At 63.4% G+C, this 57,671-nt stretch carries 46 protein-coding genes and 2 tRNA genes (2 of these 48 cut by a window edge); 30 read left to right on the forward strand and 18 right to left on the reverse strand.

From position 1 onward, the window contains the following. The 4 genes from CR103_RS06600 to CR103_RS06615 form a co-directional block, all read right to left on the reverse strand. On the reverse strand, window positions 1-182 hold the 5' end (the start) of the coding sequence (locus CR103_RS06600; protein ID WP_099915214.1) for a DUF885 domain-containing protein. Its footprint begins 1,693 nt before the window's first position; 182 of the gene's 1,875 nt are visible here — the first part of the coding sequence; the start codon lies at window positions 180-182; the stop codon falls past the left edge of the window. 160 nt (window positions 183-342) lie between these two features. Then, window positions 343-828 carry a hypothetical protein gene (locus CR103_RS06605; protein ID WP_099915279.1) on the reverse strand — a complete coding sequence of 162 codons (486 nt, stop codon included), beginning with the start codon at window positions 826-828 and terminating at the stop codon, window positions 343-345. Between the two features lie 69 nt (window positions 829-897). Next, complete coding sequence (locus tag CR103_RS06610; RefSeq protein WP_099915215.1) at window positions 898-5,028, reverse strand: DEAD/DEAH box helicase; 4,131 nt, start codon at window positions 5,026-5,028, stop codon at window positions 898-900. Beyond that, window positions 5,025-7,028: a prolyl oligopeptidase family serine peptidase gene (locus CR103_RS06615; protein WP_099915216.1), complete on the reverse strand. Its 2,004-nt coding sequence runs from the start codon at window positions 7,026-7,028 to the stop codon at window positions 5,025-5,027. Before CR103_RS06615 ends, CR103_RS06610 begins: the two co-directional genes overlap by 4 nt. Before the next feature lie 194 nt (window positions 7,029-7,222). Here CR103_RS06615 and hemE point away from each other — a divergent pair, with 194 nt between their 5' ends. Then, window positions 7,223-8,305 (forward strand): uroporphyrinogen decarboxylase, encoded by a 1,083-nt coding sequence (gene hemE, locus CR103_RS06620; protein WP_099915280.1) that lies wholly within the window; start codon window positions 7,223-7,225, stop codon window positions 8,303-8,305. A gap of 752 nt (window positions 8,306-9,057) precedes the next feature. Further along, window positions 9,058-11,088, forward strand: a complete 2,031-nt coding sequence (locus CR103_RS06630; protein WP_099915218.1) for a primosomal protein N' — start codon at window positions 9,058-9,060, stop codon at window positions 11,086-11,088. A 21-nt stretch (window positions 11,089-11,109) separates the two neighbouring features. Here the strand turns inward: CR103_RS06630 and CR103_RS06635 are convergent, their stop codons facing one another. After that, on the reverse strand, window positions 11,110-13,176 hold the full coding sequence (locus CR103_RS06635) for a TonB-dependent receptor (RefSeq protein WP_099915281.1): 2,067 nt from the start codon (window positions 13,174-13,176) through the stop codon (window positions 11,110-11,112). A 416-nt stretch (window positions 13,177-13,592) separates the two neighbouring features. Here CR103_RS06635 and CR103_RS06640 point away from each other — a divergent pair, with 416 nt between their 5' ends. From CR103_RS06640 to CR103_RS06655, 4 genes are all read left to right on the forward strand, one after another. Next, window positions 13,593-15,866, forward strand: coding sequence for a TonB-dependent receptor (locus CR103_RS06640; protein ID WP_229442827.1), 2,274 nt, complete (start codon window positions 13,593-13,595; stop codon window positions 15,864-15,866). 29 nt (window positions 15,867-15,895) lie between these two features. After that, window positions 15,896-17,041: an alpha-hydroxy acid oxidase gene (locus tag CR103_RS06645; RefSeq protein ID WP_099915220.1), complete on the forward strand. Its 1,146-nt coding sequence runs from the start codon at window positions 15,896-15,898 to the stop codon at window positions 17,039-17,041. Between the two features lie 17 nt (window positions 17,042-17,058). Then, the gene (locus CR103_RS06650; protein ID WP_099915221.1) at window positions 17,059-17,742 is read left to right on the forward strand and encodes a Fe2+-dependent dioxygenase; all 684 of its coding nucleotides are present in this window, start codon (window positions 17,059-17,061) and stop codon (window positions 17,740-17,742) included. 156 nt (window positions 17,743-17,898) lie between these two features. Beyond that, window positions 17,899-19,362 carry a dihydrolipoyl dehydrogenase gene (locus tag CR103_RS06655; protein ID WP_099915282.1) on the forward strand — a complete coding sequence of 488 codons (1,464 nt, stop codon included), beginning with the start codon at window positions 17,899-17,901 and terminating at the stop codon, window positions 19,360-19,362. Between the two features lie 20 nt (window positions 19,363-19,382). Here the strand turns inward: CR103_RS06655 and CR103_RS06660 are convergent, their stop codons facing one another. After that, window positions 19,383-19,868, reverse strand: a complete 486-nt coding sequence (locus CR103_RS06660; RefSeq protein WP_099915222.1) for an SRPBCC family protein — start codon at window positions 19,866-19,868, stop codon at window positions 19,383-19,385. A gap of 76 nt (window positions 19,869-19,944) precedes the next feature. Here CR103_RS06660 and CR103_RS23825 point away from each other — a divergent pair, with 76 nt between their 5' ends. From CR103_RS23825 to CR103_RS06670, 3 genes are all read left to right on the forward strand, one after another. After that, window positions 19,945-20,076 (forward strand): hypothetical protein, encoded by a 132-nt coding sequence (locus CR103_RS23825; RefSeq protein WP_267873976.1) that lies wholly within the window; start codon window positions 19,945-19,947, stop codon window positions 20,074-20,076. Window positions 20,077-20,240: 164 nt separating this feature from the next. Next, window positions 20,241-21,041 (forward strand): hypothetical protein, encoded by an 801-nt coding sequence (locus CR103_RS06665; protein WP_218968447.1) that lies wholly within the window; start codon window positions 20,241-20,243, stop codon window positions 21,039-21,041. A gap of 131 nt (window positions 21,042-21,172) precedes the next feature. Further along, window positions 21,173-23,239 (forward strand): UvrD-helicase domain-containing protein, encoded by a 2,067-nt coding sequence (locus tag CR103_RS06670; protein WP_099915224.1) that lies wholly within the window; start codon window positions 21,173-21,175, stop codon window positions 23,237-23,239. 27 nt (window positions 23,240-23,266) lie between these two features. Here the strand turns inward: CR103_RS06670 and CR103_RS06675 are convergent, their stop codons facing one another. Further along, complete coding sequence (locus CR103_RS06675; RefSeq protein ID WP_099915225.1) at window positions 23,267-23,542, reverse strand: hypothetical protein; 276 nt, start codon at window positions 23,540-23,542, stop codon at window positions 23,267-23,269. A gap of 116 nt (window positions 23,543-23,658) precedes the next feature. Between CR103_RS06675 and CR103_RS06680 the strand changes: the two genes are divergently transcribed. The 10 genes from CR103_RS06680 to CR103_RS06725 all read left to right on the forward strand — a co-directional run bounded on the left by CR103_RS06680 (window position 23,659) and on the right by CR103_RS06725 (window position 35,792). Then, window positions 23,659-23,892 carry a SlyX family protein gene (locus CR103_RS06680; protein WP_229442828.1) on the forward strand — a complete coding sequence of 78 codons (234 nt, stop codon included), beginning with the start codon at window positions 23,659-23,661 and terminating at the stop codon, window positions 23,890-23,892. Between the two features lie 31 nt (window positions 23,893-23,923). Continuing rightward, a complete protein-coding gene (locus CR103_RS06685) occupies window positions 23,924-24,271 on the forward strand; it encodes a VOC family protein (protein ID WP_099915227.1) in 348 nt (115 codons plus the stop codon). A gap of 227 nt (window positions 24,272-24,498) precedes the next feature. Further along, the gene (locus CR103_RS06690; protein WP_099915228.1) at window positions 24,499-26,646 is read left to right on the forward strand and encodes a M3 family metallopeptidase; all 2,148 of its coding nucleotides are present in this window, start codon (window positions 24,499-24,501) and stop codon (window positions 26,644-26,646) included. Between the two features lie 44 nt (window positions 26,647-26,690). After that, window positions 26,691-28,826, forward strand: coding sequence for a M3 family metallopeptidase (locus tag CR103_RS06695; RefSeq protein WP_099915229.1), 2,136 nt, complete (start codon window positions 26,691-26,693; stop codon window positions 28,824-28,826). Window positions 28,827-29,630: 804 nt separating this feature from the next. Then, window positions 29,631-29,843 (forward strand): VF530 family protein, encoded by a 213-nt coding sequence (locus CR103_RS06700; RefSeq protein WP_099915230.1) that lies wholly within the window; start codon window positions 29,631-29,633, stop codon window positions 29,841-29,843. A gap of 13 nt (window positions 29,844-29,856) precedes the next feature. Beyond that, window positions 29,857-30,201: a DUF4404 family protein gene (locus CR103_RS06705; protein WP_099915231.1), complete on the forward strand. Its 345-nt coding sequence runs from the start codon at window positions 29,857-29,859 to the stop codon at window positions 30,199-30,201. 125 nt (window positions 30,202-30,326) lie between these two features. Next, window positions 30,327-32,612, forward strand: a complete 2,286-nt coding sequence (locus tag CR103_RS06710; protein ID WP_099915232.1) for a YgiQ family radical SAM protein — start codon at window positions 30,327-30,329, stop codon at window positions 32,610-32,612. A gap of 507 nt (window positions 32,613-33,119) precedes the next feature. Beyond that, window positions 33,120-34,262, forward strand: coding sequence for a GGDEF domain-containing protein (locus CR103_RS06715; RefSeq protein WP_229442829.1), 1,143 nt, complete (start codon window positions 33,120-33,122; stop codon window positions 34,260-34,262). 160 nt (window positions 34,263-34,422) lie between these two features. Beyond that, entirely contained in the window at window positions 34,423-34,875 is a 453-nt protein-coding gene (locus CR103_RS06720) for a hypothetical protein (protein ID WP_099915234.1), read from the forward strand. Beyond that, window positions 34,872-35,792, forward strand: coding sequence for a DUF2145 domain-containing protein (locus CR103_RS06725; RefSeq protein WP_229442830.1), 921 nt, complete (start codon window positions 34,872-34,874; stop codon window positions 35,790-35,792). The genes CR103_RS06720 and CR103_RS06725 overlap by 4 nt, the downstream gene beginning before the upstream one ends. Here CR103_RS06725 and CR103_RS06730 read toward each other — a convergent pair. From CR103_RS06730 to CR103_RS06745, 4 genes are all read right to left on the reverse strand, one after another. Then, on the reverse strand, window positions 35,789-36,418 hold the full coding sequence (locus CR103_RS06730) for an ABC transporter ATP-binding protein (protein ID WP_099915235.1): 630 nt from the start codon (window positions 36,416-36,418) through the stop codon (window positions 35,789-35,791). The two genes, CR103_RS06725 and CR103_RS06730, sit on opposite strands and share 4 nt — an antisense overlap. Further along, window positions 36,409-37,482 (reverse strand): hypothetical protein, encoded by a 1,074-nt coding sequence (locus CR103_RS06735; protein ID WP_099915236.1) that lies wholly within the window; start codon window positions 37,480-37,482, stop codon window positions 36,409-36,411. Before CR103_RS06735 ends, CR103_RS06730 begins: the two co-directional genes overlap by 10 nt. Before the next feature lie 442 nt (window positions 37,483-37,924). After that, a tRNA-Asp gene (locus CR103_RS06740) sits at window positions 37,925-38,001 on the reverse strand. Between the two features lie 45 nt (window positions 38,002-38,046). Beyond that, window positions 38,047-38,122 (reverse strand) — tRNA-Val (locus tag CR103_RS06745). Window positions 38,123-38,292: 170 nt separating this feature from the next. On the opposite strand from CR103_RS06745, the gene CR103_RS23970 reads away from it, so the two are divergent. The 3 genes from CR103_RS23970 to CR103_RS06760 all read left to right on the forward strand — a co-directional run bounded on the left by CR103_RS23970 (window position 38,293) and on the right by CR103_RS06760 (window position 40,954). Beyond that, complete coding sequence (locus tag CR103_RS23970; protein ID WP_180279302.1) at window positions 38,293-38,895, forward strand: hypothetical protein; 603 nt, start codon at window positions 38,293-38,295, stop codon at window positions 38,893-38,895. Further along, window positions 38,892-39,968 carry a DNA polymerase IV gene (gene dinB / locus CR103_RS06755; RefSeq protein WP_099915237.1) on the forward strand — a complete coding sequence of 359 codons (1,077 nt, stop codon included), beginning with the start codon at window positions 38,892-38,894 and terminating at the stop codon, window positions 39,966-39,968. The genes CR103_RS23970 and dinB overlap by 4 nt, the downstream gene beginning before the upstream one ends. Before the next feature lie 89 nt (window positions 39,969-40,057). After that, the gene (locus CR103_RS06760; protein WP_099915238.1) at window positions 40,058-40,954 is read left to right on the forward strand and encodes a recombination-associated protein RdgC; all 897 of its coding nucleotides are present in this window, start codon (window positions 40,058-40,060) and stop codon (window positions 40,952-40,954) included. A gap of 103 nt (window positions 40,955-41,057) precedes the next feature. Here CR103_RS06760 and CR103_RS06765 read toward each other — a convergent pair whose 3' ends face one another. Continuing rightward, on the reverse strand, window positions 41,058-41,543 hold the full coding sequence (locus CR103_RS06765) for an asparaginase domain-containing protein (protein WP_099915239.1): 486 nt from the start codon (window positions 41,541-41,543) through the stop codon (window positions 41,058-41,060). A gap of 140 nt (window positions 41,544-41,683) precedes the next feature. On the opposite strand from CR103_RS06765, the gene CR103_RS06770 reads away from it, so the two are divergent. After that, window positions 41,684-42,436: an L-asparaginase gene (locus CR103_RS06770; protein ID WP_099915240.1), complete on the forward strand. Its 753-nt coding sequence runs from the start codon at window positions 41,684-41,686 to the stop codon at window positions 42,434-42,436. A 51-nt stretch (window positions 42,437-42,487) separates the two neighbouring features. Here the strand turns inward: CR103_RS06770 and CR103_RS06775 are convergent, their stop codons facing one another. After that, window positions 42,488-43,477, reverse strand: coding sequence for a D-2-hydroxyacid dehydrogenase family protein (locus CR103_RS06775; protein ID WP_099915241.1), 990 nt, complete (start codon window positions 43,475-43,477; stop codon window positions 42,488-42,490). A gap of 372 nt (window positions 43,478-43,849) precedes the next feature. On the opposite strand from CR103_RS06775, the gene CR103_RS06780 reads away from it, so the two are divergent. Further along, entirely contained in the window at window positions 43,850-45,715 is a 1,866-nt protein-coding gene (locus tag CR103_RS06780) for a phosphoenolpyruvate carboxykinase (GTP) (protein ID WP_099915242.1), read from the forward strand. Between the two features lie 94 nt (window positions 45,716-45,809). Here the strand turns inward: CR103_RS06780 and uvrA are convergent, their stop codons facing one another. Further along, window positions 45,810-48,671 (reverse strand): excinuclease ABC subunit UvrA, encoded by a 2,862-nt coding sequence (uvrA, locus tag CR103_RS06785; RefSeq protein WP_099915243.1) that lies wholly within the window; start codon window positions 48,669-48,671, stop codon window positions 45,810-45,812. Between the two features lie 394 nt (window positions 48,672-49,065). Between uvrA and ssb the strand changes: the two genes are divergently transcribed. Further along, the gene (gene ssb / locus CR103_RS06790) at window positions 49,066-49,566 is read left to right on the forward strand and encodes a single-stranded DNA-binding protein (RefSeq protein WP_099915244.1); all 501 of its coding nucleotides are present in this window, start codon (window positions 49,066-49,068) and stop codon (window positions 49,564-49,566) included. 161 nt (window positions 49,567-49,727) lie between these two features. Here the strand turns inward: ssb and CR103_RS06795 are convergent, their stop codons facing one another. Next, window positions 49,728-50,027 carry an antibiotic biosynthesis monooxygenase family protein gene (locus tag CR103_RS06795; protein ID WP_099915245.1) on the reverse strand — a complete coding sequence of 100 codons (300 nt, stop codon included), beginning with the start codon at window positions 50,025-50,027 and terminating at the stop codon, window positions 49,728-49,730. 185 nt (window positions 50,028-50,212) lie between these two features. On the opposite strand from CR103_RS06795, the gene CR103_RS06800 reads away from it, so the two are divergent. Together CR103_RS06800 and nudC are read left to right on the forward strand one after the other, a co-directional pair. Beyond that, window positions 50,213-52,291, forward strand: coding sequence for a hybrid sensor histidine kinase/response regulator (locus CR103_RS06800; RefSeq protein ID WP_099915246.1), 2,079 nt, complete (start codon window positions 50,213-50,215; stop codon window positions 52,289-52,291). A 323-nt stretch (window positions 52,292-52,614) separates the two neighbouring features. Beyond that, window positions 52,615-53,433: an NAD(+) diphosphatase gene (gene nudC / locus CR103_RS06805; RefSeq protein WP_099915284.1), complete on the forward strand. Its 819-nt coding sequence runs from the start codon at window positions 52,615-52,617 to the stop codon at window positions 53,431-53,433. On the opposite strand, the gene CR103_RS06810 is transcribed toward nudC, so the two are convergent. After that, window positions 53,405-54,295, reverse strand: a complete 891-nt coding sequence (locus tag CR103_RS06810) for a hypothetical protein (RefSeq protein ID WP_180279303.1) — start codon at window positions 54,293-54,295, stop codon at window positions 53,405-53,407. The genes nudC and CR103_RS06810 overlap by 29 nt on opposite strands. 190 nt (window positions 54,296-54,485) lie before the next feature. On the opposite strand from CR103_RS06810, the gene folE reads away from it, so the two are divergent. Both folE and CR103_RS24070 read left to right on the forward strand, forming a co-directional pair. Further along, entirely contained in the window at window positions 54,486-55,049 is a 564-nt protein-coding gene (folE, locus tag CR103_RS06815) for a GTP cyclohydrolase I FolE (RefSeq protein WP_099915247.1), read from the forward strand. An 82-nt stretch (window positions 55,050-55,131) separates the two neighbouring features. Further along, window positions 55,132-55,494 (forward strand): transposase, encoded by a 363-nt coding sequence (locus CR103_RS24070; protein ID WP_099915248.1) that lies wholly within the window; start codon window positions 55,132-55,134, stop codon window positions 55,492-55,494. 63 nt (window positions 55,495-55,557) lie between these two features. Here CR103_RS24070 and CR103_RS06825 read toward each other — a convergent pair whose 3' ends face one another. Then, window positions 55,558-56,007, reverse strand: coding sequence for a hypothetical protein (locus tag CR103_RS06825; RefSeq protein WP_099915249.1), 450 nt, complete (start codon window positions 56,005-56,007; stop codon window positions 55,558-55,560). Between the two features lie 115 nt (window positions 56,008-56,122). Further along, window positions 56,123-57,424 carry a cation:proton antiporter gene (locus CR103_RS06830; RefSeq protein WP_099915250.1) on the reverse strand — a complete coding sequence of 434 codons (1,302 nt, stop codon included), beginning with the start codon at window positions 57,422-57,424 and terminating at the stop codon, window positions 56,123-56,125. A 160-nt stretch (window positions 57,425-57,584) separates the two neighbouring features. On the opposite strand from CR103_RS06830, the gene CR103_RS06835 reads away from it, so the two are divergent. Further along, window positions 57,585-57,671, forward strand: the 5' end (the start) of a protein-coding gene (locus CR103_RS06835) for an ATP-binding domain-containing protein (protein WP_099915251.1). Its footprint extends 1,587 nt past the window's final position; 87 of the gene's 1,674 nt are visible here — the first part of the coding sequence; it begins with the start codon at window positions 57,585-57,587; the stop codon falls past the right edge of the window.

The raw sequence follows: 57,671 nt of genomic DNA on the forward strand, positions 1-57,671 counted from the left end.
TCAACTGCAACCGGGGCAGCTTCAGGCTTGACCGTTTTGCCGCGCGCCGGCTTAGCCGGCTTAGCCGACTTAATCGACTTGCTCGATGCCGGCTTGCCGTTTTTTTTCGACTTGGCGGCGCTTGCCGGCGCCAGTGCGAACGCCGCCAGCAGGACAGCGAGCGCAATTTTCGTTTTCATCATCGTGTTCGGCCTTGTAAATAGGGGAGCAGCGCGCGCGCCTGATCGGCAGCAGGACAGCGGGACCAGGCGGCGGGCGTCAGGTTAGCATCAATGGCGCCGATTGCGCAGGCCGGTAACAATTGGAATCAGGTTGGCGCCAGGGGCCGGCCGCATCGGTCCCTTACTCGATCGCATTGGTGCGCAGCAGCTCCTGCTGGCAGGCGTTGAGGGTGGTGACGGCAGCCTTGCCGCGGCCGATATTGGTCAGCACGATTTCGCCGCCCTTGGTATAGCGGTGGCCGATGCGCACCGTGTAGGAACCGGTGACCCAGCTCCAGAAGCCCGGCTCGAAAGTCGCTTCGTCCATGTCGCGCCACTTCACGCCGGACACGCCTTTTTTCCACGGCAGCACGCCCGAATAGGTCCACACGCCGACGTCGTCGTAGTAAAGCTGCACGCTGCGCAGCAGCAGCAGGCGGTAGCCGACGACCAGCGCCGAGACGATGAACACCACGCCGGCGGCGATCTCGTTCCACATGAACGCGACCGGCAGCAGGCCGAAAAACAGCAGCGCCGCCAGCACCAGCGTGCCGAAATAGGCGATCCACGATTTGGTGCCGACCACGTGGGCGCGGTCCGGGGGGGCCGATGCGTTGTCTTCTTCCATGCCGGAGGCCTCGCCGTTAAAAATCGCATGATTGCACAAAAATTGCCGGCTGCGCCGAAAAAGAATCTGCTAGCGTAGTCCTTCTTGAAGCATTCTCAGCATGTCGCCCGGCGACATCCGCGCCGACAGGTCCGATCCCTCCAGCAGGCTATCGGCCAGGTCGCGCTTGTGCTTGTGCAGTTCGACGATGCCTTCCTCGATGGTGTGGCGCGCCACCAGCCGGTAGATCGTCACCGGCCGCTGCTGGCCCATGCGGTGGGCGCGGTCGGAAGCCTGGTCTTCGACCGCCGGATTCCACCATGGGTCCATGTGGATCACGTAGTCGGCCGCGGTCAGGTTGATGCCGACGCCACCCGCTTTCAGGCTGATCAAAAATACGTCGCCCTTGCCGGCCTGGAAGGCGTCGACCCGCTTTTTACGCTCCAGCATCGGCGTGGCGCCATCCAGGTACTGGTAAGCGATGCCGCGCGCGTCCAAATGCTGGCGGATCAAGGTCAAGTGGTCGACGAACTGGCTGAACACCAGCACCTTGTGGCGGTTCTCCAGCAGCTCGTCGAGCAGGCGCGCGAACACCGCCAGCTTGCTGCTGGCCAGTCCCAGTTCGGGCGCCACCAGCTGCGGATTGCAGCAGGCGCGGCGCAGCTTCATCATCTCGGCCAGGATCTGGATCGACTTCTGGCTGGCCGGCGCTTCCATCGACGCCAGCTTGTCGAGCGCGTCGCGGCGCAGTGATTCGTACAGCGCCGTTTCCTCGGCCGTCAGGTCGACCGGCAGCACGATCTCGGTGCGCGGCGGCAGTTCGGCCAGCACCTGCGCCTTGGTGCGGCGCAAAATGAATGGCTGGATCAGACGCCGCAGGCGGATGCGGGCACTCGCCTCGGCGCGCTTGTCCTGCGCCTTTTCGATCGGGCCGGCGAAACGCAACTGGAACTGGTCGCTGGTGCCGAGCAGGCCCGGATTGATGAAGCGGAACAGGTTCCACAGCTCGCCCAGATGGTTCTCCAGCGGCGTGCCGGTAGCCACCATCCGGAAGTCGCCCTGCAGGGCCATCACCGCCTGCGAACGTTTCGTCGCGTTGTTCTTGATCGCCTGCGCTTCGTCGAGCACGATGGTGTGCCATTTTACTTTGGCGAACGAGGCCGCCTCCAGCTGCAGCAGGCCGTAGCTGGCGATCACCAGATCGAACGGCTCCACCGCGTCCAGCATCGCAGCGCGGTCGCCGGCGCCGAATAATTTTACTTTCAAGGTCGGCGCGAATTTTTCCGCTTCGGCGATCCAGTTCATGCACACCGACGTCGGCGCGATCACCAGGGTCGGCCCCTGCGGCGCGCGCGCCAGCATCAGCGCCAGCGCCTGCACCGTCTTGCCGAGCCCCATGTCGTCGGCCAGGCAGGCGCCCACGCCCCAGTGGGCGAGGCGCGCCAGCCACTGGTAGCCTTCCAGCTGGTAGTCGCGCAATTCAGCTTGCAAGGTGCTCGGCAGCTGCGGCGTGAAACTGGTGCTGTCGGCCAGGCGTTTCACATGGCCCTTCCACAGCTTGTCGGCCTTGACGCCGCCGGCGTCCAGCGCCAATTCTTCGAGTGCGAAGCTGGCCAGCGGGTGCACCCGCACGCCATCAATGGTGCTGTCGCCGAACGAGGCCAGCTCCATCAGGCGCCGGTGCAGCTCGGAGCTGAGCGCCATGAACTGATTGTCGCCGAGCGGCACAAAGCGCCCCTCGCCCGAGCGCAGCATGTCGAGCAGCGCGCGCAGGTCCATGATGCGCGTCTCGTCGATCTGCACTTCGCCGTTGGCGGCAAACCATTCCTTGTCGCGCCTGATGGTCAGGCGCACCGACTTTGAATCGACTTTTTTGCCGACCCCGAACGATTCGCCTTCCGGCCAGGCCACCAGCACCTTGGCCGGATCGAGTTCCTGCAGTTCGGTGAGCAGCTCGAGGGCTGGAATCGGCTGGCCGAGCAGCCATTCGCCGTGCTCGGGCTCGGCGTGCTCGAGGCTATGGCAGGCGCCAATCAGCTGGCGCTCCGCTTCGCGCTCGGCGTTCAGGTCGCGGCGCGCCTCGACGCGCACGCCACCGACGTCGGCGATCACGCTGTCGGCGCCGCTGCCGGGCGGGTAGTAGGCGCCGGCGCCGGGCAGCGGGCGCACCAGCACCTGCATTTTCAGGCCTTGCTGGTACGGCAGCAGGTGCACGTGCAGGCGCGGGTCGGCCTCGACCTGGTCGATGTCGGCCGCGCTGCCACCGATGTCGGACTGCACCGTAACGATCGACGAGATGGCGCTGATCGCCTTTAATACCTGCTTTTCGGCGTGCAGCGGCACCACCAGGCCGGCGCCGACGATGGCGCCGATGCGGCGGTGCTCGGCGGTGATGCGCACCACCCGCAGCCGGGTCGGCGTTTCCTTCGTCACGCAGACGTCTTCGGCGCTGTCCGGCAACGGCGGCTGCAAGGTGATGGTGACAGTGCCGCCGCGTGCCTTGATCAGCAGTTCCGGCTCGCCCGGCAGCAGTTCGAGGCGCGTGCCGGGCGCATCGATCCAGTACAGCAGCGGGTGGCCCACCAGCACGGCAACCGCCTTGTCCATCTCGAATTCAAAGCGCGTGCCGCTTTGGCTGTAGTATTTGAAACCCTGGATGGTCGATGCCACCGCGAGGTCCTGGGCGCTGAGAAATTCGAGCTCGCGCGCCTCTTCCGACAAGCGCTTGAGGCCGACCGCGCGGCCGCGGCTCCAGCCGCCCTGGGCGTCGCGCTTCTGCTCGCGCGGCTCAAGGCTGTTGACGCCCATGTGCGCGTCGTACCCAATCATCCACACCAGGCGCGATTCCTTCACCGCCTCGACGTTCAGCGCCGGCTGCAGGTTGATCAGCGCATTGAGCTGGCGCTGCCACGGTTCCTCCCGTTCTAACCAGGTGGTGAGGTCGGCCAAGTGGTGGCGCTGGCGCAGCGCAATGGCTTGCTGCTCGCGCCCGACGTCTTTCATGTGGCCGAGCAGGGCGCCAAGCTGGGCCGCGACCAGGTCGAAGCCGGCCTCCAGCGCCTGGTTCGTCATCTGTTCGAGCGCCTCATGCTTACCAGCCAATTGGGGCAGCGCCAGCCAGTAATGCATCAGGGCGCGGAACATGAACGGCTGTAGCGCCGTTTCCCAGTTCCGCGACGGCAGCACCGCCGGGTCGACGATGCCAGCGCGGATCTGGCGCAGCATGGCCAGTTGCTGGTACACCGCGGTGTCGTGGCCTTGCACGGCGCGGGTGGCGATGTCGAGGTAGGCTTCGGCCAGCTTGGCGTGTTTCGGCTCGCCGCTCCTGATCAGCGCCAGCACGTACAGGTGACCGCCAATGCCCTCGAAGACGGCCTTGCGCTTGCCGGTCTCCTTGCGCAGCGCCTTGAGCGCTTTGTCGAACATCGGCAACGCCTCGTCGTGACGCTCGCGCAGCAGCAGGATCATGGCGCGGAAATACAGCAGCTGCGAATCGTCCAGGTTCTCGAGCACGCTTTCGGCGTCATCCAGCCGTCCGCATAAAATCAGGTACTCGGCCAGCGCGATGCGCAGCGCCATCGACGCGCCATTTTGGGCGGCGAAGGCGAGGGCGAAGCTGCACAGCATCGGTGCGGTGGCCGGTTCGCGCTGGGCGTTGGCGACCAGCACCGCCAGTATGTGGTGCTGGAGCTCGGTGTGGATCAGCTCGAACAGCGCCGGCTCGAACGGCCGCGCGCAAATGTCGACCAGCGGATGCAGGTAGAGCGCTTCATGGCAGGCCAGGCACGCTTCGATCAAAGGCGCGACGGTGCGTGCGTCCTCGCCCCCGATCAACGCCATGCGCAGCAGCGCCACGCCCTGGCGGTAGCTGCGCAGCACGACCGCGCCTTCCCAGTTGAGGCGTAACGGGTTGACTTTTTCGTACACGCTGCATAGCGTCTGGAACATGTCGTTGTCGATCGCCGTGCGGATCGCCGGCCACACGGCGTCAGGCGCGATCGCCACACCGCGTCCGATCGATTCGGTGACGATGGCTGCCGCCTTGAGCAGCCTGAGGTCGTCGCCGAGCGTGGTGGACGGGATCACGATGCCCATCTCTGCCAGGTGCAGGACGATGCGCGATGCTGCCATCGGCTCGCCGGCCAGCGCCAGCAGCGCCGCGATCAGTTTCTGGGTATCGGTAAAGGCGTCGAGCCGGTGCTGCACACTGCTTGTCGTCATGCGGTTTCCGGCAGATTGTCGATGGCGATCCGCGCCAGCGGTTCGGGCGCCGAAGGGCCGGACCCCGACGTGTCGGACCACTCGATGTTCAACACGCGCCGGTAGAAATACAGCTCCGCCTCGAGCGTGCGCACGATGCTGTCGGCCTTGCGAAAGCCATGGCCTTCGCCTTCGAGCGTGAGGTAGGCAACCGGCACGCCGGCGGTGCGCAGCGCATTGACCATGACTTCCGATTGCGGCGGCGGCACCACCTTGTCGTCGAGGCCCTGGAAAAATATCATCGGGCGCTTGAGCTGGTCGGCGTGGTTGATGGGCGAGCGCAGCAGGTACAGCGTCTCGGCTTCCGGCTGCGGCGCGATCAGGTAGTCGTTGTAATGCGACTCGAACTTGTGCGAGTCCTGGTCCAGGCCCTTCAGGTCGGACACGCCGTAATAGCTGGCGCCGGCCTTGAAGAGGTCGTGAAAAGTCAGTGCGCATAGGGTGGTGAGGCCGCCGGCGCTGCCGCCGCGGATCACCAGCCGGTCCGCATCGACCGTGCCGCGCTGAACCAGGTAGCGCGCGCCGGCGACGCAATCGTCGACGTCGACCACGCCCCACTGGCCCTTGAGGGCGTCGCGGTAGGCGCGCCCGAAGCCGCTGCTGCCGCCGTAGTTCACGTCGAGCACGGCGAAACCGCGGCTGGTCCAGTACTGGGTCGCCAGTTTCAAGGTGTTGGTCGCCATGCTGGTCGGCCCGCCGTGGCTGATCACCATCAGCGGCGGCTTGGCTGCGGGGGCCGCCTGGTACTGCGCGTTGCGCGGCGGGTAATAAAAGGCGTGCGCCATCCGGTTACCGCTGGTCGGGTAGCTGATATTTTCCGGCACCGACAGGCCGGCCTCGTCGGGCAGTTCACGGATCGAGCGCGCCAGCACTTCGTGTTCGCCCGTATAGAGGTCCATTCTCGCCAGTTCGACCGGGATGGTCGGCGCGCCGCCGAGGAAGGCGACGACACTGCCGGCCACGCGCAGGTGGCGGATTTCCTGGTACGGGTTGGCGATCGGCTGCAGCTTGCCGGTCGCGCACGACAGCTGCGCCAGCCGGCTGATGCCGTTCTCTATATAGGTGCAGATGATTTCCTCGTCCGAGCGGAAGCCGTACGTCGAATCGCCGAACGACCAGTGCGGCATGCCGAATTCGGCGGCGCGCTGGCACAGCGGCTGGACGGCTACCCCGGCTCCGGTCGCGGCCAACCGGTACAGGTTCCACCAGCCGCTACGGTCAAGAACGAAATGCAGCACGCCGGCGGGCGACCATTCCGGCTGGCAGACCGATTCGTCGACGCCGCCGGCGACCAGGCGCGCGTTGGCCAGGCTGCCTGCCGCGTCAACGTCGGCCAGCCATAGCTCGGTCCCCTGCCACGGCATGCGCGGGTGATTCCAGCTCAGCCAGGCGAGCTGGCTGCCGTCGGGCGACAGCCGCGGCGCGGCATAGAAGTCGCTGCCTGCGACCAATACCGTCTGCACGCCATCGAGGCCGACCGCGTCGATGGTGTTGACCGGGTAACTGGCGCCGGCGCCGGCGCCGGCGTGGTCTTCGCACACGCTGATCAGGCGTTGGCGTGCGCGGTCGAGCACGAAATCGGCGTAGCGCCGGGTGCCTTCGGCGGTAAGCGCCACCGGCGCGGTCGATGTGTCGGCGTCGCTTGTTACGTACAGGCGGTTGTCGGCAAAATTGGAAAAATACGCAACGCCGTCGGCCACCAGCAACGCGCCGCCACCGTATTCGTGCACGCGGGTGCGCACGTTGAACGGCGCCGGTGTCAGTTCGACGACGTCGGCGCCGCGCTGGCGCAGCAAGGTGGTGCGTCCGCCCTCGCTGGCGCGGCCAGCCAGCCAGCAGACGTCGGCGCCGTCGAGCGCGACCTGCGACAGCGGCGCGGCGCCGGCGGCGACGATGGCGGCGCTGATCGGCGAAGGCCAGGCGCCGCAGGTGGCGCTTTGTTTGCTGTTCGATACTGTCATGGGGAGTTCAATCGGTAGGCGGCGTTATGACATGATAGATAATCCGGCGCAAAACATCCAGCGCCGTTCCAGCGGAGACCGGGCAGAGACCGGGCAGAGATGCGGCAGAGTTCGGGCAACGGCGCGCAAGCGGCCCGGCTGCCCGGCCGGACAATGCGATAATAACGCCTTTCTTCAAGCAACTGATGCCCGCCATGCCACAATTCGCTCCGCTCCAGAACGACACCTTCCTGCGCGCGCTGCTGCGCCAGCCCACCGATTACACGCCGGTGTGGCTGATGCGCCAGGCCGGCCGCTACCTGCCAGAATACCGCGCCACGCGCGCGCGCGCCGGGTCGTTTCTGGGCCTGGCGAAAAACCCCGACTACGCCACCGAAGTCACGCTGCAGCCGATCGACCGCTACCCGCTTGACGCTTCGATCCTGTTTTCCGACATCCTGACGGTACCGGATGCGATGGGCCTGGGCCTGTATTTCGTCGATGGCGAGGGGCCGAAATTCGAGCGCCCGCTGCGCACCGAAGAGGACGTGATGAAGCTGCGCGCGCCCGACCTTGCCTCGCTCGACTACGTGTTCAAGGCGGTCACCCAGATCCGCACCGAACTGAACGGCCGGGTGCCGCTGATCGGTTTTTCGGGCAGCCCGTGGACGCTGGCATGCTACATGGTCGAAGGCGGCGGCTCGAAGGAGTTTCATACCATTAAGAAAATGGCGTACAACCGGCCCGACCTGATGCACCACATCCTGGCCACCAACGCTGCCGCCGTGGCGCAATACCTCAATGCCCAGATCGACGCCGGCGCGCAAGCGGTGATGATTTTCGATTCCTGGGGCGGGGCGCTGGCAGACGGCGCCTACCAAGAGTTTTCGCTCGATTATATGCAGCAAGTGATCGGCCAGCTCAAGCGCGAGAAAGACGGCGTGCGCATTCCCGCCGTCGTCTTCACCAAGGGTGGCGGCCTGTGGCTCGACCAGATCGCCGACATCGGCGCCGACGCGGTCGGCCTCGACTGGACCGTCAACCTCGGCCGCGCGCGCGCGCTGGTCGGCCACAAGGTGGCGCTGCAGGGCAACCTCGATCCGGCCATCCTGTTTGCCAGCGGCGAGCAGATCCGTGCCGAAGTAGAGCGTTCGCTGACCTCGTACGGCGTACCGTCGACCGGGTCCGGCCACGTGTTCAACCTCGGCCACGGCATTTCGCAGTTCACGCCGCCTGAAGCGGTCACCGCGATGGTGGAAGCGGTGCACTGCTTCAGCCGGGCCCAGCGCGCCACCTGATGTAGTTTGATTACGTGGCCGGCGCAGACAAACCAGTTTCCGGCGCGATTTTCAGCCCCGCGCGCCATGGTTGGATAGGCTGAAAATCACACTTATGCACAAATTTCAAAACTGCAAGCGTGGGCCGCCCGTGGCGGACGCGGATTTTTTCGGTGATGCCAAGTACTTGATTTTAAAGCGAAATTAATTTAATGCAATGCAGCACAAAAGCCGTGCCGGCGCTTGCGCCTAGAGGGAAAACCGGGTTTTTCCGACTTTGTCCACAAAGTTATCAACAGGCAGTGTGGATAAAACTGGAAAGTCGTGCGTTTACCGGGACTTAGCGTAATAGTTAAAGTTTTACCTGAAGAGTGTGCTGCGTTGCATAATATTTTATTATCGCCTTGACGGCAATCCTGGCCTGGAGCGGTGGAAATATCTTGCGCGCAGCACCCGGCCTCGATGCGGCGTGCCAAACGTGCCCGTTCGCGCTAGCGGCAACTACATCGATGTCATCCGGCTCTGCAGTTATGCACAATCTGGCAGCGATAAACCGGTTGAGCATCCTCCTTCGACAGAAATTGCAAGTGGTTGATTCCAAAAGAAATTTTTTATTGATTTTGTGTGGATGAGTTACTCTCTTGATTTACAACAAACTTTTCGATGGGGCTGGTTCGGGATTGTCCACAAAGTTGTCCACATGCTGGCCGTGATTTCCCGCCGCCGCGCGGCGCCTTGAAGCGCGCTTGAATCCAGTTTTAAAACAGGCCCCGATGGCGTACTGCATCCTCACTATCGCGCTCGATACGCCGTTGAACAGCTGCTTCGACTACCGCTGGCCATGCGCGCCCGGCGCCGAGCCGCTGGCCGGACAACTGGCGCAGGTCAGTTTCGGGCACCGCGAGGTAGTCGGACTCATTGTCAACGTGGGCGATCGCACCGATGTCCCGGCCGACAAGCTCAAAGACGCGATCGCCGTGCGCAGCCAGCTGACGCCCCTGTCCGGCGACTGGCTGGCGCTGGCCGCCTTCGCCGCTGACTATTACCAGCGCCCGCTGGGCGAAGTGGCGCTGCCCGGGGTGCCAAAGAACTTGCGCGTCTTGACCACCGTGGCGCTCGACCGCGCCATCAAGAAGTTGGCTAAACTGGGCGCATCGGGCGCTGCTTCGGACGCCACGGCAATCGACACGCCGCCGCTCAACGGCGCCCAGCAGATTGCCACCGACGCCATCGGCGGCGCCGTCGGCTTCACTCCGATTTTGCTGTACGGCGTCACCGGCAGCGGCAAGACCGAGGTCTACCTGCAGGCCTGCGCCCAGGTGCTGGCGCGCGACGCCAACGCCCAGATCCTGATTCTGGTCCCCGAGATCAATCTGACGCCCCAGCTCGAGGGCAATATCCGGGCCCGTTTCCCGGGCCTGACGCTGGCGACCTTGCACAGCAGCCTGTCCGAAGGCGAGCGCATGCTGCACTGGCTGGCCGCTCACCAGGGCCAGGCCCGCATCATCCTCGGCACCCGGCTGGCGATCCTCGCCTCGCTGCCGCACCTGCAGCTGATCGTCATCGACGAGGAGCACGACCCTTCGTACAAACAGCAAGAAGGGCTGCGCTATTCGGCGCGCGACCTGGCGGTATGGCGCGCGCGCCAGCTGGCGATCCCGGTCGTGCTCGGTTCGGCCACGCCGTCGCTCGAGAGCTGGCACCACGCCGGTTCTAGACGCTACCGCAAGCTCGAGCTGCGCGAACGGGCCGTCAAGGACGCGGTGCTGCCGCGCGTAAAACTGCTCGACATGGAAAAGGACAAGCCGAAGGACGGCCTGACCTCGCACCTGGTGGCGGCACTGCGCCAGCGCATCGAGCGCGGCGAGCAATCGCTGCTGTTTTTGAACCGGCGCGGGTATGCCCCGGTGATCACCTGCGAGACGTGCGGCTGGATCAGCGAATGCACCCGCTGCACCGCCTTCATGGTGCTGCACAAGCCCGAGAGCCGGCTGCGCTGCCACCACTGCAGCCTGGAGCTGCGCATCCCGCGCAACTGCCCGACCTGCGGCAACGTCGACATTGCCCCGCTCGGGCGCGGCACCCAGCGCGTCGAGGAAGGCCTGCGCGAGCTGTTTCCGCAGGCGCGCATCTTGCGCATCGACGCCGACTCGACCCGCAAGAAGGGCAGCGCGCAGGCCGCCTTCGACAGCGTCCACCGCGGCGAGGTCGACATCCTGATCGGCACCCAGATGGTCGCCAAGGGCCACGATTTCAAGCAGCTTACCCTGGTCGGCATCCTCAACCCCGACACCGCCCTGTTCTCGCACGACTACCGCGCCAGCGAACGGCTGTTCGCCCAGCTGATGCAGGTGGCCGGACGTGCCGGGCGCGCCGCGCGCAATGAAGGCGGCAGCGTCAGCGAGGTGCTGGTGCAGACCCGCTACGTCGCCCATCCGCTGTATGCGGCGGTCGTAGGCCACGACTACGACCGCTTCGCCACCAGCCTGCTCGAAGAGCGCAGGCAGGCCGCGCTGCCGCCGTACATGTACCAGGCCCTGCTGCGCGCCGAAGCGCGCGAACTGGCCGTCGCCATCGAATTTCTCGAGCAGGCGCGCGACTGCCTGGCGCATCAGGGCATCACGCTCCACGACCCGATCCCGATGACGATGACGCGCGTGCACAACGTCGACCGCGCCCAGCTGCTGGTGGAATCTTGCTCGCGGCCGGCCCTGCAGGCTTTTTTGAAGGCGTGGCTGGCGCTGCTGCGCGACATCAAAAGCCGGGTCAAATGGTCGCTGGAAGTCGATCCGCTCGATATTTAGCGCAATACCCGGCCCCTGAACTCAAAAATTGGCAATCAGGTTGGCCCGCAGCGAGCGCGATTCGATCGGATGAAAATGCACGTCGAATTTGCCCTCGGCCGCTTCGCCCGGCAGGCGCGACCGATAAGCGTAGTCGATCGCCGAATCGCGCCGGCCGGTCACATTGTAGATTTCCACCGCCAGCCGCAGCCTTGGCGAAAACTTGTAGCCGACGCGGGCGTTGATGGTGGAAGTCGCCTTCGAACGCACGCTGTTGTCTTCGATGAGCGGCCGTGGGCCGAAGTAGCGCAGCTGCACGGCGCCGAACCACGGACCGATGTTGTCAACCGTCAGCGCCAAGGAAGCGACGCCTTCGACCGAGCCGGGAATGTAGGCGCCCGCCGGATCGGCATCGCGGTAGCGGGTGCGCGCGTACGCGATGTCGCCATCGACGGTCAGCCACGTAGCGAGCTTGTAATAATTGGACAGCTCGACGCCGGTGCGCCGGCTCGGCCGGCCGGTATCGGCCGTCGAACCGGCGTCACCGGCAAACAGCAGCTCCGAGTTGTAATCGAGCCGGTACAGCGCCAGGCTGGTTTGCAGGCCGCGCACCAGCTCGCTGCGCACACCGAGTTCAAGGCCGCGCGCCGGCACGATGGGCGCTTCGCGCGTTGCCGGCATATCAGGATTTTTCGGGTCGACGCGGATCGTCGTGCCGCGCGCGTCGTTGCTGTGAAAGCCGCGGCCGAGGCTGACGTAGTACTCGGTCTTGTTCCACGGCCCGAAAACCAGGCTCAGTTTCGGGCTGGCCTGGTGCGCGCTGGCGGTGCCGGAGTTGAGCGCCAGTTGGCTGGCGACGTCATTGTGATAGTAGTCCTCGCGCACCCCGAGCACGCTGCGAAACCACGGCGCCCATGTGATCGCATTTTGCACATACACCCCGGCCGAGCGTTGGCGCACATGGTCTTCGCGCGTGGTGGCCAGGCGCACACGCGATTGCGTATCGTGCAGGCCGTTGTGGATATTGTCGCTTTGCAGTTGCACGCCGACCGTGGTTTCGGACGGCCGGTTGAACAGCGTTCCACGCCACCAATGGCTGGCATTGAAGCCGAGCGTGATACGCCGGTCGGGCTGGTTGAACTGGTCGCCGGTGGCGGGATGGTCGAGGAAATAAGTAAAGTTCGAATACAGGTCGAGCTGGTTGCCTACGATGTAGACATTGGCCTTGGTCGATGCATCGTCGCCGCTGCGGCTCCATGCTGCCGACAGGCTGTAGCGATGCGCTTTGCCGCCGTCAGTCGGATCGATCGTGTCGAAGCGGTTTTGCAGCAGGCCGCTGTCGATGGCGCGCTGGGCAATCTGGTCGCTTGCATTCCAGTGCGCCTTGTAACCCATCAAAGTGACATTAAAACCGTTCGTATCGCTGCCATCGCTGTAGCGCACAAGCGCATTGATCTTGCGGAAGCCATCCGGGTGAATGAACGGCCCGTCGTTGCGAAACAACTCCAGCGCGTACAGCAGGTTGCCGTTGCCGAGCTTTGGCGAATCGGCCAGCAAGGTGCGAGCGTAGCCATTCTGGCCGATGCCGGCGGCGGCGATGCCCTGCGCCAGCGTATTGACGTAATTGACGCTGACCGCGCCGGCCGCCGCGAAATCGCCCTGTTCGGCGCTGTACGGTCCCTTGGCATAGTCGAGCGACGACGCCAGTTCGGGAATCATGAAATTGAGGTCGGTCCAGCCCTGGCCGTGGGCGTGGCTGCGCTGGTTCACCAGCATGCCATCGATGGTGGTGCGCAAATCGGTGCCGTGATCGAGATTGAGGCCGCGCAGGTAAAACTGGTTCGCCTTGCCCTCGCCGCTGTGCTGGCTGACGATCAGACCCGGCGTTGCTTCCAGCAATTCGCCAGGCCGGTACACGGTGCGCGCTTCGAGCTGCTTTTGGGAGACCACGCCGGTGCTGGCGGTGTCGGCCACACCAAGCCCGGTTGGCCGCGAACCCTCCACCACGACGGTGGCCACGGGCGTGGCGGGATCCTGCGCCAGGACAGGTGTACTGAACAAACAGGCAAGCGCAATGGCCAGTGGCGTGCGTGCTGCGCAGCAATGCATACGGAATCCAATCATGATGTGCATACGACAAATTCGAAAATATCATACAGTTTTACGTTGCCCGCACGATAACGGATTCACTTATTTACAGGATCGAATTTATAGGCAAGTAATGGGTAGAAAGGCGAGAGCGCCCTGACGCTGCAAACAAGTTATAACCGCGGCAACTGTCGGCAGCCGGATTGGCCGCGTTTTTATTTGAATGCGAATGAGAGTGATTCTTATCTACATATTAAGCAGCCTTGGCTATACTGAGTTGCATATCTTTCAACCATTCAATAAAACCCCAGGGAGCGCATCTTGAAGCATCAGCCGGCACGTCAGCCAAAAAGCCTTCGCAGCACCAACGCCACAGCGTCAAATTCGATGCGCAAGACCAGCCTGGCGATGGGTATTTCGGGCGCGATGCTGATGCCGTGGGTGGCAATCGCCCAAAGCGCGCCAAGCGGGCCGGCCGCACCAGGGCGCCGCCTCAATCCCAGGTCCAGTCGATGGGTCAAGTGCTCATCTACGGTAAAGCGCTCGATCCGAACCCGAACGCCGAAGTGGGCGCACCGTACAAGGCAAAGACCTCGGGCGACGCGCGCCATACGCGCCCGCTGGCCGAAACGCCACAGACCATCGCCGTCATCACCAAGGCGGCGATCGACGACTCCGGCCTGACGGACCTGAAACAGATCCTCGGCGCACAGCCCGGGATCACGCTTGGCACGGGCGAAAACGGTAACGCCTTCGGCGACCGCTACATCATCCGTGGCCAGGAAGCGCGCAGCGACGTGTTCGTCGACGGCCTGCGCGATCCGGGCATGACGACGCGCGAGAGCTTCGCCATCGAGCAGCTTGAAATTTCGAAAGGCCCCAATTCTAGCTTCGCCGGACGCGGCACCGCCGGCGGCGCGATCAACGCGATCACCAAGCAGGCCACGCTCGACAAGGATTTCTCGCGGGCTTCAGTCGGCTTTGGCACCGACCAGCACAAGCGCTTCTCGGCCGACGTCAACAAGGGCTTCGGCGACCATTTCGCGGTGCGCGCCAACCTGCTGCACAGCATTGAGAACGTACCGGAGCGCGCGCCGGCCGATCGCAGCCGCAAGGGCATTGCGATGTCGGGCCTGTGGGAAGCGGACCGCGACCTGTCCGTCACGCTCGACTATTACGGTCTGCGTACCAAGGACAATTCGCCAGACCTGGGCTACTACCTGGTCGGCGTCGCGCCAAACCGGGTGCCGGCCAAAAATGTGCCGGTCTACGCCCAGGCCGGCGACTTCCTCGCCTCCGGCGTCGACACCCTGACCGCGCGCGTCAACTGGAACATCGCGCCGGCCCTGACCTTGACCAGCCTGACCCGCTACGGCAAGTCCGCCAATGCGTACGTCACCACCGGCGCCAACAGCGCGACCCGCGTCAACAACGTGACCGGCCTGGCCTACACCAACGTCGCGCTCGATGGCGGCCACACCGGCTGGCAGGACGTCGACTATTTCGCCCACCAGAGCAACCTGCGCTGGGACAAGCAGCTGATGGGCGTAAAGCACGAATTCATTTTCGGCGCGAAGTATGCCCACCATCAGGTCGTTTCCGGTAACTACGCAATCACCAACAGCGGCGCCTTCAACTGCAAGAGCACGACCGGCGTCGGCGCCAACAACGGCTTCTGCTTTGCCGACGGCAATGGCACGCCGGTGGCCAATTTGCGGACGCTGGCCGGGCGCAGCACCACGCGGCTAGGCTGGAACCAGGACTGGCAGGTCAAGACGCTTGCGCTTACCGCCATGGATACGGTCGACCTGACCGAGCGCCTGACAGCGTTCGCCGGCCTGCGCGCCGATCATTTCGACCTGTCGCTGGTACGCCGCAACAACCTCACCGCCGCCATCGCCGGCGATTACGGTTACAAGGACACGCTGGTGAACGGCCACTTCGGCCTGTCCTACAAGGTGCTGCCCAAGCTGATCGTGTACGGCAGCGCGGCCAGCGCCCAGGACATCAATGGCGGCGAAGCTGACTCCGGCACCAACAGCGGCTACGGCGGCGCGGTGTTGTACGGCAACTCGATCGCCGGCGCCAAGCCTGAAACCTCGATCAACCTCGAACTGGGCGCCAAGTGGAACCTGTTCGACGACAAGCTGCTGGCGACCGCGGCGGTTTTCCAGACCAGGAAATCGGACGTCATGGAAGGCGCCAACTACAACACGGTAGGCACTTTCAATACCGGCAAGAACCGCGTACGCGGCGTCGAATTCGGCGTCAGCGGCGACGTCACCGAGAAGCTGTCGGCGCAGGCCGGCGCGGCGTTCCTCAACTCGCAGGTACTCGATTCGTTCACTCCTGCCAATATCGGCCGGCCAGTGGCCAACTTCGCCGAAAGGTCGCTCTCGGCCCAGCTCAAGTACCAGCTGACGAATACGTTTTCGTTCGGCGCTGCGGCGCGCCACGAAAGCGACCGCTGCGGCGGCCAGGCCGACACCGCCGCCGTCTACACGCTGACCGGCGACTGCGCACAACCGATGCCGTCCTTTTCGGTGTTCGACGTGTTTGCCGCCTACCGGTTTTCCAGGAAGCTCGATCTGCGCCTGAACGTGCTCAACGTCGGCAACAAGGACTTCTTTACGGCGGTCTACCGCTCCGGCGCCTTCCTGTACAAGGGCGACGCGCGCGCGGTGCGGCTTACGTTCAACTACGAAATTTGACGACCTCAACGGCAAAACATTTCCCCGCCATGAACCCCGCCACCGCCAGCTTTCAAGCGCCCCTCGGCCAGATACCGCCGCAGATAGGCTGCGCCCGGGATTACGAGGTGCTGGCGCGCCGCTTCATGGCGCCACCCAGTTACGAATACGTCGCCGGTGGCAGCGGCACGGACCTCACCGTGGCCGCCAACCTGTCCGCTTTCACGCGATGGGCTCTATACCCGCGCCTGCTGCGCGACGTCGGCGCCGGCCATACGGCGGTCACCATCAACGGCGAACGCTTTGCCCATCCAATTTTTTTGGCGCCGGTCGCCTTCCAGAAGCTGGCCCATGCGGGCGGCGAGATCGACACAGCGCGCGCCGCCCACGCCACCGATACCTGCCTGGTCGCCAGCACGCTGTCGTCGTGCCCGCTGGAAGACGTAGCGCGCGTGGCCGGGCCGCATCGCTGGTTCCAACTGTATTTTCAGGCGCGCCGCGAAGACACGCTCGACCTGCTCGAACGCGCCGCGCAAGAGGGCTACGGCGCCATCGTGGTGACGCTCGACGCGACCATCCAGGCCGCCAGCCTGCGCGCGCTGCGGGCCGGTTTTCGCATGCCGGCCGATTGCGCCGCGGCCAACCTGCGCGGCCATCCGCCCGCCCCCACAGTGGAACTGAAAGCCGGTGACAGCCGTATCTTCCAGGGTGTAATGGCGTCTGGCCAGGCGCCGACCTGGCGCGACCTCGCGTGGCTCCTGGGCGAGACAACGCTGCCGGTATGGGTCAAGGGCGTGCTGCATCCGCATGATGCCTGCGCATTGGCGGCGGCGGGAGTGGCCGGCCTGGTGGTGTCGAACCATGGTGGGCGCGGCCTCGACGGCGCGATCGCCAGCCTGGACGCACTGCCGGCGATCCGCGCCGCCCTCGAGCCGGGCTTCCCCTTGCTGCTCGACGGCGGCATCCGGTCCGGCGCGGATGTCTTTAAGGCGCTGGCGCTGGGCGCCGATGCGGTCATGATCGGGCGCCTGCAAATGTATGCGCTCAGCGTGGCCGGCGCGCTCGGCGTCGCCCACATGCTGACGTTGCTGCGCGAAGAACTGGAAGTGTGCATGGCACTGACCGGCTGCGCCACCGTAGCCGACGTCAGGCCCGACGCGCTGGCGCGTATTGTTTCAATCGCAGCAGAAAAATAAGCAAGGACAATGACCCCATGCTGATCATCATCGACAAGGTATTGAGCGGCGACGAAGTGCGCCAGTTTCGCGCCCGCCTGGACGGCGCTGCATGGGACAAGGGCGTTGCCAGCGCCGGCTCGCTGGCACGCACCGTCAAGCACAACGAGCAGCTTGACGACAGCCATGAAATTGCCGTCAGCCTGGGCCAGCACCTGCTGCGCCGGCTCGGCAACTATCCGCTGTTCGTTTCGGCCGCCTTGCCACGTAAAATCTATCCGCCCAAATTCAACCGCTACGCCGCCGGCGCAGAGTACGGCACCCATGTCGACAGCGCCGTGATGCACGTTCCCGGCACCGGCGCCAGCCTGCGCACCGACCTGGCCGCCACCGTGTTTTTGGCCGGGCCGGACGAATACGAGGGCGGCGAACTTGAAATCGACGGCCAGTTCGGCGTGCAGACGGTCAAGCTGGCTGCCGGCGCCATGGTGCTGTACCCGGCGTCGAGCCTGCACCGGGTGACGCCGGTGACGCGCGGCGCCAGGGTCGCATCGTTCTTCTGGATCGAAAGCCTGGTCGGCGACGAGGCTGCGCGCAGCTTGCTGTTCGACCTCGACCAGACTATCCAGTCGCTGACCCCGGCGCTGGCGGCGGACCGCGAAAACTTGCTCAGACTGACCGGCATTTACCATAACCTGTTGCGCCGTTGGGCGATCACCTGAGTTTCAACCGGCGTACGCTGTAAAGCTGGCCCGGGTGCTGCTGATATTGATCGCGCTGCACGTCGACGATGAGCGTTCAATGACGTCGCAAGCGTTTGCGGCGGGCCACAGCGTATCATGGGGGCGCTCAACGAATCGCACATCGGGAAATTCACCATGACCACACTTGAAGTCGACGTCGACGTCGACGTCGCCGTCATCGGCGCTGGCACCGCCGGCCTGGCCGCCTACCGCGCCGCCGTGGCGCAAGGCAAGCGCGCGCTGCTGATCGAAGGCGGGCCGTACGGCACCACCTGCGCCCGCGTTGGCTGCATGCCGAGCAAATTGCTGATCGCCGCTGCCGAGGCCGCCCACATGCTGCAGGCGGCGCCTGGCTTCGGCGTGCATCCGGGCGTCATCCGCATCGACGGCCGCGCGGTGATGGCGCGGGTGCAGCGCGAGCGCGACCGTTTCGTCGGCTTCGTGCTCGACAGCGTCAACGGCATCCCCGAGCGCGACAAGCTGCGCGGCCATGCCCGTTTTACGGGCCCGCAGACGCTGGTAGTAGAGGGTGAGCACGACACGCACACCACCGTCAACGCCTCGCGCATCGTGATCGCCACCGGTTCGACCCCGATCAAAGTGCCGATGCTGGTCAACGGCGGGCCGGGCGTCATCACCAGCGGCGACGTCTTCGAACTGACTGATTTGCCCGGCTCGATGGCGGTGATCGGCACCGGCGTGATCGGCCTCGAACTGGGCCAGGCCATGGCCCGGCTCGGGGTGCGCGTCAGTATCTTCGCCCGCGGCGGCACTGTCGCCCAGATCAGCGATCCGGAAGTGCTGCACGTGGCCAGCAAAGCCCTGGGGGCCGACCTCGACATCCGTTTCCAGAACCTGATCGTCGATGCCGTGCCGGACGGCGCCGGCGTGAGGCTGACCACCCGCGACGCCGCCGGCTTTGAGCAAATCGAACGCTTCGACTACGTGCTGCAGGCGGCCGGCCGCGTGGCAAACGTGGGCGGCATCGGCATCGAGCACACCGGCCTGGTGCTGGACGGTGCCGGCATCCCGCTGTTCGACCGCACGACGATGCAGTGCGGCGCCAGCCACATCTTCATTGCCGGCGACGCCGACAACGAGCGCACGGTACTGCCGGAGGCGGCCGACGAGGGCCGGATCGCCGGCGACAACGCCGGCCGCTATCCCGACGTGCGCCCGGGCCTGCGCCGCACGCCGCTGATAATTGCTTTTACCGAGCCGCAAATCGCCACCCTCGGCGCCAGCTACCGGCAACTGTGCGCCGAGGGCAGGCCCAAGTTTGCGGTCGGCACGGTGTCGTTCGAAAACCAGGGCCGCAGCCGGGTGATGCTGCAAAACCAAGGCATGCTGCGGGTCTATGCCGAGTACGGCAGCGGCCGCTTTTTGGGCGCCGAAATGATCGGCCCGCGCGCCGAACACATAGGCCACCTGCTGGCGTGGGCCTGCCAGGCGCGGATGACGGTCGACCAGATGCTCGACATGCCGTTTTATCACCCCGTGGTGGAGGAGGGCGCGCGCACGGCGCTGCGCGCGCTGCACGCCGAACTGACCAGGGACGCCGCCGGTTTCGTGCCGGCCGGCGACGAGCCGGGCGAGTAGTCGTTAATTAATTCAGCTATTTAATTCAGGTAGCCGGCATCGAGCCGGCCCTCGGCCGCCAATTCGCGCAAGATGCGGATGGTGTCGATGTCCGCCTCCTGGTAGGCCGACTTCTTGAACTCGTCGTACATGGCGTTGGCCGCATCGGTGGCGGCGTCGTGGCCGTCGTCGTAGCGAAAGCGCACGAACAGCAGGTGTTCATCGGGCGCCTCGATCGTCACCGACAGGCTCGAGGCGCTGATGTCGCCTTGCTGGTGGACGTCGTAGCGCACTTCGCGCAGCGGCGTCAGGATCACGCGGTCGTCGATGCGCAGCTCGCCGAAGCGGCGGTTGCGGCGAAAGCCTTCGCTGTTGCGTTCGGTGATGGTGCATTCGTCAAGGTGGGGCACGAACAGCTTGGGCGACTGTGCGTGCAGTACCAGCCCGTGCCACAGCTGCTCGCGGCTCAACGGGTCGATGAGCGGGTTGAGCGGGTCGTTAATTTCAATCAGGTGTTCAAATTTCATGGTGCAAGGTCTCAAGATTGGGTGCCAAGGCAGGGTGCAAAGGCGCGCGCGGTGCCTGACAGCCGAATGGTAACCCATGCCGGTTTCGCCAGCCGCCACTGAAACGACGCCGTCGCAGAACCGCGAGGGCAGGAAAGACCGTCTCGATGCGCAGATCCGCCTGTTTGACAGCCTGTGCGCCACGGCCGCCGCGGCCGCGCGGCAATAATATCTTGTAGAACTTACAAAATGGTAACAAGTTCCTGATTGCAACCTACGGCCTGATGTCCGACACTTGCAACATCGACATTCTTGGTAATCATCATGCAAACTCAGCGCGTTACCTCTCAGCTCCCGGGCATCGTAACGGCGAGGAATTGGCTGCTCGAACACGTGCCCCTGACCGACTCGATGGCTGGTTATGAGCTGTTCCTCAAGCTTGCCAACGACTGTCGCGAGGGCCGGGAAATTCCCCTCGGCGCGCTGCTGGCCGGCATGCCCCATCCGGAACCGGTATTGCTGGATGAGGTCGGCAAAATGGAAGCGGCCGGCTTGCTGACCCGTCCGGCCACCAGGGCGGGGACCATCGCCTATGTACCGACTCCACAGTTCCTTGCGCTGCTACGGCAATTCAGCGCCCAGTTCGGCAGCCAGTCCATCTTGCGCGATCAGCAGTTGCTGGTAGTCGCCCAGGACGGCCCCATGCACGACTTCGCCGTCACCCTGTACGATAATTTCTACGACCTCGGCTGGCTCTACTTGCACAACTTCGGCACCGCCTGTTTCCTGCTATCCTCGCTCGTCGCGCGCGTCGCCACTGCGCACGGCTACCGTGCCCGCATCGAGTCGTGCGACGTCGAGATCGCGAAAGGACAGGGGCGTTATCTGCTGGGTGCGCAAGGCCATGCAAAAGCCGGCCAGATCGACGGCCACACGGTATGCATCCTGGAGGAGTGCATGCTGGTCGACTTTGGCCTGGGCAACGTGCGGCGCAACTACCGATGCGATTTTCCCTGGGCGCTGGCCTGCGGCTACCAGCCGGAGGCGGCCATGCTGGGCGGAATCGCGCTGGCCAGCGGCGAGACTGTCATCTGGAAAAACGATTGGCAGTCGCCTGGCGCCGAGGCCAAACTGGTGCGCGACGCGCCCCACCTCGATACGCTGTACCAGCAGTACCACGCCAGGTTTGGCTAAATACCCACCCGGGATACATTGTGGTTATGGCGAAATCGCCAGCAGGGCAGGGGCATAAGGGGTGGCGCCGTCGTACCGGCGACGCCCGAAGAGTTACAATGGTGGGCTGTTTTCCCGAAAGAATTTTCCTGATGTCCACCGCCCCCAAGTTCGGCCTCAACGTCCCCCAGAGCGAAGCGGTGATCTACCTCGACGGCCCGTGCCTGGTGCTGGCCGGCGCCGGATCCGGCAAGACGCGCGTGATCACCCAGAAGATCGCCCACCTGATCGAGGACCGCGGCTACGATCCGCGCACCATCGCCGCGCTGACTTTTACCAACAAGGCCGCGCTGGAGATGCAGGAGCGCATCGCCAAGCTGCTCAAGCAGCCGAAACAGGCCAAGCAGCTGACGGTGTCGACGTTTCACTCGCTGGGCGTGCGGATTTTGCGCCAGGAAGCGAACGGCGTCGGGCTGAAAGACAAGTTTTCGATCATGGACAGCGACGACTGCTTCGGCCTGGTGCAAGACCTGGCGATCACCACCGACAAGCAGCTGATCCGCCGCATCCAGAACGCGATCTCGCTGTGGAAGAACGGGCTGATCGACCCGGAAGACGCGATCCGCAACGCCGTCGATGAGGACGAGGCGCAGGCGGCGCGGGTGTTTCGCAGCTACGTGGCGACCTTGTCGGCCTACCAGGCGGTCGACTTCGACGACCTGATCCGCCTGCCGGTCGAGCTGTTTCGCAACAGCGAGGCGATCCGCGACAAGTGGCAGCGCCGCCTGCGCTACCTGCTGATGGACGAGTATCAGGACACCAATACCTGCCAGTACGAGCTGGTCAAGCTGCTCGTCACCGGCATCAACAAGAAGCCGATGTTTACGGCGGTGGGCGACGACGACCAGGCGATCTACGCCTGGCGCGGCGCCTCGGTCGAAAATTTGCTGACCCTGCAGACCGATTTCCCCGACCTGCGGGTCATCAAACTGGAACAGAATTACCGCTCGACGACGCGCATTTTGCAGTCGGCCAACGCGGTCATTTCGAACAATCCGAAGATGTTCGAAAAATCGCTGTGGTCCGAACATGGCCTGGGCGAGCCGATCCGCGTGCTCGGCATGCAAAACGACGACCAGGAAGCCGAGCAGGTGGCGATCATGATCTCGGCCGACCGTTTTCAGCGCAAGAACAAGTGGTCCGATTACGCCATTTTGTACCGCGGCAACCACCAGGCCCGCGTCATCGAGCAGTCGCTGCGCAAGGAGCGCATTCCGTACACGATTTCCGGCGGCCAGAGTTTTTTCGACAAGGCCGAAATAAAAGACATCATCAGCTACCTGCGCCTGGTCGCCAACGAGAACGACGACCCGGCGTTCATTCGCGCCGTCACCACGCCCAAGCGCGGCGTCGGCATGGCGACGCTGGAAGTGCTGGGCGCGCTGTCGAAGCAGTGGAATTGTTCGCTGTTCGCGGCGGTGTTCAAGGGCGGCCTGGAGGCCAAGCTGGCCGACCGCCAGTTGCTGCCGTTGCGTGAATTCTGCAATTTCATCAACAACCTCGAGTCGCGCGCCAGCCGTCCCGGCCCGGCCGGCAGCGGCGAGAACGCCGCCGCCGTGCTCGACGACATGATGAAGGAAATCTGTTACGAATCGTATTTGTACGACAGCTTCGACGACCGCGCCGCGCAAGGTAAATGGAGCAACGTGCTCGAGTTCACCAACTGGCTCAAGGAGCGCGGCTGCGGCGGCAAGGACAAGTCGGGAGAAGAAAAAAACCTGCTCGAACTGACGCAGATGGTTGCCTTGATGACGATGTTGGAAGGCAAGGACGAGGAACCCGACGCGGTGCGCATGTCGACCTTGCACGCTTCGAAGGGACTGGAGTTTCCGCACGTGTTTCTGGTCGGCGTCGAAGAAGGGATTTTGCCGCACAAGGGCGACCCGGATGCGTCGGTCGAAACCATCGGCGCGCGCGTGCAGGAAGAGCGGCGCCTGATGTACGTCGGCATTACGCGGGCCCAGCGCACCTTGCACATCACCTGGTGCAAGCAGCGCAAGCGCGCGGGCGAACAGATCCATTGCGACCCGTCGCGCTTTATCAAGGAAATGGCGCTCGACGTCGGCGATGCGGTGCCGACCGAAGCAGAAAAGATCTCGCCGAAGGACCGGCTGGCCAGCTTGAAGGCGTTGCTGGCGACGCCCAAGCCGGCAGCGTGACGGTTATGGCGGGTTAGAAATAAATTTTCAGCGGCGAATGCCGTAGGCGTCATGGTGACCACGCCGCAGGTGCGGCTCGAACAACACGCGCAAGGCGATCGAGCGTGCGATGGCGTTGTTGTCGAGGTATTCGGCAGCTGCAGGCGTGCCCAGCATCGCCTGCAGGATGATGCCGACCTCGATTTTTTGGGCCGTCAGCGTGTCCGGCCGGCCGGTTGCCCGCAAGGTGGGCGGCGCGGGCGTGTTTTCGCCATGGGCTTCAGTGGCCGGCGGGTCGATCGAATTGGTAGAAAAAGTTTCCATGCGTACATGTTGCACGGGAAATCTTACATGGTCGTTACGTTAGCGCTCATTTTCGTGCAACAATTTTAAGCGCGCCGGCGGGTGGCATAATGGCGGTTTTGCATCAGGGGCATGCCGTGAGTATTGAAGAACATGTTGAAAACCGCGTTGAAGATCGATTCGTCGATATCGAAATCAAGCTGGCCCACCAGGAAGACACGGTCGAGCAGCTGAACCAGGTGGTGTACGCGCAAAGCCGCCGGATCGACCAGCTCGCAGCGATGGTCGGCCAACTTGCCGAACACATCCGCAACAACGCCCAGTCCGGTCCGAACCTGGGCGCGGGCGGCGAAAAACCACCTCATTATTGAGCGGGCTCTGGCGGCGAAAGGCTGGTTGACGATGGCAATGCGCGACAGCGAAGAAAGCGCCATCGTTCACCTGGTCGGCGACGACGGCGCGCATGCCGGCAGTACCATCGGCGCTCTCGACCACATCGCGTTTGGCGCCAGCGGCATTGGCGAACTGCACGCGCGCCTGGAGCACTCCGGGATTGCGTTCCGTGAGCGCACGGTAGCGGACACCGGGGTGCACCAGGTGTTTGTAAAAGATCCCGATGGCGTGACGATCGAACTCAATTATGCCAATGCTGCCGACGTCGGCGTCTGCAATTTTTCACTGACCGACAAAGAGTCGGTCGAAGGCGTGTTTAGCGCCGCGCGCCCCTGCCTGCGCCGGGCAGGGCGCTGATCTTGCAGACGGTTCACCCGCTGGCCGCATCGACCGACGCGCCGCCGTGGTATTTCCGCACCTTGGAGAGCTGGGTGCGCTTGTACGCGAGCAGCGGACTGCGCATCGAGGACCTTGTACGGCGTCGATCGCGCCGTGACGACCGCAGTCGACCCTGATATGATCGTGCGCTCAACTGTTGCCGCTTACCCAGCGCCAGCTTTTCCCAAGCACCCGTGAAAGATGCCATGACTCGTCCACACCTGCTGATCGTTGCCGCCAGCCTCGCCCTGATCCAACCGTCGTTCGCCGCACCCGTTGCGCCTGCCGCTGCTTCAGCTGCCGCGCTGGAGGCGTCGAACCCGTTCGCCAAAGTCAGTACACTGCCGTTCCGCTATCCCGCCTTCGACAAGATCAAAGACGCGCATTTCCTGCCGGCCTACGCCGCCGGCATGCGCGCGCAGCTGCGCGAGATCGACGGCATCGCCAACAACCCGAAGCCGGCCAGTTTTGAGAACACGGTGGTGGCGATGGAGCGCTCCGGCCAGCTGCTCACGCGGGTGTCGGCCACGTTTTCGAATTTGCAGGGCGCCAACACCAACGACACGTTAGATGCGATCGACCGCGAAATGTCGCCCAAGCTGGCGGCGCACAACGACACCATCTTTCTCAATCCGAAGCTGTACGCGCGCGTCAAATCGCTCTACAACAAGCGCGCCAGCCTGGGCCTCGACGCCGAGTCGGCCTATCTGCTGTTTCGCTACAACGAGGACTTCGTGCGCGCCGGCGCCAAGCTGTCGGCGCCCGACAAGGAAAAGTTAAAAGCATTCAACGGCGAAATCGCCACCTTGCAAACCACCTTTACCCAGAACGTGCTGAAGGAAATCAACGCGTCGGCACTGGTGGTCGATACGCGCACGGAGCTGGCCGGCATGTCGGAGGCGGCCATCGAGGCGGCGGCGGCCGAAGCGAAAAAGCGCGGCAAGGACGGCAAGTTTGTCGTCGCGCTCGGCAACACCACCGGCCAGGCGCCGCTGGCCGTATTGACCAACCGCGCCGTGCGCCAGCGCCTGATGGCGGCGTCACTGGCGCGCGGCAGCCATGGCGGCGAGTTCGACAACCGCACAGTCGTGCCCCGCCTGGCCAAGCTGCGCGCTGAACGCGCCGCGCTGCTCGGCTATCCGACGTATGCGGCCTACTCGCTGGAAAACCAGACCGCGAAAGACCCGGCCGCCGCCAACAAGCTGCTGGCCGAACTGGCCAAGCCGGCCGTGGCCAACGCGCGCAAGGAAGCGGCCGAAATCCAGAAGCTGATCGACGCTGACAAAGGCGGCTTCCAGGTGACGGCGGCCGACTGGGATTTTTACTCCGGCAAGGTGCGCGCCAAGCAGTTCAATTTCGACGAGAGCCAGTTGAAGCCATATTTTGAGCTGGACAACGTGCTGACCAACGGCGTGTTCTTTGCCGCCGGCAAGCTGTACGGCCTGACGTTCAAAGAGCGCAAGGATTTGCCGGTGTACAACCCGGACGTGCGCACCTTCGACGTGTTCGACGCCAACGGCAAGCAGTTGGCCATTTTTATTGCCGACATGTACGCGCGCAGCAACAAGAACGGCGGCGCGTGGATGAACGAATACGTCTCGCAGTCCGCACTGATGGGCACGCGCTCGGTGGTCGCCAACCACCTGAATATCCCGAAGCCGCCGGCGGGCGAACCGACCCTGCTTACCTACGATGAAGTCAAAACCACGTTCCACGAATTCGGCCACGCGTTGCATGGCATGTTTTCGAACGTGAAGTACCCGCGCTTCTCCGGCACCAACGTGCCACGCGACTTCGTCGAGTATCCATCGCAAGTAAACGAGATGTGGGCGGTGTGGCCAGAAGTGCTGGCCAATTACGCCAAACATTACAAGACCGGCGCGCCGATGCCGAAGGAATTGCTCGACAAGGTACTGGCGGCGAAGAAATTCAACCAGGGTTACATGACCACCGAATATCTCGCCGCGTCGCTGCTCGACCAGCGCTGGCACCAGCTGACGCCGGCCCAGGTGCCAACCGACGTGCTCGCTTTTGAAGCGAATGCCCTGAAGGAGGCCGGCGTCGACTTCGCCCCGGTGCCGCCGCGCTATCGCACGACGTATTTTTCGCACAGTTTTTCGGGCGGCTATTCGGCCGGATATTACGCCTACCTGTGGGCCGAGAAACTCGACGCCGACACGGTCGAATGGTTCAAGGAAAACGGCGGCCTGCAGCGCAAGAACGGCGATTATTTCCGCAAGACGATGCTCTCGCGTGGCGGTACGGTCGATGCGATGGACATGTTCCACAACTTCCGCGGGCGCGATGCGAAGATCGCGCCGCTGCTCGAGCGCCGCGGCTTGACGGCCAACTAAGCGCCACAAATTATCGGTATTCCAACAATTAAAATTATAAAACCATGATCCGCCCACAAATCTTGCTGATCGTCTCAGCACTCGCAATGCCGCTCGCCTTTGCTGCCCCCATTGCTGCCCCCGTTGCCGGGTTCGACGCTGCCAATCCGTTTGCCAAATCGAGCGCATTGCCATTCCAGTACCCCGCCTTCGACAAGATCAACAACGAAGATTTTGCGCCCGCCTACTTTGAGGGCATGCGTGCGCAAGCGGCGGAAATCAACACGATCGCCAACAACCCGAAACCGGCCACGTTCGACAACACGATCGTGGCAATGGAACGCTCGGGCCGGCTGCTGGCGCGTGTTTCCAGTGTGTTCGGCAACTTGTCCGGCGCCAATACCAACGAGACGCTGCAGGCGCTCGACCGCGACCTGGCGCCGAAACTGGCCGCCCACAGCGACGCCATCCGCCTGAACCCGAAACTGTTCGCGCGCATCAAGATGCTGCACGACAAGCGCGCCAAGCTGGGCCTGGACGCCGAATCGGCTTACCTGCTGGAACGCTACAACACCGATTTCGTGCGCGCCGGCGCGCGCCTGTCGGCGTTTGATAAGGACAAGCTGAAAGCGTATAACGCCGAACTGGCGAGCCTGCAGACCACCTTCAGCCAAAACGTGCTGAAGGAATCGAACGCCTCGGCGCTGGTGGTCGACACGCGCGTGGAACTGGCCGGCATGTCCGACAAGGCGATCGACGCCGCCGCCTCTGAGGCGAACAAGCGCGGCTTGGCCGGCAAGTTCGTGGTGCCGGTCGTCAACACCAGCGGCCAGGCATCGCTTGCCGTGCTGACGGACCGCAGCACCCGCTTGCGCCTGCTCGAAGCATCGCTCGGCCGCGGCAGCCGGGGCGGCGATTTCGACAACCGCGCCATCATCGTCAAGCTGGCCCTGCTACGTGCCCAGCGCGCCGCCCTGCTTGGCTACCCGAGCCATGCCGCCTACATGCTGGAAGACCAGACCGCGCGCGACACCGGCGCCGTCAACAAGCTGCTGGGCGAATTCGCCAAGCCAGCGGTCGCCAACGCGCGCAAGGAAGCGGCCGAGATCCAGACCATGATCGATGCCGACAAGGGCGGCTTCCAGGTCGGCGCCCACGACTGGTCGTTTTACAGCGACAAGGTGCGCGCGGCGCGCTTCGCTTTCGACGAAGCGCAGCTGCGCCCTTATTTCGAGCTCAACAGCGTGCTGACCAACGGCGTGTTTTTCGCCGCCGGCAAGCTGTACGGCCTGTCGTTCAAGGAACGCCGCGATCTGCCTGTGTACGATCCCGACGTGCGCACCTTCGACGTGTTCGACGCCAACGGCAAACAACTGGCGATCTTCATCGCCGACTTTTATGCGCGCGGCAACAAGCGCGGTGGCGCATGGATGAACGCCTATGTCGGCCAGTCGCGCCTGATGGGCACGCAGCCGGTGATCGGCAACCACCTGAACATTCCCAAGCCGGGCGCGGGCGAGCCGACGTTGCTGACGTACGATGAGCTGCGCACGCTGTTCCACGAATTTGGCCACGCGCTGCACGGCATGTTCTCCGACGTGAAATATCCGCGCTTCTCCGGCACCCGGGTGCCGCGCGATTTTGTCGAGTTCCCATCGCAGGTGAACGAAATGTGGGCGGTGTGGCCTGAAGTGCTGAACAACTACGCTAGGCATTACCAGACCGGCGCGCCAATGCCACAGGAGCTGCTCGACAAGGTGCTGGCCGCCAAAAAATTCAACGAAGGCTACCGCACCACCGAGTACCTGGCCGCGTCGATTCTCGACCAGCGCTGGCACCAGGTCGGCGTCAGCCAGGTGCCGACCGATGTGCTCGCGTTCGAAGCGGCCGCGCTGAAGGAGGCCGGCGTCGATTTCGCGCCGGTGCCGACGCGCTACCGCAGCACCTATTTTTCGCACGTGTTTTCGGGCGGCTACTCGGCCGGCTACTATGGCTACCTGTGGGCCGAGAAGCTCGACGCCGATACGGTCGAGTGGTTCAAGGAAAACGGCGGTCTCACGCGCAAGAACGGCGACCGCTTCCGTAAAATGCTGCTCTCGCGCGGCGGCACGATGGATGCGATGGACATGTTCCGCGCGTTCCGCGGGCGCGACGCCAAGATCGAGCCGCTGCTGGAAAAGCGCGGGTTGACGGCGCAGTAGGGGCTGGTCTACAAAATGGGATCCCCGCGTGCGCGAGGATGACGGCTCAAAAACCGTCGTCCTCGCATGCGCGGGGAATGGCGGCTCAAAAACCGTCGTCCTCGCATGCGCGAAAATGACGGCTCAAAAACCGTCGTCCTCGCATGCGCGAGAATGACGGCTCAAAAACCGTCGTTCTCGCGTGCGCCAGGATGACGGCTCAAAAACCGTCGCCCTCGCGTGCGCGAGAATGACGGCTCAAAAACCGTCGCCCTCGCGTGCGCGAGAATGACGGCTCAAAAACCGTCGTCCTCGCGTGCGCCAGGATGACGGCTCAAAAACCGTCGTCCCGGCGTGCGCCAAGATGACGGCTCAAAAACCGTCGTCCCGGCGTGCGCGAGGATGACGGCTCAAAAACCGTCGTCCTCGCATGCGCGGGAATGACGGCTCAAAAACCGTCGTCCTCGCATGCGCTAAGATGACGGCTCAAAAACCGTCGTCCTCGCATGCGCGAGAATGACGGCTCAAAAACCGTCGTCCTCGCATGCGCGAGAATGACGGCTCAAAAACCGTCGTCCTCGCATGCGCGATAATGACGGCTCAAAAACCGTCGTCTTCGCATGTGCGAGAATGACGGCTCAAAAACCGTCGCCTCCGCATGCGCGAGGATGACGGCTCAAAAATCGTCGTCCTCGCGCATGCGGGGACCCAAGTTCAGCATGCGTTTTCCACCGCACGCTACGTTTCCACCGGTGCGCTTGTACATCCAGACTGCACCGTATGGGTATATACTTTCCCACAACAACCACAGGAATCCCTGCTGCAATGAGTGACCAGGATTTACACGGCATCACCCTAGAATCCATCCTGACCCGGCTGGTTGATCACTACGGCTGGGACCAGCTGGCCAAGCGAATCGACATCAACTGTTTCACCAGCGACCCGAGCATCAAATCGAGCCTGAAGTTCCTGCGCAAGACGCCATGGGCGCGCATTAAGGTGGAAGCGTTGTATTTGCAGACCCAGTTCACCCAATAAAGCGAGAACTAGCATGTTGAACGAGAACGCATCGAACCTGAAGCAGCATTTGAAGACCTTGCATGCCGACTTGGCCAGCACGGGCGAGGTAGACGGCGAGTTGACGGACCTGTTGCGCCAGCTCGACAGCGACATCAAGACCTTGCTCGAGCGCCGTCAGCAGGATGATGCCGGCCAAGCCGGCACAGTTGGCACAGTCAGCACCGCCAGTACCGAGGGCGGCGAGGGCGCCGAAAGCACCACCTACGGCCTGGCCGAACGCTCGCAGGAAATCACCGCCAAGTTTGCCGCCAGACACCCGCGCCTGGAACCGGCCCTGCGCGAACTGGGCACGATGCTCGCCAACATGGGCATATAGCGACTCGGCGTCGCCGTCAGACCTGAACAAGTTATTGATATTTAAGCAGTTTTTAGTTCTTCGGGGGCAACGGAAACGACCGGCCGACAAGCTGGCGGCAGCGTTTTCCGGTACAATGCTGCCCAATGAGCTCCCCAATCAACCTGTTTGCGACCGTCCCGAAGCGCTCTAGCCGCGCTGCCGTTGCCCCTTTCCTGCCGATGTCGCGCGCCGAGATGGACGTGCTCGGCTGGGATGCGTGCGATGTCATCCTCGTCACCGGCGACGCCTATATCGACCATCCGAGCTTTGGCATGGCGCTGGTCGGCCGTCTGCTCGAAGCGCAAGGTTTTCGGGTCGGCATCATCGCCCAGCCGGACTGGCTGTCGGCCGAGCCGTTCCGCGCCCTCGGCAAGCCAACGCTGTATTTCGGCGTTACCGCTGGCAACATGGATTCGATGGTCAACCGCTATACGGCCGACCGCAAGATCCGCTCCGACGACGCCTACACGCCCAATGGCGAGCCGAACAAGCGGCCCGACCGCACCGTGACGGTGTACGCCCAGCGCGCGCGCGAAGCGTATCCGGATGTGCCGGTCATCATCGGCTCGATCGAAGCGTCGCTGCGCCGCATCGCCCATTACGATTACTGGTCGGACAAGGTGCGCCGCTCGGTGCTGCCGGACTCGAAGGCCGATCTGCTGCTGTTCGGTAACGCCGAACGTGCACTGGTCGACCTGACGAACCGCTTGGCCGCCGGTGAAAACATCAGGGATATCCGGGATTTGCGCGGCACCGCCTTCATGGCCCCAAGCGGCTGGCTGCCTGCCGACGACTGGACGGTGGCGAACTCGACCCGGGTGGATGTGCCCGGCAAGGTCGACGCCCATCCCGATCCGTACGCAATGGCGCAGGAAGACAAATCCGCCTGCGCCACCGACAACAACGCCGCCGCGCCGGAAGTGGTGAAGCCGATCCGCATCATGTCACGCGAAGAGCGCCTCGCGCTGGCGAAGGAAATACACAACAAGACCGTGGTGCGGCTGCCGGCCTACGACGTCGTCAAGGACGACCCGGTGATGTACGCCCACACCTCGCGCGTGTTCCACCTCGAATCGAATCCCGGCAATGCGCGCGCGATGGTGCAGGCCCACGGCGAACGCGACGTCTGGCTGAACCCGCCCCCGCTGCCGCTGGCGATGGACGAGATGGACGGCGTCTACGACATGAATTATGCCCGCGCCCCGCACCCGAGCTACGGCAAGGCAAAAATTCCCGCGTGGGACATGATCCGCTTCTCGGTCAACATCATGCGCGGCTGCTTCGGCGGCTGCACCTTTTGTTCGATTACCGAGCACGAGGGACGCATCATCCAGAGCCGCAGCGAACCGTCGATCCTGCGCGAAATCGAGCACATCCGTGACAAGACGAAAGGTTTTACCGGCACCATTTCTGACCTGGGCGGGCCGACTGCCAATATGTACCGGCTGGCGTGCAAGGAAAAAGCCATCGAGGAATCGTGCCGCCGCCTGTCGTGCGTGTACCCGACCATCTGCATCAACCTCGGCACCGACCACAGCAAGCTCATTTCGCTGTACCGCAAGGCGCGCGCAATCCCCGGTATCAAGAAGGTGCTGATCAGCTCGGGCCTGCGTTACGACCTGGCGGTGCGTTCGCCCGAGTATGTCAAGGAACTGGTGACCCACCACGTCGGCGGCCTGCTCAAAATCGCGCCTGAACACACCGAAGAAGGCACCTTGTCGAAGATGATGAAGCCGGGCATCGGTGCCTACGACGAGTTCAAGGCGATGTTCGACAAGTACTCGCTGGAAGCGGGCAAGAAGCAATACCTGATCCCGTATTTCATTGCCGCCCACCCTGGCACCACCGACACCGACATGCTGAACCTGGCACTGTGGCTGAAAAAGAACAATTTCAAGCTCGATCAGGTGCAGACTTTCATGCCGACGCCGATGGCGATGGCGACCACCATGTACCACTCGCGCAAGAATCCGCTCAAAAAAGTGACCGCCGATTCCGAGATCGTCGAGACCGCAAAGAGCGGCAAAATAAGGCGCGCCCACAAGGCCTTCCTGCGCTACCAGGATCCGGCCAACTGGCCGATCCTGCGCGAGACGCTGGTCAACATGGGCCGCGGCGACCTGATCGGCAATGGCGACAAGCACCTGGTGCCGAGCTGGCAGGCGTCGGAAGACGGCGGCCTGGCGGCGGGCGAGCGCAAGCGCCAGACCGCGGGCGCCGGCACGCTCGACAAGTTCGTCGCGGCGCCGAAGCGGGCCACTGCGCGATCGACCGCGCCGACGCCGTTCATCGCACCCGAGTCGACGGTGCGGCCGTCGATTTTGTCGACCATCAGGAGCAAGCCGAAGGCGGCGGCGCCGGTGGCGAAGGCGCGCGGCGGACGCAAGTAAGCGGCACTGGAATGCCGAAAGGCGATTCCGACGCGTCAATTTGAGGGAAGCAACTTTCGTACGCAAGAATCGGGCTTTACCGCACAGGTACCGACTTGGTTCCCCGCGCAAGCGCCAACCTGTGCCCGCATTGTTGCAATTCGCTGAAAAAGCGTCGCCACCGTCGTTTCCGCCCATTGCCGGGAACGACGCATGATTGAATCTTTCAACGATGTGAGCTCAGTCTGGCGCGCATCTGGCGACCCAATTTCGCCGTACGGCCATTAACGCCATTTCCCTCAAGACCTCGTCCTGCAACACTTGCTCGACTAAAAAATCCCACTGGCACCCCAAAATCCGTGTAATATAGTTCTCCTGTGCAACAGTCTTGGTTGTTCATATACTATTCTGAGACCTTGTCCACCGCTTAGCCAGGCACAACGTTGACGGCTGATTTTGCTGAGAAAAAAGTACGGTGCGTGCCGCACTATCGACGAGGGACGGGCAGTGATCGATATCAGAACCTTTATGCTGGTGCTTGCCATCGGCAACTTCGGCTTTGCCTTGCTGATGGCCGGCTACGCCCGCACTGCGACCGCCAATCCGGCTATGCGGGTATGGGCCTGGGCCAAGGCGGTGCAGGGCTGTGCCCACCTGCTCACATGGCTGCGCCCGGACCTGCCTTATGCGGGCGTCGTCATCGCCGCCAACACCACCCTGATCCTCGGCAGCGCGTTCGAGGTGGCTGCCTATTGCACCTTCCTCGGCTTCGCCAACTGGAAAAAATGGCTGTACCCGTTTTCGGCGCTGGCGCTGCTGGTGGTTCACGGCGCGCGCCTGGGCCATGCCTCGTCGAACGAGCTGACGGTGCTCATCTCGGGCGTCATCGCCGCGCTCAGCGGCGCGATGGCGTGGATCCTGCTGCGGCCAGGCGCCAACCGCTCGTTGCTGCGGCGGGTGATCGGCATCAACGACGGCGTCTTCGCCATCGTGATGGGGGCGCGCGCCTATGCCGCCGCCGTCAACAGCGACATGTCGGTATTCACGCCAGGTGCGGTGCAAACCGCCACCTTGCTCGCCGCCTACCTGCTGATGATCGTCAACGGCTTCGGCTTCCTGCTGCTGTGTAAGGAACAGGACGACCAGGAGATGGCGCTGCTTGCCACCATCGACAGCCTGACGGGCCTGGTCAACCGGCGCGCTTTTTTCGAGCGCACCGACAGCGCGCGCCTGCTGGCGACCCGGCTGCATAGTCCGATCGGACTGATGATGATCGACATCGACCACTTCAAGCGGCTCAACGACCGGTTTGGCCACGCCACCGGCGACGAGGCCTTGCGCGTGTTCGCCGCCACCGCGCAGCAGACGCTGCGCGACCATGACATCATGGGCCGGCTGGGCGGCGAGGAATTCGCGCTGGTGCTGCCAGGCACTGATATCGAAGGCGCCACCCAGGCCGCCGAGCGGCTGCGCCAGGCCGTGTCGGCGGCGCGGCTGCCGACCAGCGACAACCAGTACGGCATTACGGTCAGCATTGGCGTGGTGGCGATCGATCCGAACGAACACATCAACTCGGCACTGGCACGCGCCGATCGCGCGCTGTACGCCGCCAAGAGCGGCGGGCGCGACCGTATAGTTGTCGACGAGCCGCGGCTGCGGGTGGTCGGCTGATGTTAGCTGATGCCGGCGCACCACACTATCGTCACACCATTGTTACCCCTTCGCGCCAAAATATCGGATGAAATACGCGCCCGGCCGCGCTCCCTGTTATATTCGTTCGCATCCCCGCTCAGTTAGCACGGCAAGCAACCCATTTGACCCAAGGATTCTTATGACCACTTCGACCATCCTGCGCGGTGCCATCGTCGCCGCCGCCCTCGGCCTCGCCATGCAGGCGCATGCCGACAGCACCTCGTCCGCCTCCAGCGCCGGCTCCGCCTCCAGCGGCAGCGTATCGGATTCGCTGGCAGGGTCGAGCAACAGTTCGAAGGGCGACGACCGCCGCGCCGACGGCAACTACCAGATCATCGACATCGACCATACGCCGGGACGGGCCGGCAGCACGCGCGTGGCCATGCAGGCGGGCGATCCGCAGCAACGCATCGTGCTCGACCTGCCGGAAGAGGTATTCGCCAGGCAGGGCTTGACGCGCGGCGACTTCGTGCACGCCAAGAACCGCTCGTACGGCCTCGAATTCGCCCGCGCCGACACGCGCGAAGCGTTCTTCCTGGTGCTCGAAGACACTGTCTACAAGGACCTGGCGGCGCGCAAAGTAGCGTTGTGAGATTAACCGCCGCGCTTATTCTGGCGGCATCGTTGGCGTGCGGCGGCGCACAGGCCCGGTCCGGCGCATCCGGTGCATCTGGCGCGCCGGCGATGTCGGCGTTTTGCGACCGCAGCGTGGCGCTGTCGGCCGGCCAGCAAGACAAATTGCTGCGCTTTGCCGGCGTGGTGCGCGAAGAACTGGGCAACGCCGATGCCGCGCTCGTGAGCCGGTCCGGACTTGACCTGTCGCGCTTCCAGATCCGCTATTCGCACGCTGCCGTGGCCTGGCGCGACGGCGCCGGCAGCTGGTCGGCGCGCCAGCTCTACTATGCGTGCGACGAGCGCCGCCCACGCATCTTCGATCAAGGCCTGGCCGGTTTTACGATGGGGATCGACGACCCTTCGCTCGGCTACATCACGATCGTGCGGCTGCCGCCGGACGCCGCCGATGCACTGCGCCGCGCCGCCCTCGATACGCCGCGCGCGCTGCACCTGCTGGCAGCCGACTACAGCGCCAACGCCTATCCGTTCAGCCTGCGCTACCAGAACTGCAATCAGTGGGTAATCGAGTTGCTGGCGATGGCGTGGGGCGACCTGGCCGACGGCATCGACCTGCGCGAGCGCGCCCAAGGCTGGTTGCGCGGCGCCGGCTACGCCCCCGAGCCGGTCGCGGTCGGCTCACGCCTGCTGATGCTCGCCGCCCCTTTCATCCCCTTCATCCACCTCGACGACCATCCGGCGCCTGAACGCGATGCCATGCTGCTGCGCGTCAGCCTGCCGTCGACGATCGAGGCGTTCGTGCACGCGCGCCTGCCAGGCAGCGAGCGCATCGAACTTTGCCACGATGGGCGGCAGGTTGTCGTGCATCGCGGGTGGACGCCGATTGCGGCTGGGTGTAAGCCGGGCGAGGGCGATCGCGTGGTACTGCTCGATTAGGCCTGCAGGCCCAAGTCGAGCATGCGCGCGACGGGCAGCTGCGGATCGAGGTGACTGGTGAGCACGATGCACGTCTCCTGGGCCGCTGCGCGCCGTTCCAGTTCGCCGCGCAGGTGCGCCATGCCAGCCGCATCGAGTCCGTTGAACGGCTCGTCGATCAGCAGCAGCGTCACCGGCAAAGCCAGCGCCAGCGCCAGCTGCAGCTTCTTGTGCTGTCCCAGCGACAGTGTGGTGATCGCCTGCGGCAGCACCTCCATGATGCCGAATGCGGCCAGTTGCGCATCGAGCGCGTGGGTTGATGCCGCAGGATACAGCGCCAGGTGCAGGCCGAGCCATTCCGCCACCGTCAGCCAGGGCAGGTCGGCACTCTCGTGGCCGCAATAAAAGCTGCGCAGGCGGTAGGCGAGCGGCGCCTGCGCGCTGTCGACGCCGCCCAGCACGATCGTGCCGGCGTTTGGCGCCAGCGCCCCTGCAAGCAGCTTGAGCAAGGTAGTCTTGCCTTTGCCGTTGGCGCCGCGCAGCCAGGTAATGCCCGGCGCCAGCGCCAGTGAAAAGCCGGCGAAGACGGGGCGCGTATCGAAGTGAAAACCCAGGCCATCGACCTTCAACATTGTGTTCAAATCCATATTTCGCTTCCTACCGCAGTCAGTACGACGATTGATGTAACCACCAGAGCCACCCGCCCGCGCGGATTGAATCGGGGGATCGCCACCAGCAGCAAAGGCGCCAGCACGCCGAGCGCAAGATAGGCGCGCCCTGCCTGACGATGCCAGAGGCCTTGACTCCATCCCGCGCCAAACAGCAGCGCCAGCACCAGCCCAACCGGCGCCAGCGAAAAAGCGCGCGCCCATAGTTCCAGTGCGCCGCGGCGCAGCGGCCACGCCGCCATGACAGGTCGCAATATGCCAAGCTGTTCGCGCACTGCCTTGTCGCCGCGGTCGGCCAGCAGAACCAGCGACGCGCTCGCAACGACATCGAGCACGCCGCGCGCGAGGCCGGCCGGCGCCATCATCCATGCCAAGGCGCTGGCCAGCGCGCCAGCCAGCAGCGCCGACTGCTGCCAGCCAATGACGTTATCGCCGCGCCAGAATGGCAACCAGAACAGGCGGTGCCAGAAGCAGGCGGTACGCCATCGCCACTGAGCGCGGCGGGGCGCGGCAGCAAGCGGGCGCATGCGTGAACTTGGCCGCGGGCCGCGCGCGCGAAATGTCAACATGACGGCCGCACAAACCCAAGTCACAAGGAAGGAAAACACGATGGCGGGCAGCGCGCGGCCAGGCTGCAGCCAGTCGGGTCCCTGATGCATCCAGATTGCGCCCGACACCACGTACGCCAGCGCGAGCGGTCCGGCCAGCATGCCGGCGACGAGGGCATCGGCCGCCAGGGCGGCGCGCGGTGGGATCGGCAGCGGATGCAGCGCGCGCACCACGTCTGGCGGCAGCAGGCGCCGGCGCAGCAGGAACACCGGCAAGCTCATGGCCAGTCCATGCGCGAACAGCAGCGGGATCGACTCGAACAGGGGAAGGGCGCTTGCTGCCATGGGCGGCATGGCGATCAGTGCGAACAGGCCGACCAGCACCTGGCCGAACACCAGCAGGACGATTTCGCCCGAGCTTTTGACGCTGGCGATAAAGTCGACCAACGCGTGCCGCGCCAGCCGGATCCGAAACGTCACGTATGCGTGGGCCAAGGTGTGCCGATCTGAAAAAGTTCAAGAGATGTCACTGCGCGACTTCCCGCGCCATCATGGATCCATACACGGCATGAATGCGACGCACGGTTTGCCGTGGCAGTGACGCATTATGGATCCCCGCTGCGCGAGGACGACGTAATTTTGCACGTCTGGACGGAACTCGCCTACCTGCGGCAGGCCGCCGATTCGCTTCGAGCCCCAAGCCGTGCTCCCCGCAGGGGGAGCACTCCGGTACCTATATATAAAGAAAAAGCCCCGACAAGCGGGGCTTTTTCTTTGATGCTGGCGGAGCGGACGGGACTCGCCTACCTGTGGCAGGCCGCCGAATCGCTTGCAAGCGATTCGCTTCGAGTCCCAAACCGTGCTCCCCGCAGGGGGAGCACTCCGGTACCTATGTATAAAGAAAAAGCCCCGACAAGCGGGGCTTTTTCTTTGATGCTGGCGGAGCGGACGGGACTCGAACCCGCGACCCCCGACGTGACAGGCCGGTATTCTAACCAACTGAACTACCACTCCGTATTACTCTGATCGGTACCACAGATCATGATGCTGTTTCTGATTTGGTGGGCGCTGAGAGGCTCGAACTCCCGACCTAAGCCTTGTAAGGGCTCCGCTCTACCAACTGAGCTAAGCGCCCGCACACTTCATTTCAGATCCTGCATCAGACGTTTGTCACCACGTCTGAAGAGGCCCGAACTATAGCGAGTAATTGCGCGCCGCGCAAGGGGTTTTTTACCGAGGCCGGTTTTTCATGGTGTGATCGCCGCCACGACTGTTGTATGGAAAAGGCCATCAATTATTATCAGCTTGCAATTCCCGGCCGAGCTGGCTGAAATTGGCGACAATTACGTCGACAACTACGCCGGCACCGCCTTCGCTGCCAAGCGTAATGAACTCGACGGCTACAACGAGCACGCCGAGCGATCGCAGCTGCCGTACACGCCAAACGCCGCCGTAAGCGCGCTGTTCAACGTGCACCAGCGCAGCGTCGACGACTTCGACGTCAGGAACCAGCAACTGACGGTCGTCGGCGGCAACTCGAACGTCAACCGCCTGATCAACGCCGCCAAGACCCACGGCCGCGGCGCCGAGCTCGATGTCGAAGCCTACGTCAGCAGCGACTTCAAGGTCAGCTTGGGAGGCAGCTACAACGCCACCGAAATTCGCGACGCCAGCCTGTCGGTCAACAAGTTCTTCCTGTACCAAGCGCTTACGTTCACCGGCAAGCCGCTGACTGAACGGCTTCACCAACGAGCTGCGCGCGGCCGGCATCCAGTTCAAAAGCAATTTTTAAGCGATAGCCTTTTTTGTTGGGATTACTCTTTGCTGGGTTGTTCCCCAGCGTCGGTATTGCAACAAATCACGTTTCAGTCAATACTGTATGCATTTACAGTAGTTGTGACCGCGTGAACGCTCCAGCCCGAAAAATCATTCATTGCGATTGCGACTGCTTTTACGCTGCCGTCGAGATGCGCGACGACCCGTCGCTGCGCGATTTGCCGGTGGCCGTCGGCGGACGCGCTGACCAGCGCGGCGTTGTCGCTACCTGCAACTACGAGGCGCGCCGCTACGGCATCCATTCGGCGATGGCGACCGCCCAGGCGAAAAAATTGTGTCCGGAGCTGGTGATCATTGCCCCGGCGATGGAAAAATACCGCATCGCGTCGCGCCAGATTTTGGCCATCTACAACGATTATACGGACCTGGTCGAGCCGCTGTCGTTAGATGAGGCCTATCTCGACGTCTCCGGCTCGCTCCACTGCAAGGGCAGCGCCACCCTGATTGCCCAGGAAATTCGCGCGCGCATTTTCGCCACCGTCGGCATCACCGCCTCGGCCGGCGTGGCGCCCAACAAGTTCTTGGCGAAAATTGCCAGCGACTGGAACAAGCCTGATGGCCTGTTCCTGGTGCGGCCAAGCGAGGTCGATGCGTTCGTCGCCGCGCTGCCGGTAAAAAAGCTGCATGGCGTCGGCAAGGTCACCGCCGCCAAACTGAACCAGCTGGGGGCGCAGACCTGCCGCGATCTGCGCAGCTGGAGCTTGCAAGACCTGCAGCACCATTTCGGCAGTTTCGGTGCCCGCCTGCACGACCTGTGTCGCGGCATCGACGATCGCGACGTGTCGAACTCGCGCGAACGCAAGTCGGTCAGCGTCGAGGAAACGTATACGCCGGACGTCCCCGACTTGCCGGCTTGCCTGGCCCTGCTGCCGGAATTGCACGATAACCTGTGGGCGCGGATTGAACGTTGCGGGGCGCAAAAAAACGTCAACAAGCTGTTCGTCAAGCTGCGCTTCGCCAACTTTACCCAGACGACAGTCGAGTGCGTCGGGCGCGCGCCAAACGTGGCGCAATTCGAGAAATTGATGGAAACCGGATTTGCCCGCGGCAACCAGTCGGTACGTCTGCTGGGCGTCGGCGTGCGCCTCGGCGACGCCGAAACTGTCGAGCAGATGAGACTGTTCGAAGACGGCCTTGTCGATTAGCCACACGCTCGAAATTGCGCCGGATCGGGCGGACTCGAGCGTGTAAAATGTCGTTTCTCTGCAATGCTGAAACAATCGGATATCAAACTATGTGGTTCAAGAATCTTCAGATTTACCGCCTGCCAGCACCGTGGGCATACACACCGGAACAATTGGAAGCGGCGCTCGCGCCACAAAGTTTTGTGCCTGCCACCAGCAACGAACTGCTGCGCCAGGGCTGGGATACGCCGCGCCCGAACGGCGGCCTGGTCCACGTCGTCAACAAGCAGATGCTGATCCTGCTGGGCACCGAGAAGAAGCTGCTGCCGAGCTCGGTAATCAACCAGGTCGCCAAGGCCAAGGCGGCCGAGCTGGAAGAAGCGCAAGGTTTCGCTCCGGGCAAGAAAGCAATGAAAGAACTCAAGGAACGCGTGGCCGACGAACTGCTGCCACGCGCGTTCAGCATCCGCAGCAACGTGTTCACCTGGATCGATCCGGTCAACGGCTGGCTGGTGGTCGACGCTGCCAGCCCGTCCAAGGCCGACGAGGTCATCAAGCTGCTGCTGAAAGCGGTCGACAAGCTGCCGCTCGAGAGCCTGCGCGTGCAGCGCTCGCCCGTGGCGGTGATGACGGCGTGGCTGGAAACGGACGAGGCGCCGGTCGGCTTCACCGTCGACCAGGATACCGAACTGCGCGCCACCGGCGAGAGCCGTGCCGCGGTGCGTTACGTCAAGCACGCACTGGAAGTCGATGACATCCGCCGCCACATCGCCGCCGGCAAGCAATGCACCCGTTTGGCGATGACGTGGAACGACAAAATTTCGTTCGTGCTCACCGAATCGCTGGCGATCAAGGGCATCAAGCCGCTCGACGTCATCAAGGAAAGCGACACCTCGACCCGCAACGACGAAGAACGCTTCGACAACGACATGATGCTGATGACGGGCGAATTGTCGAAGATGATGGGCGACATCGTCGAAGCCCTCGGCGGCGAAGCAAAAGCGTAACAACGCGCATCAAAAAAACCGGGTCAGACCCGTTTTTTAATAATAAAAATGGGGTCGGCGCCAAATAAAAATGGGGTCTGACCCCATTTTTATTTGGCCCTTTTTAGAGCGGCTGAAACACGCCCGCGGTGCGGTTTTTCGTCACCTTGTCCCACCCAAACACCTGTCCGTTCATCGCCACGTACACCCCTGGCGGCAAGACCTGCGCGACGCCGCTGGCGAACCCGAGATTGAACAGCGCATCCGAGTTGGCGATTTCGTACGGGATCATCGCGCCGGTCAGTACGATCGTCTTGTCCAGCGCGGCTGGACCGAGCACGCCAGCCGTTTCGCGCATCGTGTCGGTTCCGTGGATTATGACGATGGCGGGTTCGGCGCAAGCACGGCACGACGCCAGTACGCGCTGGCGGTCGGCGTCCATCATGTCGAGCGAGTCGAGCAGCGGCAATTGTTCGAGTGCGACCGCAATCGTCATGCGCGTGCGCGCCAGCGCAGCCGGCAGGTGGCTGTCGGCGAAGCCAAGCGTGCCCGTCAGTTCGTCGTAATGTTTGTCGAAGGTGCCGCCGGTGGCGATGATGCGCAAATTCATAATGGTGTGGAGGTAGATGAAGAAAAGTGTTCAATGATAGCGGGTACCACAGCCGCTGTCGAAAAACACAGATTGGCTGTATCCGCTAGAATCTCTGTCAGCGCTTCAGACCACTTGGCTTTTTTTGCACGCATTCTTTGATGAAAACCGTCGCCCCCGGAACTGTTATTTTTCACCGCCACCGCGGCTACGGCGTGATCACCCACGTCAACCTGCTCACCGGCTGGATCAGCGCGCGCTTTGGCAGCGAAGCGCGCACCCTCGACCTTAACCTGTCGACCGACGACGTCCAGCACGCCGACGGCGAGGCGATCCTGTTTCGCCGCGCGCCGCCCGACCGCATGCCGCACGCGCGCCTGATGGCGATGGTGCGCGCGCTGCACCAGGCCGGCTACGAAAAGCTGTATCTGTATTCCTGGCCGAAACCGTCCGGGCTGCACTGGCGCTGGCACCTGTTTACCGGAAAGCGCGACTGGATGCAGCGGCCGTGGCGCGAAGGCTGGTACGGCTCGGGCGCCGATTACAACGTCAACCCGGTCATGGGATGGGGCGATACTCCCGGCGCCACCACCGACGAACTGGTGACGGCGCTGGCCAAATTTGATCCGCAAGGCCTGGCCCAGGCCCTCGGGCGCGACGAGGACCACACCGCGTGGTTCGAAACCGTCTGCGCGGCGCTGCTGCCTGGCTACATGTATAGCCTGGACATGGAACGCGCCACCGCCGATGGCTTGCGCGAGACGCCGCCGGTGCCGGTGATTGCGGTGCGCGCCAGCGTGCAGCCGTATTCCGGGCCGCAACTGAGCTGGCCGCCGGGATGGGCCGGCCTGTGGACGCGCGCCCACGTGATGCCCGCGCCGAAAATCATTATTACCGGTGAGCCGGTCAGGTGAATCTGCCTAGACCGTCGTCCCCGCTGCGCGACAACGACGGTCTACAGTAAATTACTGCCCCAACGCCTCCGGATTTAAAATCCCGCTCGGCTTGCCTTCGGCAAAATTGACGATGTTGCGGAACGCCGCCTCGAAATACAGCTCGTAACTGTCGCGCTCGACGTAGCCCAGGTGCGGCGTCGCCAGCACCGTCGGCATGCGCAGCAGCGCCGCGCCGGGCGCCAGCGGTTCGCTGGTGAACACGTCGAGCGCCGCCCAGCCTGGATGCCCCTGCGCCAGCGCCGCCTCCAGCGCGCCTTCTTCCACCAGCTCGGCGCGGCTGGTGTTGACGAACAGCGCCGTCTGCTTCATCCGCGCGAGGTCGGCGGCGGTAACGATGCCGCGCGTTGCCTCGCTTAGCCGCAGGTGCAGCGTCAAGACATCGGCCCGCTCGAAGAAATCCTCGGTTGATGCCGCCGCCTGATAGCCGTCGGCGCTCGCCGCCGCCAGGCTCGCCGCGCTGCCCCACACCATCACGTGCATGCCGAACGCCTTGCCGTAGCCGGCGATGAGCTTGCCGATCTTGCCGTAGCCCCAAATCGCCAGGGTGCGGCCTTTGAGCACGCTGCCCAGGCCATTGAGGGCAGGATTGATCGACGCGCTCTGCCACAATCCATCTTTCAGGTTGCTTGCGTACGGCACGATCTTGCGGCTGGCCGCCATGATCAGTGCCCACGTCAGCTCGGCCGGCGCCACAGGCGAGCCGACGCCTTCGGCAATAGCGACGCCGCGTTCGGTCGCCGCGGCGACGTCGATATGGCCGGCCACCTTGCCGGTCTGCGCAATGAGCCGCAAGTTCGGCAGCCGGGCCAGCAGGGCGCTTGAGATGGCGCTGCGCTCGCGGATCAGCACCAGCGCCTCGAACGGCGCCAGCCGGATCGCCAGTTGGCCGAGCCCGCGGGTCGAACTGTTGAACACCTTGACGTCATGCCCTGCCAGCAAGGCGAAGCAGTCGAGGGAGCGCACAGCATCCTGGTAATCGTCGAGGATAGCTATTTTCATTTTGATTGGCAGGTAAATAACAAAAGTTTGTAGGTAAATAACAAAATATGAACGCGGGGAAATAGGTTACTACATTAGTCAACTATTATTACTACAAATTTGGCGCTTTGCCGTTTTAATCACGGTTTTGGAGGTGTACAATCGCCCCACATTTTGGGAATCAAGCCTTGGATGCGACGCCTCTTACGCCTACCGTACGACGTGATTGCAAACGCGGCCAGCTTCCCGGCACCGGTTTTCCATTCGCCCGCGCACCCGCCGGGCAGGCGACACGACCGTCGAATCGCCGGCCATTGTTGTCCGGATGGCCAGGGGCGCAAGCCAGGCTGATGGCGGTCCCGACCACAATTCTTTATTGCATTGGAGGTAGATATGAACCAGCCCGTCATGCGCGGTGTTTCCGCACTGAACGCCCCAGCTTACATTAAACATCAGAAGCTCATTAATTGGGTGGCGGAAATCGCGGCGCTTGCCAAGCCCGACTGCGTCTATTGGTGCGACGGCTCGCAGGAAGAGTACGACCGGCTGTGCGCCGAGATGGTTGCCGCCGGCACCATGAAACGGCTCGATCCCGCCAAGCGCCCGAATTCCTTCCTCGCCTGTTCCGACCCGACCGACGTGGCGCGTGTCGAAGACCGCACCTATATCTGTTCCGAAACGAAAGAGCAGGCCGGGCCGACCAACAACTGGATGGCCCCGGCCGAGATGCGCGAAACCTTGCTCGGCCTGTTCGACGGCTGCATGGCCGGGCGCACGATGTATGTCGTGCCGTTTTCGATGGGCCCGATCGGTTCGCCCATCGCCCACATCGGCGTCGAACTGTCCGACTCGCCTTACGTCGCCGTCAACATGCGCATCATGACGCGCATGGGCCGCGCCGTCTACGACGTGCTGGGTGGCGAGGGCGACTTCGTGCCGGCCGTGCACAGTGTCGGGGCGCCGCTGGGCGCCGGCCAGCAGAGCGTCCCCTGGCCTTGCAACGATACCAAATACATCGTCCACTTCCCCGACACGCGCGAGATCTGGTCATACGGCTCCGGCTATGGCGGCAACGCGCTGCTCGGAAAAAAATGCTTCGCGCTGCGCATCGCCTCCCACATGGGCAACCAGGAAGCGCGGCAGGGCGGCTCCGGCTGGCTCGCCGAACACATGCTGATCCTCGGCGTCGAATCACCCGAAGGCAAGAAGCACTACGTCGCGGCAGCCTTCCCTTCGGCCTGCGGCAAGACCAATTTCGCCATGATGATCCCGCCGGCCAGTTTCAAGGGCTGGAAAGTAACCACCATCGGCGACGACATCGCCTGGATCAAGCCAGGCGCCGACGGCCGCCTGTATGCGATCAATCCGGAAGCCGGCTACTTCGGCGTCGCGCCCGGCACCAACGAGCAGACCAACTACAACTGCATGGCCTCGCTGCGCCAGAACACCATCTTCACCAACGTCGCGCTGACCGACGACGGCGATGTCTGGTGGGAAGGTTTGACCCGCGAGGCGCCGGCCCACCTGATCGACTGGCAAGGCAAGGATTGGACGGCGCAATCGGGCACCAAGGCGGCCCATCCGAACTCGCGCTTTACGGTGACGGCAACGCAAAATCCGGTGCTCGACCCAGCATGGGACGATCCGGCCGGCGTGCCGATTTCCGCCTTCATTTTCGGCGGCCGCCGCTCCAGCACGGTGCCGTTGGTGACCGAAGCGCGCAACTGGGTCGAAGGCGTGTACATGGCCGCGACGATGGGTTCCGAAACCACCGCGGCGGCCGCCGCCAAGGTCGGCATCGTGCGGCGCGATCCGTTCGCCATGCTGCCCTTCATCGGCTACAACATGAGCGACTACTTCCGCCACTGGCTCGACATCGGCGCCAAGGCAGGCGCCGACAATCCGGCCGCGCTGCCGAAAATTTACTGCGTCAACTGGTTCCGCACCGATGAAGAAGGAAAATTCGTCTGGCCGGGTTTCGGCGACAACGTGCGCGTACTGAAGTGGATGCTGGACCGCGTCGACGGCAAAGCGGGCGGGGTCGACAACCTGTTTGGCATCACGCCGGCATTCGGCGACCTGAACCTGGAGGGGCTCGATTTCACGCGCCAGCAGTTCGAGACCATCACGTCGATCGACCGCGACGCCTGGAAAGACGAAGTCAAACTGCACGACGAGCTGTTCGACAAGCTGGCGTATCACTTGCCGCAGGAATTGGTCGATATCAGGCAGGCGCTGGAGGCAAGGCTGGCGAGCTAGAAAATTGCCGTCGTCCTGGCAAACGCGGTCCCCGCTTTCGCCAGGACGACGTTTATATTGCGCCAGCCTGAAGGCAACGTGCTCGCGCTTCTCCCTACTTCAGCAACGGCCCCAAATACTTCCCCGTCACGCTCTCGGGATTGTCCGCCACTTCCTCCGGCGTGCCGCTGGCGATAATTTTACCGCCGCCGGCGCCGCCTTCCGGTCCCAGGTCGACAACCCAGTCGGCCGTCTTGATGACGTCGAGATTGTGCTCAATGATGACGAGCGTATTGCCCTGGTCGCGCAGGCGGTGGATGACCTTGAGCAGCAGGTCGATGTCCTGGAAGTGCAGGCCGGTGGTCGGCTCGTCGAGGATGTACAGGGTGCGTCCCGTATCGCGCTTGGACAGCTCGAGCGACAGCTTGACGCGCTGCGCTTCGCCGCCCGACAGCGTGGTCGCGCTTTGTCCCAGCTTGATGTAGCCGAGACCGACGTCCAGTAGCGTTTGCAGTTTACGCGCGATGACCGGTACCGGTTTAAAAAATTCGTGGGCGTCTTCCACCGTCAGGTTCAGCACCTCGGTGATGCTCTTGCCCTTGTAATGAACCTCGAGCGTTTCGCGGTTGTAGCGCTTGCCGTGGCAGACGTCGCACGGCACGTAGACGTCCGGCAGGAAGTGCATCTCGACCTTGATGACGCCATCGCCCTGGCACGCTTCGCAGCGTCCGCCCTTGACGTTGAACGAGAAGCGCCCGGCGCTGTAGCCGCGCTCCTTTGCCGTCGGCACCGTCGAGAACAGGTCGCGGATCGGCGTGAACAGGCCGGTGTAGGTGGCCGGATTGGAGCGCGGCGTGCGCCCGATCGGCGCCTGGTCGACCGAGATCACCTTGTCGAAGTGTTCCAGTCCGCTGATCGAATCGTGCGCCGCCGGCTCGGTTTGCGATCCATACAAGTGGCGCGACAGCGCCGGGTACAAGGTGTCGTTTACCAGCGACGACTTGCCCGAGCCGGACACGCCCGTCACGCACGTCATCAGGCCGACCGGCAAATTGAGCGATACTTTTTTGAGGTTGTTACCGGTAGCGCCGGTGATCACCAGCTGCTTGTCCGGGTTGGCGACGTGGCGCTTCTTCGGCACCGCGATTTTTAAAGTGCCGTTCAGGTATTTTGCCGTCAGCGATTTTTTGTTCTTGAGAATCTGCGCCAGCGTGCCTTCGGCGATCACTTCGCCGCCATGCGCGCCGGCGCCCGGGCCCATGTCGACGATATAGTCGGCGGTGCGGATCGCGTCTTCGTCGTGTTCGACGACGAGCACGGTGTTGCCGATGTCGCGCAGGTGTTTGAGCGTTTCGATCAGGCGGTCGTTGTCGCGCTGGTGCAGGCCGATCGACGGCTCGTCGAGCACGTACATGACGCCGGTCAGGCCCGAGCCGATCTGCGAAGCCAGCCGGATGCGCTGCGCTTCGCCGCCGGACAACGTATCGGCGCTGCGGTCGAGCGAGAGGTAATCGAGGCCGACGTTATTCAAAAATTTCAGGCGCGAGATGATTTCCTTCACCACGCGGTCGGCGATTTCTTTTTTCGCCCCCTTGAGCGTAAGTTTTTCGAAATAATCGAGGCATTCGCGCAGCGGCTTGTTGGCCACCTCGTAGATCGCGCGCTGCTGCTTGCCGGCGCCGAGTTTGACGAAGCGCGCTTCCACCCGCAACCGCGCGCCGTCGCACGACGGGCACTGCTTCTCGTTGATGAACTTGGCCAGTTCTTCCTTGACCGCCATCGAATCGGTTTCGCGGTAGCGCCGCTGCAGGTTGACGCTGACGCCTTCGAAGGTATGTTCGCGGATCACGGTGCGGCCGCGCTCGTTGACATAGGTAAACGGGATCGAGGTCTTGCCGGAGCCGTTCAGCACCGCCTTTTGCGACGCCTCCGGCAGCTGCTCGAACGGCGTGTCGATATCGAATTCGTAGAATGCCGCCAGGTTCGACAACATCTGGAAGTAGAACTGGTTGCGCCGGTCCCAGCCCTTGATGGCGCCGGAGGCCAGCGACAAATTGGGGAAGGCGACGATCCGCTTCGGATCAAAAAACTCGATGTGGCCGAGGCCATCGCACTCCGGGCAGGCGCCCATCGGATTATTGAACGAGAACAGGCGCGGCTCGAGTTCCTGCAGCGAATAGCCGCAGACGTTGCAGGCGAACTTGTTCGAGTAGACGTGCTCGATCGCGCTGCCTTCTGCTGCCTGGTCCATCTCCAGCGCGACGGCGCGTCCATCGGCCAGGCGCAGCGCCGTCTCGAAGCTTTCGGCCAGGCGCTGCTTGATTTCAGGGTTGACCTTGATCCGGTCGATCACCACGTCGATCGTATGCTTCTCCGCCTTTTTGAGGGTCGGCATGTCGTCGATCTCGTAGATCTTCGCTTGCGCCGTGCCGCTCTGGATCCGGAAGCGCACGAAACCTTGCGCCTGCATCGACGCGAACAGGTCGGCGTGCTCGCCCTTGCGGTTGGCCACTACAGGCGCCAGGATCATCAGCTTGGTACCATCGTCGAGCGCCAGCACCGCGTCGACCATCTGCGACACCGTCTGCGCGGCCAGCGGATGCTCCGGGTGATTCGGGCAGTAGGGCGTGCCGACGCGCGCGTACAGCAGGCGCAGGTAGTCGTGGATTTCGGTGACGGTGCCAACCGTGGAACGGGGATTGTGCGACGTCGCTTTCTGCTCGATCGAGATGGCCGGCGACAGCCCTTCGATCAGGTCGACGTCGGGCTTTTCCATCAGCTGCAAAAACTGGCGCGCGTAAGCCGACAGCGACTCGACGTAGCGGCGCTGGCCTTCGGCGTACAGCGTGTCGAAAGCGAGCGAAGACTTGCCCGAGCCGGACAGGCCGGTGATGACGGTCAGCTTGTTGCGCGGCAGGTCGAGGTTGATGTTCTTGAGGTTGTGCGTACGGGCGCCACGGATGCGAATTTGTTCCATGAATCTAAATGGCTTTCAAATGGTTTGCGAGGCCGGCGCACGTGACTGCAAGCGTTGAGCGGGCCAAAAATTGGGATAGCCTTCTACTATAGCTGGTTTTATTTTTCGTCGTAATTCACGGCAAAGTCAAACACAGCTATTTCGCCCGGCAGGGCAGGCACCAGGGTGGGCTGGCAGGTTAGCAGGGTACGGGCTTGTGACTCCACGCTTAGTTGGGTTGGATCAACGGCGTTGCAATGACAAATGCGTCAGGAGTTCAAAATAAAATTGGGCGGGCGAAGGTAGCAAACGTGGTCAAGTGCAGCGATAATAGCGTGTGTTCAAACGCACACCGATATCCCTGGCGCTTAGTCAAGTGCAGAGCCAGGGTCCAATAAATTCAGAGGAGCATCACATGGCATCTGTTAACAAGGTCATTATTGTCGGCAACCTGGGCCGCGACCCGGAAATCCGCTACATGCCAAGCGGCGACGCGATCGCCAACATCGCCGTCGCCACATCGTACAAGTCGAAAGATAAAAACACCGGCGAGCAGAAAGAGCTGACCGAGTGGCACCGCATTTCCTTCTTTGGCCGCCTGGCCGAGATCGTCGGCCAGTACCTGAAAAAAGGGTCGTCCGTCTACGTCGAAGGCCGGCTGCAAACCCGTAAATACACCGACAAGGACGGCGTCGAGAAGTACGCGACCGAAATCGTTGCCGAGAACATGCAGATGCTGGGCGGACGCCAGGGCATGGGCGACGCCGGCGGCGACGATGGCGGCGGCTACGAAAACAGCGCCCCGAGCCGTCCACAGCAGCAAGCGCCACGCCAGGCTCCGCCTGCGCCGGCCGCCCGTCCGCAGCCGAAGCCGGCGCCGAATTTCTCGGACATGGATGACGACATCCCGTTCTGACGAGCACTTTCAAGATCGTGTCAATAACCCCAACTAAAACCCCGGTTCGCCCTATGGCAACCGGGGTTTTTTTCTTGTCGGCAGTAACCTGCATGGCAAAACTGTTGGCCTGCGCGGTCATCGCCGCGCTGAAATCGCGGTGCCCGGCAGCCGCCGGGTTTTTAAAACCCCGTCAGCGCCACTTCCGTGTGCGTCACATTCGGCGGTCGCGCAAAGAAGCCGCCGGCCAGGCGGCGCCATTCCTGAAAATCGGCGCTTTGGCGGAAATGCACTTCATGGTCTTCCAGCGTGTTCCATGCAACGACCAACAGGTAGTTGTCGGGTTGTTCGATGCGCTTTTCGATGCGCATCGCGGTGCAGCCGCGGGCGCGCTGGAACAGGGGGGCAGCCTGCGCCACCGCGGCGAGAAAGGCGGCGTCGGTGCCTGGTTTGATCTGGATGTCGGCTAATTCTGTGATCATGGTCGCTCCTGGGGCTGTGTGTGAATCGATGGGCGTGTAGCTTATCACTAGTGCCACGCCCTTGGGCCGCGCGCTTGCAAGAGTTGGCAAAGCATCTTTGCTTGCACACTTCGCTCTAATTAGATGAAAAAAAAGATTACGCAACTGGTAGACTGACCGGCTCTAATTTGCCTGGATGAATTATTGTGAGCGAAAACTGCGTTAGTCACACGTGGACTGAAGAAGAACGCCTCGCCGCGCTGAAAAAATACGCGATCCTCGACACCTCGCCCGAGCAGGCGTTCGACGATATCGTCCGGCTTGCCGCGCAATTGCTCGACGCGCCGATCGCCGTGGTTAATCTGATCGATGCCGATCGCCAGTGGTTCAAGGCCGAAATCGGGCTCGGCGTGCGCGAAATGCCGCTTGGCGACTCGTTCTGCAAATTTGCGCTGCTCGAAACCGATCGCCTGGTAGTGACGGATACGCATGACGATCCTCGTTTCGCCGGCAATCCGCTGGCCTTTGGCCCGCCCGGCTTGCGCTTCTACGCCGGCGAAGTGCTCAAGACAGCCGACGGCCTGCCGCTGGGCACGCTGTGCATTATCGATACCAAGCCGCGCCCGCAAGGGCTGACGGCGCTGCAGGCGTTCGCCCTGCAAACCCTGGCGCGCCAGGTATGGAACCAGCTCGAACTGCGCAAGATCGTGCACGACCAGGAAGCGCTGCTGGCGCAACAGCGGCGCATGCAGGCAGAGCTCAAACTGGCGCACGACCGCTTCGAAAACATCGTCAGCCAGGCCGCGACCGGCGTGGTGCAGATCGACGCCGAGGGCCGGCTTACCCTCGTCAATCGAAAATTTTGCGACATGCTCGGCTATGACAAGGCCGATCTGCTCGGACTCGATCTGCTCGCGATTACCGCGTCAGCTTCGGTCGAGACGACAATCGACGCGCTACGACAGGCTATCGCCGAGAACGAGGGAGCGATTGTGCAGAAGCAGTACCGCAAGAAGGATGGTTCCCTGCTGTGGGCCACCAGCAGCCTCAGCGTGATGCGTGGCCCAGATGGCGAGTATCAGGGAAGCGTTGCGATGGTCGTCGACATCACGCAAAGCCGCCTGGCCGAACAGAGCCTGCGACAGTTGGCCGCCGACCTGGCCGAGGCAGACCAGCGCAAGTCGGAGTTTTTGGCGACGCTGGCGCATGAGTTGCGCAATCCGCTGGCGCCGATCAGCAGCGGGCTGAGCCTGCTTAGGCTCGGCGGCGACAATGCCGCATCGGTGGCGAAGGTCCGCGCAATGATGGAGCGCCAGGTCGCACAGATGGTGCGCTTGATCGACGACCTGCTGGACGTGGCTCGTATCAGCGTCGGCAAGATACACCTCAAAAAATCACTCGTCGAACTGAACACCATTATCGCCAGCGCCGTCGAAACGAGCCAGCCCTTCATCGAACAAGGTGGCCACAAGCTGAAGCTGGCGCTGGCGAATGGGGAGATCATCCTCGACGCCGATGCCACCCGGATCGCGCAGGTCATTTCAAATTTGTTGAACAATGCGGCCAAATACACACCGCCGGGCGGGCACATCGATCTCGCGGTGCGCCGCGCTGGCGCCAATGTGCTGATCTCGGTCGATGACGATGGCCTTGGCGTCCCTGCCGAATCGCTGTCGAGCATCTTCGACATGTTCAGCCAGGTGCGCCACAACCTGGGTCGCGCCCAGGGTGGCCTGGGCGTGGGTTTGTCGCTCGTCAGGCGGCTTGTCGAGATGCATGGCGGCACGGTCAGCGCCGCCAGCAACGGTAGCGGCCAGGGCAGCAGTTTCACCGTTTGCTTGCCGCTGGCGCACTGCCCCGCCGTCACACCGCCGCTGCTGCCGGTCGACGCTGCCGATGCCGCGCCCGGCCGGCAATTACGCCTGCTGGTGGCCGATGACAACGTCGATGCGGCCGAGATGCTCGCAGCGATGCTTGCGCTGCAAGGGCATGTGACGTGCACCGCCCATACCGGCCGCGACGCGCTCGCCATCGCGCGCGAATTCGGGCCGGACGCAGCCTTCCTCGACATCGGCATGCCCGACATGAACGGCTACGAGACCGCGGCGGCGCTGCGCACCATCACCGGGCTGGAAACCATCATGCTGGTGGCGCTGACCGGCTGGGGCGACGAGCGCGACCGGGCGCGGGCGAAAGCGGCCGGCTTCGATCACCATTTGACCAAGCCGGCCGACCTTGACGCCATCGAACAGCTGCTGCACTCGCTTGCGCCGGCGGCGAGCTGACGCCTGTCAGCCGAAGGGTCCAAGCTGCTTGTGCGCGGTGCCGCGCTATGCAGTTCGGCCTGGGTTTGCGCTTCCTGGGGCGGCGCCTTGCCCTTAAACTGTTCCCGGTGGTCGAGGATCGGCCCGATTTTGCTGCGTAAAAAGTCCGATAGTGGCATGGCGGTGCCGCCAAAACCTGTTTAGAGCGCAGCACCATGGCGCGTGTTCCGACAGGCTCGGGCACCGGGAAATCAGGCTTGACGCTACTGGCGGCGGGGAAAAACGGTATGATCGCCAAACTCTACCTCGACCCACACCTGTTTCGCTTTTTCCCCCCTGCCTCCATGCTACAAACGCCTGCTTCCTTCGCGCCGTTGATGGCGCCGCAAAACCATGCCGAGCCGCTCACGTTTCTGTTTCACCAAGGAAAACTGCTGGTGCGCGAAGACGACCTGTCGCTGCCGGATGCGGCTGCCGTCGCCCGCCTGCGCCTGGCGCCGCACCAGCTTCATCCGGTCGGCTTGCTGGGTGCTCGCTACTGCCAGGCCGGCTGGGTCGCGAGCGACGATGTACCGGCTGCCGGCTTCGGCTGGCGCGGGTTACGCTCGATGTTCGGGGCGATGGACGAGGACCTGCTGGCGCTGGCGGGACGGGCCTTCCAGATCGCCGAATGGGCGCGCACCCACCGCTACTGCGGCGCCTGCGGCAGTACCATGGTCCTTGCCACCGGCGAGCGCTGCTTCAAGTGCGTGCGCTGCAGCCACCTGGCCTATCCGCGCATCTCGCCGGCCATGATGGTGTTGATCCGCAAGGGCGACTCGGTACTGCTGGCGCTGCATACCGCCTCGCCCACCAAGCGCTTCACGGCGCTGGCCGGCTTTCTCGAAGCGGGCGAATCGGTGGAAGAGGCGGTGCACCGCGAAGTGTTCGAGGAAGTCGGCCTGCGGGTCCACAATTTGCAGTATTTTTCCAGCCAGTCGTGGCCTTTCCCGCATTCGCTGATGCTGGCCTTCACCGCCGACTACCAGAGCGGCGACATCCGGGTCGACCAGACCGAAATTGCCGAGGCCCGCTGGTTCGGTCCCGGCGACGACTGGCCGGAACGGATCGCCCATGTGTCGGTTTCGAGCCTGCTTATCGACGCCCATCGGCCGCCGGCGTAGTAGTGGAAGCGCTGACCTTGAGCGTCATCGGCGGCGATTTTTCGTCCGGCTTGTTGCCGGTGCCGCGCAGCTGCATCGTGCGCTGCAGCATGTCGAACCAGAACGGCGCGCCGAACAGCGCGGTCGAGGCAGTGATGAGCCAGCCGGCCACCTGCAGCAAAAAGGCCTGGTCGAACACCGGGGGGAATTTGGACCAGCCGATCGGCAACGTGAACAACAGCGCGAGGGTGCGCTGGTCGATGCTCGACGGCGCCGCGGAAATCTGCGCAGCCACCGCCGGGTAGTGCCACAGCGAACGGAACAAATGAATGCTGTCGATGTTGAACACGATCGCGAACAGCAGCGACAGCAGCAGGCTGACCAGCAGCGAACGGCGCTTGTATGAGCCCGACACGCGCTCCATCGCACTGTTGAACCAGCCGGCCACCCCATCCTGGAACGCTGCCAGATTGCCGCCGGTGCGCTGGTAGATGCCCGCCAGCGCCGCGCGCACCTGCGGATCGCCGATGGCGTCGATGTCGCGCCCGAGCTGGGCGTAATTGCCCGGCACGCTCTGGATGGCGTCGACCAGCGCGATGGCGAAGTGCATCGGCTCGACGTAGGACGGTTTCGACTTCAGCGAACCCTGGTTGGCGGCCTGGCCGTCATCGTGCGGATTGACCAGCGCATGCGAATACAGGTCGCGCGCCAACCCGGTGAACTCCGGATCGTTGAGCATGCTTTTGATACCGTCGAGCAGCGTGTGGGCGCGCAGCCGCAGCGCCGACGCCAGCGCCTCCTGCACCGAACTGACAGTCAGCGCCAGCGTGGCGTAGCAAAAGGTGAGGCCGACCGCAACTTCCAGGACAGTGCTGCCTAACATGACGTTCTCCCATTGGCATTGACACCATCAACGCTAGCGCAGGCCTGCTGTGGACGAGTTCGGTTTGCGCAAACTGCAGCGCTGGCGCCGGCCGGCCAGGCGCGCACAACTTGCCGCGGGTTCTCGCAGGTTCTCGCAGTTTCTTGTAGTTTCTATATACTGTCCGCATTCGTATATATGAGGTAGCCCCATGTCCCAAGATGCGTTCTCCGAAAAAGACTGGCGCCGCCTGATTGCCAGCTTTGGCGAAGATCCGGACCGTCCCGGCCTTGTCGAAACCCCGGCGCGCGTGGCCAAGGCGTGGAAGCACTGGACATCCGGCTACCAGCAGGACCCGGTCAGCCTGCTCAAGGCGTTCGAAGACGGCGCTGAACAGTACAATGAACTGATCGTGGTGCGCGGCATTCCGGTCTACAGCCATTGCGAACACCACCTGGCGCCGTTCTTCGGCAAGGCCACCATCGGCTATCTGCCGAACGGCAAGATCGTCGGCCTTTCCAAGCTGACCCGGCTGGTCGACTGCTTCTCCAAGCGCCTGCAAGTGCAGGAACGCATGACGATCCAGATCGCCAATGCGTTGATGGAAGTGCTCGAGCCGAAAGCGGTCGGCGTGGTCATCAAGTGCCGCCACCTGTGCATGGAAAGCCGCGGCATCCGCACCCCCGGCGAAGAAACTATCACCTCGGCGATGTTGGGCGAATTGCAGCCGAACCTGGGCCTGCGCACCGAATTTCTGGCGCTCGCGCGCGACTGACGCCCCGCGCAAATTTGACACTGCGCGAATAATTCGGGAACCTGTTCCACATCGCCGCCTCCAACTTGATTTGGGGGCGAAGATGTCACGGCCTGAATTCCCCAGCGATATCTCGCGGGAAGACTTCGAGCGGGTGCGCCCGATGCTCGAGGCGGCGCGGCGCAAGACGCGCCCGCGCAAGCACGACCTGTACGATGTGTTCTGCGCGGTGCTGTATTTTCTCGACAGCGGCGTGCCCTGGCGCAGCCTGCCGCCGGCGTTTCCGCCGTGGCGTACGGTGCACGAGTATTTTACCCAGTGGACGCTGGCGCGCGGCGACGAGTCCGGGCTGCTCGAGCGCGTGCTCGAACACGCCGGCAAAGCGGCGATGATCGAGCCGCTGCACAAGCGCATGGGCCAGGGCGCCGTGACCACTGCCGATGCGCAGCGCACGGCGGCGGGTTGACCGAAGCCTTGAGGCGGTCAACCTCAGGCGCGCCTGAACCGGGTCATTGACGCCGCCGTGAGTCTATTCAGTGACAGCAGCGGCGGCACCCGGGTCGGCCGGCCCCGCCGCACTCGCAATTTTTTCGAACACCATCTTGTTCTCGCCATCGAGCCGGAAGGTGCCGAGCTGTTCACCCAGCTCGTCTGTCGTCGGTTCGGTCAGCCGGGTGCAGTTCTGGGTTTCGACGCGGATGACCTGCTTGCCGACGCGGACCGAATACACATTGTCGCCGCCCGAATACAGCGCGATCGCGAAATCGGCGGCCGGCAGCGTCGTCATCGGGAACTGGCGCTGGCAGTCCGGCATGTGGGCGGCGACCAGTTTGACGACGACGTCGTCGTTCCAGAAATACGCCTGCTCGGCGCGCACCGTCAGCGAATGGCTGGCGCCGTCGATGTAATAACTGGCCGATTGCCTGATGCAGCCTGCCAGCAGCAGCGGGGTCAGTAAAATCAAGATGCTGCGCTTCATGGCGTGCCCGTCGTTGGGTGGTGGTCAAATTTCCTCGACGAAGTATAAAGTAATACGCTGACGGTACGGAGTCTGCTGTGATGCGCAAGTGTCGTCGCCGCTGGAAGTAGCGTCCTTACTTCCGGCGCCAGTACTTGTCCATCATCGGCTTCACGCTGATGCCGTGCACCAGGATCGATAGCGCCACCACGATCACCGTTATCTGCGTCAGTTCACCCGTCAGCGTGCTCGGCAAGCCGTTATTGACCGCGTACATCAGGTAGTACACCGAGCCGATGCCGCGCACGCCGAACCAGCCGATGATCAGCCGCAGCTTGAGCGACGTGCTGGTTCCTGCCAGTCCCAGCATCACGCTGACGGGGCGCGCCACGAAGAACAGGAACAGGGCGGTGCCACAGGTGCGCCAGTTCCAGTCCTGCAAGGTCAGCATACCGCCCAGCAGCAGCACCAGGGTCAGTTCCGACAATCGCTCCAGGTGCTCCTTGAACACCAGCGATTCGGCGCTGACGGTCAGCGGCACCGGCTGGTCCGGCACCTCGTCGTTGGCCGGATCGGCCTTTGGATCGTCCGGCACCAGCAAGCCCTGGCGGTTCTTGTGGGCTCCCGTCAGCAGCAATTCGGTCTGGCGCAGTGCGACGCCGGCGAAGAACACGGCCAGGAAGCCCCACGCATAAGCCAGCAACGAGACGCCATAGACGACGGCGATCAGGCCGAGCCCGACCAGGTCGTCGAGCACGTCGTGCCTCGGTTCCTTGTTGCGCAGCGCCCAGCCCAGCTTGCCGAGCAGGGCGCCCGCGCCCAGGCCGATCGCCACCGCGCCGAGGGTCGCCCAGATGACGTCGACCAAGGCCCAGCGCCAGGCGAATTCGGCCAGTTCGGCTGCGCCGAGCAGGCCGAGGCCGAGCATGACGAACGGAAACGCCGAGCCATCGTTCATGCCGGCTTCGGACGTCAGGGTAAAACGCAGCGAATCGGCGTCGCCGGCGTGGCGCACCTGGACGTCGGTGGCCAGCACCGGATCGGTCGGCGCCAGGATCGCGCCGAGCAAGATGCCGGCGCCGATCGGCAGGCCCAGCACGTAATAGGCGAACGCCGCCACCAGCGCCACCGTGATCGACATCGATACCCAGGCCAGCCGGAACGACGGCCCCCAGCGCGCGGACGTAATCGGTACCGGCATCTTGACGCCGGCCGAAAACAGCGAAATGAGGACGGCGATCTCGGTCAGGATTTCCAGCATGTGCGACTGGTCGACGGCGCGAAAATGGAAGATGCCCAGCACCATCGGACCTAATATGATGCCGAACGCAAGGTAGACGATGGCCGAGGTCACCGGCAGGCGCGAAATGGTCGTTGCCGCCAAGCCGCGCGCCAACATCAGGCAGCCGATCATGAGAAACCAGTAGGTCGGGGTCATCCGCGGCCTTTGCGAGGATGTTGCGAAATAATGATTCTACGATTTAGCCCTGGTAGCAACCGCGCGATTGCCGAGCGGAATTTATTTACGCGGGGCGGCCACCGTCTTGGCGCTACAATAAGACTTTCAGCTTCGGCGCGGCTACCGGCGCCCACCTTTAATGGCCCACATCCATCCGGCAGGCTGGCGCGAAATGTCCGTCACCGGCGCCGCCGCGCGTGAAATCGAGACGCTCGCCTACCTCGAT

This window comes from Massilia psychrophila, assembly GCF_002760665.1.
Classification (GTDB): domain Bacteria; phylum Pseudomonadota; class Gammaproteobacteria; order Burkholderiales; family Burkholderiaceae_D; genus JAFCUW01.

Bases quoted from the DNA above. Each gene is read 5' to 3' on its own strand.
- CR103_RS06605 (WP_099915279.1), bottom strand. From the start codon at position 828: ATGGAAGAAGACAACGCATCGGCCCCCCCGGACCGCGCCCACGTGGTC.
- CR103_RS06610 (WP_099915215.1), bottom strand. From the start codon at position 5,028: ATGACGACAAGCAGTGTGCAGCACCGGCTCGACGCCTTTACCGATACC.
- CR103_RS06615 (WP_099915216.1), bottom strand. From the start codon at position 7,028: ATGACAGTATCGAACAGCAAACAAAGCGCCACCTGCGGCGCCTGGCCT.
- hemE (WP_099915280.1), top strand. From the start codon at position 7,223: ATGCCACAATTCGCTCCGCTCCAGAACGACACCTTCCTGCGCGCGCTG.
- CR103_RS06630 (WP_099915218.1), top strand. From the start codon at position 9,058: ATGGCGTACTGCATCCTCACTATCGCGCTCGATACGCCGTTGAACAGC.
- CR103_RS06635 (WP_099915281.1), bottom strand. From the start codon at position 13,176: ATGCATTGCTGCGCAGCACGCACGCCACTGGCCATTGCGCTTGCCTGT.
- CR103_RS06645 (WP_099915220.1), top strand. From the start codon at position 15,896: ATGAACCCCGCCACCGCCAGCTTTCAAGCGCCCCTCGGCCAGATACCG.
- CR103_RS06650 (WP_099915221.1), top strand. From the start codon at position 17,059: ATGCTGATCATCATCGACAAGGTATTGAGCGGCGACGAAGTGCGCCAG.
- CR103_RS06655 (WP_099915282.1), top strand. From the start codon at position 17,899: ATGACCACACTTGAAGTCGACGTCGACGTCGACGTCGCCGTCATCGGC.
- CR103_RS06660 (WP_099915222.1), bottom strand. From the start codon at position 19,868: ATGAAATTTGAACACCTGATTGAAATTAACGACCCGCTCAACCCGCTC.
- CR103_RS23825 (WP_267873976.1), top strand. From the start codon at position 19,945: ATGCCGGTTTCGCCAGCCGCCACTGAAACGACGCCGTCGCAGAACCGC.
- CR103_RS06670 (WP_099915224.1), top strand. From the start codon at position 21,173: ATGTCCACCGCCCCCAAGTTCGGCCTCAACGTCCCCCAGAGCGAAGCG.
- CR103_RS06675 (WP_099915225.1), bottom strand. From the start codon at position 23,542: ATGGAAACTTTTTCTACCAATTCGATCGACCCGCCGGCCACTGAAGCC.
- CR103_RS06685 (WP_099915227.1), top strand. From the start codon at position 23,924: ATGGCAATGCGCGACAGCGAAGAAAGCGCCATCGTTCACCTGGTCGGC.
- CR103_RS06690 (WP_099915228.1), top strand. From the start codon at position 24,499: ATGACTCGTCCACACCTGCTGATCGTTGCCGCCAGCCTCGCCCTGATC.
- CR103_RS06695 (WP_099915229.1), top strand. From the start codon at position 26,691: ATGATCCGCCCACAAATCTTGCTGATCGTCTCAGCACTCGCAATGCCG.
- CR103_RS06700 (WP_099915230.1), top strand. From the start codon at position 29,631: ATGAGTGACCAGGATTTACACGGCATCACCCTAGAATCCATCCTGACC.
- CR103_RS06705 (WP_099915231.1), top strand. From the start codon at position 29,857: ATGTTGAACGAGAACGCATCGAACCTGAAGCAGCATTTGAAGACCTTG.
- CR103_RS06710 (WP_099915232.1), top strand. From the start codon at position 30,327: ATGAGCTCCCCAATCAACCTGTTTGCGACCGTCCCGAAGCGCTCTAGC.
- CR103_RS06715 (WP_229442829.1), top strand. From the start codon at position 33,120: ATGCTGGTGCTTGCCATCGGCAACTTCGGCTTTGCCTTGCTGATGGCC.
- CR103_RS06720 (WP_099915234.1), top strand. From the start codon at position 34,423: ATGACCACTTCGACCATCCTGCGCGGTGCCATCGTCGCCGCCGCCCTC.
- CR103_RS06730 (WP_099915235.1), bottom strand. From the start codon at position 36,418: ATGGATTTGAACACAATGTTGAAGGTCGATGGCCTGGGTTTTCACTTC.
- CR103_RS06760 (WP_099915238.1), top strand. From the start codon at position 40,058: ATGTGGTTCAAGAATCTTCAGATTTACCGCCTGCCAGCACCGTGGGCA.
- CR103_RS06765 (WP_099915239.1), bottom strand. From the start codon at position 41,543: ATGAATTTGCGCATCATCGCCACCGGCGGCACCTTCGACAAACATTAC.
- CR103_RS06770 (WP_099915240.1), top strand. From the start codon at position 41,684: ATGAAAACCGTCGCCCCCGGAACTGTTATTTTTCACCGCCACCGCGGC.
- CR103_RS06775 (WP_099915241.1), bottom strand. From the start codon at position 43,477: ATGAAAATAGCTATCCTCGACGATTACCAGGATGCTGTGCGCTCCCTC.
- CR103_RS06780 (WP_099915242.1), top strand. From the start codon at position 43,850: ATGAACCAGCCCGTCATGCGCGGTGTTTCCGCACTGAACGCCCCAGCT.
- uvrA (WP_099915243.1), bottom strand. From the start codon at position 48,671: ATGGAACAAATTCGCATCCGTGGCGCCCGTACGCACAACCTCAAGAAC.
- ssb (WP_099915244.1), top strand. From the start codon at position 49,066: ATGGCATCTGTTAACAAGGTCATTATTGTCGGCAACCTGGGCCGCGAC.
- CR103_RS06795 (WP_099915245.1), bottom strand. From the start codon at position 50,027: ATGATCACAGAATTAGCCGACATCCAGATCAAACCAGGCACCGACGCC.
- nudC (WP_099915284.1), top strand. From the start codon at position 52,615: ATGCTACAAACGCCTGCTTCCTTCGCGCCGTTGATGGCGCCGCAAAAC.
- CR103_RS06810 (WP_180279303.1), bottom strand. From the start codon at position 54,295: ATGTTAGGCAGCACTGTCCTGGAAGTTGCGGTCGGCCTCACCTTTTGC.
- folE (WP_099915247.1), top strand. From the start codon at position 54,486: ATGTCCCAAGATGCGTTCTCCGAAAAAGACTGGCGCCGCCTGATTGCC.
- CR103_RS24070 (WP_099915248.1), top strand. From the start codon at position 55,132: ATGTCACGGCCTGAATTCCCCAGCGATATCTCGCGGGAAGACTTCGAG.
- CR103_RS06825 (WP_099915249.1), bottom strand. From the start codon at position 56,007: ATGAAGCGCAGCATCTTGATTTTACTGACCCCGCTGCTGCTGGCAGGC.
- CR103_RS06830 (WP_099915250.1), bottom strand. From the start codon at position 57,424: ATGACCCCGACCTACTGGTTTCTCATGATCGGCTGCCTGATGTTGGCG.